59 protein-coding genes, 2 pseudogenes and 2 other annotated features (1 of these 63 running past the window's edge) are annotated in these 57671 nt (G+C 45.1%); of the genes and pseudogenes, 31 read left to right on the top strand and 30 right to left on the bottom strand.

What is annotated here, in order from left to right; translation table 11 throughout:
- The 4 genes from CEG13_RS12530 to CEG13_RS12510 all read left to right on the top strand — a co-directional run.
- Positions 1 to 16, top strand: partial view of an SLC13 family permease gene (locus CEG13_RS12530; RefSeq protein ID WP_100012236.1) — the final stretch only. Its footprint begins 1763 nt before the window's first position; only the last 16 of its 1779 coding nucleotides appear in the window; its start codon lies off the left edge, out of view; its stop codon occupies positions 14 to 16.
- Between the two features lie 25 nt (positions 17 to 41).
- Positions 42 to 659, top strand: coding sequence for an adenylyl-sulfate kinase (gene cysC / locus CEG13_RS12525; protein WP_239984639.1), 618 nt, complete (start codon positions 42 to 44; stop codon positions 657 to 659).
- Positions 656 to 1480 carry a 3'(2'),5'-bisphosphate nucleotidase CysQ gene (gene cysQ / locus CEG13_RS12520; RefSeq protein WP_100012235.1) on the top strand — a complete coding sequence of 275 codons (825 nt, stop codon included), beginning with the start codon at positions 656 to 658 and terminating at the stop codon, positions 1478 to 1480. The genes cysC and cysQ overlap by 4 nt, the downstream gene beginning before the upstream one ends.
- A 295-nt stretch (positions 1481 to 1775) precedes the next feature.
- On the top strand, positions 1776 to 2558 hold the full coding sequence (locus CEG13_RS12510) for a sulfotransferase family 2 domain-containing protein (protein ID WP_158234681.1): 783 nt from the start codon (positions 1776 to 1778) through the stop codon (positions 2556 to 2558).
- A 618-nt stretch (positions 2559 to 3176) separates the two neighbouring features.
- On the opposite strand, the pseudogene CEG13_RS12500 reads toward CEG13_RS12510, so the two are convergent.
- From CEG13_RS12500 to CEG13_RS19365, 3 genes and pseudogenes are all read right to left on the bottom strand, one after another.
- Positions 3177 to 3689: pseudogene (locus CEG13_RS12500) on the bottom strand (ATP-binding protein); the annotation flags it as partial.
- A 212-nt stretch (positions 3690 to 3901) separates the two neighbouring features.
- Positions 3902 to 5683: a glycosyltransferase gene (locus tag CEG13_RS19290; RefSeq protein ID WP_158234680.1), complete on the bottom strand. Its 1782-nt coding sequence runs from the start codon at positions 5681 to 5683 to the stop codon at positions 3902 to 3904.
- Between the two features lie 494 nt (positions 5684 to 6177).
- Entirely contained in the window at positions 6178 to 6291 is a 114-nt protein-coding gene (locus CEG13_RS19365; protein WP_100012230.1) for a glycosyltransferase 61 family protein, read from the bottom strand.
- On the opposite strand from CEG13_RS19365, the pseudogene CEG13_RS19110 reads away from it, so the two are divergent.
- A pseudogene (locus CEG13_RS19110) lies at positions 6274 to 6446 on the top strand (IS3 family transposase); the annotation flags it as partial. The gene CEG13_RS19365 and the pseudogene CEG13_RS19110 overlap by 18 nt on opposite strands.
- A 34-nt stretch (positions 6447 to 6480) precedes the next feature.
- Here the strand turns inward: CEG13_RS19110 and CEG13_RS12485 are convergent.
- The 6 genes from CEG13_RS12485 to CEG13_RS12460 form a co-directional block, all read right to left on the bottom strand.
- Positions 6481 to 7737 (bottom strand): glycosyltransferase family 2 protein, encoded by a 1257-nt coding sequence (locus tag CEG13_RS12485; protein ID WP_100012229.1) that lies wholly within the window; start codon positions 7735 to 7737, stop codon positions 6481 to 6483.
- Positions 7738 to 7753: 16 nt separating this feature from the next.
- Positions 7754 to 8677, bottom strand: a complete 924-nt coding sequence (locus CEG13_RS12480; protein ID WP_100012228.1) for an NAD-dependent epimerase/dehydratase family protein — start codon at positions 8675 to 8677, stop codon at positions 7754 to 7756.
- Positions 8661 to 9500 (bottom strand): dTDP-4-dehydrorhamnose reductase family protein, encoded by an 840-nt coding sequence (locus CEG13_RS12475; RefSeq protein WP_100012227.1) that lies wholly within the window; start codon positions 9498 to 9500, stop codon positions 8661 to 8663. Before CEG13_RS12475 ends, CEG13_RS12480 begins: the two co-directional genes overlap by 17 nt.
- Positions 9501 to 10487, bottom strand: coding sequence for a polysaccharide biosynthesis protein (locus CEG13_RS12470; RefSeq protein WP_100012226.1), 987 nt, complete (start codon positions 10485 to 10487; stop codon positions 9501 to 9503). It lies immediately after the preceding gene.
- Positions 10480 to 11571, bottom strand: a complete 1092-nt coding sequence (wecB, locus tag CEG13_RS12465) for a non-hydrolyzing UDP-N-acetylglucosamine 2-epimerase (RefSeq protein WP_100012225.1) — start codon at positions 11569 to 11571, stop codon at positions 10480 to 10482. Before wecB ends, CEG13_RS12470 begins: the two co-directional genes overlap by 8 nt.
- Positions 11572 to 12079: 508 nt before the next feature.
- On the bottom strand, positions 12080 to 12700 hold the full coding sequence (locus CEG13_RS12460) for a CotY/CotZ family spore coat protein (RefSeq protein ID WP_100012224.1): 621 nt from the start codon (positions 12698 to 12700) through the stop codon (positions 12080 to 12082).
- 835 nt (positions 12701 to 13535) lie between these two features.
- Here CEG13_RS12460 and CEG13_RS12455 point away from each other — a divergent pair.
- The gene (locus tag CEG13_RS12455; protein WP_100012223.1) at positions 13536 to 14939 is read left to right on the top strand and encodes a YfcC family protein; all 1404 of its coding nucleotides are present in this window, start codon (positions 13536 to 13538) and stop codon (positions 14937 to 14939) included.
- Positions 14940 to 14951: 12 nt separating this feature from the next.
- Entirely contained in the window at positions 14952 to 16115 is a 1164-nt protein-coding gene (locus tag CEG13_RS12450; protein ID WP_100012222.1) for a M20 metallopeptidase family protein, read from the top strand.
- A 44-nt stretch (positions 16116 to 16159) separates the two neighbouring features.
- On the opposite strand, the gene trpA is transcribed toward CEG13_RS12450, so the two are convergent.
- From trpA to trpE, 7 genes are read right to left on the bottom strand one after another with little or no spacing between them, the layout of a single operon-like run.
- On the bottom strand, positions 16160 to 16951 hold the full coding sequence (trpA, locus tag CEG13_RS12445) for a tryptophan synthase subunit alpha (RefSeq protein ID WP_100012221.1): 792 nt from the start codon (positions 16949 to 16951) through the stop codon (positions 16160 to 16162).
- A gap of 1 nt (position 16952) precedes the next feature.
- Complete coding sequence (gene trpB / locus CEG13_RS12440; RefSeq protein WP_100012220.1) at positions 16953 to 18149, bottom strand: tryptophan synthase subunit beta; 1197 nt, start codon at positions 18147 to 18149, stop codon at positions 16953 to 16955.
- A gap of 5 nt (positions 18150 to 18154) precedes the next feature.
- Positions 18155 to 18775 (bottom strand): phosphoribosylanthranilate isomerase, encoded by a 621-nt coding sequence (locus CEG13_RS12435; RefSeq protein WP_100012219.1) that lies wholly within the window; start codon positions 18773 to 18775, stop codon positions 18155 to 18157.
- 3 nt (positions 18776 to 18778) lie between these two features.
- Entirely contained in the window at positions 18779 to 19570 is a 792-nt protein-coding gene (trpC, locus tag CEG13_RS12430) for an indole-3-glycerol phosphate synthase TrpC (protein WP_100012218.1), read from the bottom strand.
- Positions 19571 to 19573: 3 nt separating this feature from the next.
- The gene (gene trpD, locus CEG13_RS12425) at positions 19574 to 20596 is read right to left on the bottom strand and encodes an anthranilate phosphoribosyltransferase (protein WP_100012217.1); all 1023 of its coding nucleotides are present in this window, start codon (positions 20594 to 20596) and stop codon (positions 19574 to 19576) included.
- Positions 20580 to 21185, bottom strand: a complete 606-nt coding sequence (locus CEG13_RS12420; RefSeq protein WP_100012216.1) for an anthranilate synthase component II — start codon at positions 21183 to 21185, stop codon at positions 20580 to 20582. The genes trpD and CEG13_RS12420 overlap by 17 nt, the downstream gene beginning before the upstream one ends.
- Positions 21169 to 22578, bottom strand: a complete 1410-nt coding sequence (gene trpE, locus CEG13_RS12415) for an anthranilate synthase component I (RefSeq protein ID WP_100012215.1) — start codon at positions 22576 to 22578, stop codon at positions 21169 to 21171. Before trpE ends, CEG13_RS12420 begins: the two co-directional genes overlap by 17 nt.
- 75 nt (positions 22579 to 22653) lie before the next feature.
- Positions 22654 to 22923, bottom strand: a binding site (T-box leader).
- 42 nt (positions 22924 to 22965) lie between these two features.
- Positions 22966 to 23206, bottom strand: a binding site (T-box leader).
- A 124-nt stretch (positions 23207 to 23330) separates the two neighbouring features.
- Between trpE and CEG13_RS12405 the strand changes: the two genes are divergently transcribed.
- Entirely contained in the window at positions 23331 to 23522 is a 192-nt protein-coding gene (locus CEG13_RS12405) for an SHOCT domain-containing protein (RefSeq protein ID WP_100012214.1), read from the top strand.
- 102 nt (positions 23523 to 23624) lie between these two features.
- Positions 23625 to 24728 (top strand): D-alanine--D-alanine ligase, encoded by a 1104-nt coding sequence (ddlA, locus tag CEG13_RS12400; RefSeq protein WP_100012213.1) that lies wholly within the window; start codon positions 23625 to 23627, stop codon positions 24726 to 24728.
- 42 nt (positions 24729 to 24770) lie between these two features.
- On the opposite strand, the gene CEG13_RS12395 is transcribed toward ddlA, so the two are convergent.
- Entirely contained in the window at positions 24771 to 25331 is a 561-nt protein-coding gene (locus CEG13_RS12395; protein ID WP_100012212.1) for a nitroreductase family protein, read from the bottom strand.
- 177 nt (positions 25332 to 25508) lie between these two features.
- Here CEG13_RS12395 and CEG13_RS12390 point away from each other — a divergent pair, with 177 nt between their 5' ends.
- From CEG13_RS12390 to CEG13_RS12355, 8 genes are all read left to right on the top strand, one after another.
- On the top strand, positions 25509 to 25754 hold the full coding sequence (locus CEG13_RS12390; protein WP_100012211.1) for a hypothetical protein: 246 nt from the start codon (positions 25509 to 25511) through the stop codon (positions 25752 to 25754).
- An 8-nt stretch (positions 25755 to 25762) separates the two neighbouring features.
- The gene (locus tag CEG13_RS12385; RefSeq protein ID WP_143469674.1) at positions 25763 to 25999 is read left to right on the top strand and encodes a hypothetical protein; all 237 of its coding nucleotides are present in this window, start codon (positions 25763 to 25765) and stop codon (positions 25997 to 25999) included.
- Positions 26000 to 26246: 247 nt separating this feature from the next.
- Positions 26247 to 27266 (top strand): PTS sugar transporter subunit IIC, encoded by a 1020-nt coding sequence (locus CEG13_RS12380; protein ID WP_100012209.1) that lies wholly within the window; start codon positions 26247 to 26249, stop codon positions 27264 to 27266.
- A gap of 103 nt (positions 27267 to 27369) precedes the next feature.
- Positions 27370 to 27642: a hypothetical protein gene (locus CEG13_RS12375; RefSeq protein ID WP_100012429.1), complete on the top strand. Its 273-nt coding sequence runs from the start codon at positions 27370 to 27372 to the stop codon at positions 27640 to 27642.
- Between the two features lie 290 nt (positions 27643 to 27932).
- Positions 27933 to 28841, top strand: a complete 909-nt coding sequence (locus CEG13_RS12370; protein ID WP_100012208.1) for an RluA family pseudouridine synthase — start codon at positions 27933 to 27935, stop codon at positions 28839 to 28841.
- A gap of 222 nt (positions 28842 to 29063) precedes the next feature.
- Positions 29064 to 29516 (top strand): DUF2269 family protein, encoded by a 453-nt coding sequence (locus tag CEG13_RS12365; protein ID WP_100012207.1) that lies wholly within the window; start codon positions 29064 to 29066, stop codon positions 29514 to 29516.
- 24 nt (positions 29517 to 29540) lie between these two features.
- Positions 29541 to 30671, top strand: a complete 1131-nt coding sequence (locus CEG13_RS12360) for an MFS transporter (protein ID WP_100012206.1) — start codon at positions 29541 to 29543, stop codon at positions 30669 to 30671.
- Between the two features lie 94 nt (positions 30672 to 30765).
- Positions 30766 to 31308 carry an HD domain-containing protein gene (locus CEG13_RS12355; protein ID WP_100012205.1) on the top strand — a complete coding sequence of 181 codons (543 nt, stop codon included), beginning with the start codon at positions 30766 to 30768 and terminating at the stop codon, positions 31306 to 31308.
- Between the two features lie 376 nt (positions 31309 to 31684).
- Here CEG13_RS12355 and CEG13_RS12345 read toward each other — a convergent pair whose 3' ends face one another.
- Positions 31685 to 32731 (bottom strand): D-alanyl-D-alanine carboxypeptidase family protein, encoded by a 1047-nt coding sequence (locus CEG13_RS12345; protein ID WP_100012203.1) that lies wholly within the window; start codon positions 32729 to 32731, stop codon positions 31685 to 31687.
- A gap of 144 nt (positions 32732 to 32875) precedes the next feature.
- Entirely contained in the window at positions 32876 to 34111 is a 1236-nt protein-coding gene (gene pepT / locus CEG13_RS12340; RefSeq protein ID WP_100012202.1) for a peptidase T, read from the bottom strand.
- A gap of 76 nt (positions 34112 to 34187) precedes the next feature.
- Between pepT and CEG13_RS12335 the strand changes: the two genes are divergently transcribed.
- Genes CEG13_RS12335 through CEG13_RS12325 form a run of 3 tightly spaced genes read left to right on the top strand, consistent with a single transcriptional unit; the run spans position 34188 to position 36109 of the window.
- Positions 34188 to 34688: a GNAT family N-acetyltransferase gene (locus tag CEG13_RS12335; RefSeq protein ID WP_100012201.1), complete on the top strand. Its 501-nt coding sequence runs from the start codon at positions 34188 to 34190 to the stop codon at positions 34686 to 34688.
- Positions 34689 to 34694: 6 nt separating this feature from the next.
- On the top strand, positions 34695 to 35537 hold the full coding sequence (locus CEG13_RS12330) for a sulfurtransferase (RefSeq protein ID WP_100012200.1): 843 nt from the start codon (positions 34695 to 34697) through the stop codon (positions 35535 to 35537).
- Entirely contained in the window at positions 35534 to 36109 is a 576-nt protein-coding gene (locus tag CEG13_RS12325; RefSeq protein ID WP_100012199.1) for a DNA-3-methyladenine glycosylase I, read from the top strand. Before CEG13_RS12330 ends, CEG13_RS12325 begins: the two co-directional genes overlap by 4 nt.
- Positions 36110 to 36628: 519 nt before the next feature.
- On the opposite strand, the gene CEG13_RS12320 is transcribed toward CEG13_RS12325, so the two are convergent.
- Positions 36629 to 38371: a methyl-accepting chemotaxis protein gene (locus CEG13_RS12320; protein WP_100012198.1), complete on the bottom strand. Its 1743-nt coding sequence runs from the start codon at positions 38369 to 38371 to the stop codon at positions 36629 to 36631.
- 341 nt (positions 38372 to 38712) lie between these two features.
- On the opposite strand from CEG13_RS12320, the gene CEG13_RS12315 reads away from it, so the two are divergent.
- A complete protein-coding gene (locus tag CEG13_RS12315) occupies positions 38713 to 39225 on the top strand; it encodes a GNAT family N-acetyltransferase (protein ID WP_100012197.1) in 513 nt (170 codons plus the stop codon).
- Between the two features lie 163 nt (positions 39226 to 39388).
- Positions 39389 to 40801, top strand: a complete 1413-nt coding sequence (locus CEG13_RS12310; protein WP_100012196.1) for a LysM peptidoglycan-binding domain-containing protein — start codon at positions 39389 to 39391, stop codon at positions 40799 to 40801.
- 47 nt (positions 40802 to 40848) lie between these two features.
- Here CEG13_RS12310 and CEG13_RS12305 read toward each other — a convergent pair whose 3' ends face one another.
- Positions 40849 to 41388 carry an HD domain-containing protein gene (locus CEG13_RS12305; protein ID WP_100012195.1) on the bottom strand — a complete coding sequence of 180 codons (540 nt, stop codon included), beginning with the start codon at positions 41386 to 41388 and terminating at the stop codon, positions 40849 to 40851.
- 975 nt (positions 41389 to 42363) lie between these two features.
- Here CEG13_RS12305 and fni point away from each other — a divergent pair.
- The 5 genes from fni to CEG13_RS12275 all read left to right on the top strand — a co-directional run bounded on the left by fni (position 42364) and on the right by CEG13_RS12275 (position 46354).
- A complete protein-coding gene (gene fni / locus CEG13_RS12295; protein WP_100012193.1) occupies positions 42364 to 43419 on the top strand; it encodes a type 2 isopentenyl-diphosphate Delta-isomerase in 1056 nt (351 codons plus the stop codon).
- Between the two features lie 143 nt (positions 43420 to 43562).
- Complete coding sequence (locus tag CEG13_RS12290; protein ID WP_100012192.1) at positions 43563 to 43970, top strand: hypothetical protein; 408 nt, start codon at positions 43563 to 43565, stop codon at positions 43968 to 43970.
- Between the two features lie 142 nt (positions 43971 to 44112).
- A complete protein-coding gene (locus tag CEG13_RS12285; RefSeq protein ID WP_100012191.1) occupies positions 44113 to 44574 on the top strand; it encodes a DUF2188 domain-containing protein in 462 nt (153 codons plus the stop codon).
- A gap of 123 nt (positions 44575 to 44697) precedes the next feature.
- A complete protein-coding gene (locus tag CEG13_RS12280; RefSeq protein WP_100012190.1) occupies positions 44698 to 45420 on the top strand; it encodes a DsbA family oxidoreductase in 723 nt (240 codons plus the stop codon).
- A gap of 232 nt (positions 45421 to 45652) precedes the next feature.
- Positions 45653 to 46354: a SurA N-terminal domain-containing protein gene (locus tag CEG13_RS12275; protein WP_100012189.1), complete on the top strand. Its 702-nt coding sequence runs from the start codon at positions 45653 to 45655 to the stop codon at positions 46352 to 46354.
- A 49-nt stretch (positions 46355 to 46403) separates the two neighbouring features.
- Here the strand turns inward: CEG13_RS12275 and hisC are convergent, their stop codons facing one another.
- The 9 genes from hisC to hisZ form a co-directional block, all read right to left on the bottom strand.
- The gene (hisC, locus tag CEG13_RS12270; protein WP_100012428.1) at positions 46404 to 47465 is read right to left on the bottom strand and encodes a histidinol-phosphate transaminase; all 1062 of its coding nucleotides are present in this window, start codon (positions 47463 to 47465) and stop codon (positions 46404 to 46406) included.
- On the bottom strand, positions 47458 to 48099 hold the full coding sequence (gene hisIE, locus CEG13_RS12265; protein WP_100012188.1) for a bifunctional phosphoribosyl-AMP cyclohydrolase/phosphoribosyl-ATP diphosphatase HisIE: 642 nt from the start codon (positions 48097 to 48099) through the stop codon (positions 47458 to 47460). The genes hisC and hisIE overlap by 8 nt, the downstream gene beginning before the upstream one ends.
- Positions 48090 to 48860 (bottom strand): imidazole glycerol phosphate synthase subunit HisF, encoded by a 771-nt coding sequence (gene hisF / locus CEG13_RS12260; protein WP_100012187.1) that lies wholly within the window; start codon positions 48858 to 48860, stop codon positions 48090 to 48092. Before hisF ends, hisIE begins: the two co-directional genes overlap by 10 nt.
- Positions 48850 to 49572 (bottom strand): 1-(5-phosphoribosyl)-5-[(5-phosphoribosylamino)methylideneamino]imidazole-4-carboxamide isomerase, encoded by a 723-nt coding sequence (gene hisA, locus CEG13_RS12255; protein ID WP_100012186.1) that lies wholly within the window; start codon positions 49570 to 49572, stop codon positions 48850 to 48852. Before hisA ends, hisF begins: the two co-directional genes overlap by 11 nt.
- On the bottom strand, positions 49569 to 50174 hold the full coding sequence (hisH, locus tag CEG13_RS12250; protein ID WP_100012185.1) for an imidazole glycerol phosphate synthase subunit HisH: 606 nt from the start codon (positions 50172 to 50174) through the stop codon (positions 49569 to 49571). Before hisH ends, hisA begins: the two co-directional genes overlap by 4 nt.
- A gap of 323 nt (positions 50175 to 50497) precedes the next feature.
- A complete protein-coding gene (hisB, locus tag CEG13_RS12245) occupies positions 50498 to 51082 on the bottom strand; it encodes an imidazoleglycerol-phosphate dehydratase HisB (protein ID WP_100012184.1) in 585 nt (194 codons plus the stop codon).
- Positions 51063 to 52364: a histidinol dehydrogenase gene (hisD, locus tag CEG13_RS12240; RefSeq protein WP_100012183.1), complete on the bottom strand. Its 1302-nt coding sequence runs from the start codon at positions 52362 to 52364 to the stop codon at positions 51063 to 51065. Before hisD ends, hisB begins: the two co-directional genes overlap by 20 nt.
- On the bottom strand, positions 52361 to 52999 hold the full coding sequence (gene hisG / locus CEG13_RS12235; RefSeq protein WP_100012182.1) for an ATP phosphoribosyltransferase: 639 nt from the start codon (positions 52997 to 52999) through the stop codon (positions 52361 to 52363). The genes hisD and hisG overlap by 4 nt, the downstream gene beginning before the upstream one ends.
- Positions 53000 to 54241: an ATP phosphoribosyltransferase regulatory subunit gene (gene hisZ / locus CEG13_RS12230; RefSeq protein WP_100012181.1), complete on the bottom strand. Its 1242-nt coding sequence runs from the start codon at positions 54239 to 54241 to the stop codon at positions 53000 to 53002.
- A 143-nt stretch (positions 54242 to 54384) separates the two neighbouring features.
- Here hisZ and CEG13_RS12225 point away from each other — a divergent pair, with 143 nt between their 5' ends.
- From CEG13_RS12225 to CEG13_RS18975, 4 genes are all read left to right on the top strand, one after another.
- The gene (locus CEG13_RS12225) at positions 54385 to 55182 is read left to right on the top strand and encodes a histidinol-phosphatase HisJ family protein (protein ID WP_100012180.1); all 798 of its coding nucleotides are present in this window, start codon (positions 54385 to 54387) and stop codon (positions 55180 to 55182) included.
- 504 nt (positions 55183 to 55686) lie between these two features.
- Positions 55687 to 56499 (top strand): alpha/beta fold hydrolase, encoded by an 813-nt coding sequence (locus CEG13_RS12220; protein WP_100012179.1) that lies wholly within the window; start codon positions 55687 to 55689, stop codon positions 56497 to 56499.
- A 62-nt stretch (positions 56500 to 56561) separates the two neighbouring features.
- Positions 56562 to 57476 (top strand): UDP-N-acetylmuramate dehydrogenase, encoded by a 915-nt coding sequence (murB, locus tag CEG13_RS12215; RefSeq protein WP_275661809.1) that lies wholly within the window; start codon positions 56562 to 56564, stop codon positions 57474 to 57476.
- On the top strand, positions 57473 to 57671 hold a 199-nt coding region (locus CEG13_RS18975), incomplete at its 3' end, for a hypothetical protein (protein WP_204758489.1). The genes murB and CEG13_RS18975, both read left to right, overlap by 4 nt.

The raw sequence follows: 57671 nt of genomic DNA, 5'->3' as shown, positions 1-57671 counted from the left end.
GCTGGTTTGGGTATAAAAAACGATGGGAGGTTCACCTAAATATGATGGAAAATAAGAAGAAAAATGAAAACATCATTTGGCATGAAGGAGAAGTAAATAAAAATGACCGAAGAATTTTAAACAAACATACAAGTGCTGTTCTTTGGTTTACTGGTTTGTCAGGATCGGGAAAATCGACGTTGGCTGTAGAAGTTGAACGCGAACTGAGAAACCGGAACATTCACACCTATTTATTGGATGGCGATAACGTTCGTCATGGCTTGAACGCTGGATTGGGCTTTACTCCGGAAGATCGGCAGGAAAACATTCGCCGGATAGGTGAAGTGACAAAATTATTTGTTGATGCCGGAATCATAACGTTAACTGCTTTCATTTCGCCGTATCAAAAAGAACGTCAACAAGTAAGAGCGCTGCTTGATAAATATGAATTTATAGAGGTTTATGTGAAATGCAGTTTGGAAGAGGTTGAAAACAGAGATCCAAAAGGTTTATACAGAATGGCAAGATGCGGAAAGATCGAAAATTTTACTGGAATTGATGCTCCTTACGAGTCACCAAATGATCCGGAATTGATAGTGGAAACGGATCAGTTGTCATTACAAGATTCGGTGAAGCGAGTTATTGGATTTCTAGAACAGAATGGGTATCTAACGTTATGATTTATAAAAACGTTACTGATATTAGTTTAGGACTCATCGTAAAGATTGCTATAGATGCGGGTCACGAAATCCTAAGGATTTATGATCGATATGACTTTAATATTGAATATAAAAATGACTGTTCTCCCTTAACTATGGCGGATAAACGATCACACCAGAAAATTGCTGCACAGTTACAAAAGTATTATAGAAACATCCCAGTTTTAAGTGAGGAAGGGTCTGATATCCCTTATAGTGAACGCAAAAGTTGGAACACATTCTGGCTGGTTGACCCTCTGGATGGCACAAAAGAGTTTATCAAACGTAATGGTGAGTTTACCGTTAACATTGCATTGATTGAGGATCAAAAACCCGTTTTGGGTGTCATTTATGCCCCGGTACTAGACACGTTATATGTAGCAAAAGTTGGTGTTGGTTCCTTTAAAATTGAGCATACAAAACAATGTCGGTTAGATGACGATAAAGACATTATGGAACAAGGTACAGTTTTACCATGTTCAAAGAATGAAGATGTTGTAAAAGTTATCGCAAGTCGCTCCCATATGTCACAGAAAACAGAAGCCTTTATTGAACAATTAGTAGAGAAACATCCTCGAGTAGAAATGATGTCATCTGGGAGTTCATTAAAACTTTGTTTAGTGGCAGAAGGAGCTTGTGATTACTATCCAAGGTTTGCACCAACCATGGAATGGGACACTGCGGCCGGTCATGCTATTGTGGAACAGGCAGGAGGATATGTATATACGGTAAAAGGGAAACAGCAGTTAACATATAATAAGTCATGCCTCCGTAATCCGTGGTTTATAGTTGAAAACAGATAGAATAGAGAAGCTGTTTTGTTTGGCCACCATTATGGTCTTCGGCCTCCTTCCTTGTCGTATGAACAAAAAGCGTGAAAACGGGAGAGTGAAAAAGGATTATTTATACAAAAGAATCGATCTTGAAGACCATATGAATCGTAGTCGTCTTGTATCCTACGAAGCCCAAACTGGTGTCGATTTACTTCACGAAGAGATGGAATCTCTTTCTAGAAACCTTTCCGAATATATGGATTGTTCACTTTTCCTTGCGAAATACGTATAGTAATAATAAAAAAACAGAGGTGAAGAGATGTCAATGCCTAAAACAGAACGAGAAGTTCTTATTAAAAAATTAATAACGCTGACCTTGCCATTATATAAAAAGGAGTTTCCGATAATATTTTTTTGGAGTCCAAAGAGTGGTTGTACTTCACTTATCAAGTGGTATTACTTCCAAATAGGATTACTTCAAAAAGCAATTGATTATAACCCTTGGATTCATTTTTATAGAATGGAAGTATATGAGAAACAAGAAAATCACGGGATTAAAATAGCAGAGCAACTTTTGAATGACAAAAAAGATAGTTATAAACTTGTTCGAAATCCTTATAAAAGAGCAGTCAGTTCATTTTTTGCTACGATAGCTACTGAACAATTGATGAATAGCGTAGCCCCAGATATCAATAACGGCTTATCGTTCAAACAATTTTTATATCGAATTAAGGATATTGGAGTAAAAAAAGGCGTAATTGATGCACACATTGCCCAGCAGTACATTGAAGAAGAAGAATTGATTATTCAAAATTATATACAATTAGAACATTTCAGTACTGGTATTAAAGCTATTGAAAATAAATATAACCTATTACATCCTCCTGTTGAAAATTTCGTTAAGTCGCCACATCATGTAACACAGAGAATGAAAGATATGGGGAAGGGGACATTCGCAGAGGTTAAGATATCTTTGGAATCATTAAATAAAACCTTACCACAATATAGGGATTTCTATGATCATGAAACATTAGATTTAGTTAGAGAATTATTTAAGGAAGATTTTGAAAAGTATGGTTATAATCAAACTGACCTAAAATTACTATAATTATTCATGAATAATTTAAAAAAATACTCCAGTATTTAATAATCATGGAACCATAGAACAATTTCATAACAAAATCAAAACGGAATTAGACCTGGAACGTTTACCTTCTGGTAAATTTTCGACCAACGATTTAGTTTTAAATTTCGGATTAGTTGCTTAGGGGGGGGAAGCCAATATTCCAACAAAAATATTGGCTTTACCCCCTTATAACTTGTTGCGAATCATAGGGCAGGAGTCATACTTTAATAGAGAAGTTTACCATTGGGAATTCTTTGTCACGGATCCAGGTATATGTTAAAAGATGTATTATTAAGCGTTAATTTGTACAACAATAGGCGACATTATGAACATCGTTACAGCCCTCGCAAACATTGAGTTTAACCCCATATACAAATAAGACTTTCATTTACTCGAAAGCGTCAAATAAGCTCTTATCCCAAAATAATTGCTCATCAATAACCTTAATTGCCCAACGAACGAGTTCATTATGATCCAAATCTTCTTCTTCAGATCATATGCAGGTGGGTAATAGTCTGTCTTCAATTTGAAGCAACACTTCATCAGGTAAATACATTTGAAAGAAGTATTTAGCTATACGGTTTTCCACTTCTACTGGGATCATTTTACTTCCCCCAATCCGTGGCGCTCTCGCATAGAAACATCCCCATCTATCTGGATTTGATAGGAGTCGTGGATTATACGATCTAAAACGGCTTCCGCAATGGTCTCATTTCCTAATTTTAAATGCCATCCGCTGGGATCGATTTGGGAACAGAAAATCGTCGAAGCTGCCTTATGGCGATTCTCCGTGATCTCCAGAAGAATGGCTGCCTCGTCTGTTGATAAATCTGTCAGTAACCATTCATCAAGGAGGAGTAAATCACCCTTTGTATATTTTTTGATGCCTTTTCGGTAGCTGCCGTCTGCAGCCAATTTTGCGAGTGACAGTTCATCCAGTAACTCTGGTAAACGGATGTATTTCACTTTATAGAATTGGCGGCAGGCAGCTACTCCAAATGCACTTGCTAAGACCGATTTACCTGATCCAGTCGGCCCCTTCAATATGATATTGTGACTATCATGGATATAAGCACCACTGGCGAGTTTTATGATCAAGCCTTTATCCAGTCTAAAAACCTCCTATATAAATGATGTCACGCTTGTGGGCATGCTCATTAATATATAGAAGGTGGTAAACTGTTTGTCACTTGCTGGTGCATTTATTGTCATTTCGTGGTAAATAAAATGTCAGAGATGGTACATTTGGTTGTCCGTAATCAATTGAGCTTCTTGAGGAAAAAAAGTCCGAGATATTGATATGCATGATTGCAAAAAAATATTTTTTAACTTTTATTTCTTAAGGAAAGAATCATATTTATAAAGTTTTTAGTATATTTATCTGGAGAGAAATTTTCTTCAATATGCTTTACACCTTTTAACCTTATTTCCTCTCTTAATCCACTCTTTGACATTAACTCTTGCGCCTCTTTTACAGCTGCATTTATATTTCCTGATTCGAAAAATTTCCCTGTTATGTCATGCTTTATGAAACTGCGTACACCATCTGAATCGGTTGATAGGACCGGACATCTACATATCATTGCTTCAAGAACAGCATATCCAAACCCTTCTACCTTAGAAGTTGAACATAGAAAACCTCCAGAATCTCCAATGATAGAAAAGTAATCAGCCATTTTGGAGTGTGGTTGATTTGCATAGACAGTAAGATTATTTTTTAAATTTAGCTCAGTGATTTTTTGTTCGAAAGCAATCCGCTCTGATTTTTTTCCTATAGTATTATCTTCAAACATCCATAGTTGAATTGTAGGATTTTCTTTAATTAATTCTGCTCCAATCAAGAGAAAGTCGTTCCAATTTTTGTTCTCCTCGATTCTCCCTACCCAACCAATTATTGGTTTATCATTTTTGGGCTGAATCTGGTATCTAAACTCTTCTGAATTAAAACAGTTGTCAAAGCAAAACTTTTCTTTGAGAGGAAAGTTGTTTTCAAATGTTTGAATAAGGTGAGGTGTTTTGGGATACAAAATAGCATCACAATAATTGTTTATAACAGAAGCATGACTTTTCAAATAGTGATCCGCATAATCCTTGTTAAAACCTAAACCTTGAATTTCATAAATTAAGGATCCTTGATATCCAAACTTTTTAATTTTTTGCAGGAGAAGAAGATCAGATCCAACCACAATCGCTTCATAGTTCCCATTTAGAATAATATTTTTTATTTCATCATCGTTGTTTGTAACAAAAATAGAAGTATCAATTTTATTTTGAAGACCTGTTCCTTCTTGTGTATATAAAAAATGACAGTTGATTCCCTTTTTATTTAATGCATAATAACGTTGTCTATTTAATGTTTCAACCCCTCCACTAGGAACAAAGAATGTAAACAAGATATTCATTTCATTATTTAGATGTTGATTTACACTTTGAGGAACTCTCCATTTTGCACCTTTGATCGTACCATGGTTTGCATTTATGGTAGCATCTTTGGCCACTAATCCAAGTCCTTCATTCAATTTCCAGTAAGCAAATAGACCTGTTTCGTTGCCAGTAAGTTCGTTGTTCATATTTTGGTTTATTTCATGTTTTGTCCTAGCTGTACTCCAAATCTTAACTTCTCTAAGACTTCCAATATAGAATCCATGAGGAATCATTCCTCCGAGAACTCCTGATGGGACCACAGTTTTCTTCGAACTAGTTAACCCTCTTTTGGCGAATTTTCCATTTATATATAACATCGGAGTTTTATTCGTATAAACAATTGCTATATGTGTCCAATCACTTAACGACGTTTCCAATACTAACGTCGTAGTAAAATGATTTGTTGCATGTTCATATACGGAAACACCATTTGTCCCGACAGATACTCCAATGCCAGCTCGTTCAGAGTTCCCGTCTCCATATGCACCATAAACTGGTACAATTACAAACCTCTGATTTGTAGCTCCTGAATTACCTCTCCTCTTTTCTTGTTCAACACCGTGAGTACCTTCTGGTTTCGCCCAAAATTCAATGGTAAAAGTATTCTTTAATCTGATAAATAATTGATCTTTAGTATTTACACAGCAATTACCTTTAAACGTAAGAAACATATTGTGTTCCAAAGCGGATTCCCTCCTAGTTTTTATTATTTTATGTATTTTTTCCTTTTTAGAGTAGATGTTTGTCTGTACTTTTAAGGAAAAATTTATATAAAAATTATTATAAATTTTGATAATAAACAAACACATTCAACTTTAAAATTTACGCAATTTATCCAATCATTGATTACTGCCGCGAGACTTTACCCCCATTGCCATGTTTTTTACCACTGATTGCCAAGGAATTTACCGCACACTGCCATGCTATTTACTCTTGTGCTTCGCCCGGCAATTAAACACAATCCTTATCAGGAGGAAATCACACTTGGGGGGGTTATAAGCATGTTGATGGGTGAAGTTAAAGAAACAACCTTTACCATTACAGAATCCATTAAATGTTGGTTAGATGATCAAAACTAAAACCATCGTTTTCGGAATGAAAAGTGTAAGGATATGGAACCGAAAGTGTAATAGTTAGATTCGAAAATGGAATAGTTGGGTCACAAAAGGAGGCGAGGTTAGTAATTAACACCATGGGCAGAGATTATAAAGTTAGCTGAAGAAAAAATGTTAACTTGCTCCTGTATCGATAAAGAACCTAACGTCACTTTTTTGAATCCTTTTTTGGTCATTTAAAGATGAATCTTCTATAAATGTTCCGCATTAGATGAGTTAAAGAAGGAAATCAAACAATATATGATTTATTATAACCATTACAGATACCAATGGAATTTAAAGTAAGATGACCCCTGCTCAATACAGGAATCATCTTCAGAAAGTTTCCTAGACATTTTTAAATTGTTCTTTACAAAGGGTACAGATTAGCCTTTACTAATAAGCTTTTTTAACATCTTAGACCGATAAAGGTTACAAAAATTTGGTTTTAGCTGTTCTAAAAATGTATTATAGCTAATAGGTCCAGCATTTGTTTGAAAAACTTTTTGTTTTGGGAGAGGGGTTAACCCATTCAAAAAAAAGGTAGATACTACATTATCGTACTCAATTTCGCATGAAAGTTTATCGTGTACTTCTACTAAGTTAGAGAGAGAATCCAATGCCTTTGGAAAATAGTCGTAACCATACAATAATGTATATGGTGTATCAGCTGCTTCAATTCCATATTTAAGTGCCTTTTCAAGACCTGCATTGGGATATTTGAAAAAAGCAACCCGAGGATCTGAAATTTCTTTTAGTACGCTAGATGCATTTTCATGTGTAGAAAGATCTAGAATTAATAGCTTATAATTACTATATGACTGTTCAAGAATGTTCTCATATTGAGTAACAACTTTGTCAGAGAATTGTTGAATAGGAAGGATGATTGTTGTTTCGAAAGGAATTCCTCGTCTGTTACGTGCTTGCTGTCTGGCTAAGTTAAATGTATACCGCCAACGTCGATGCTGTTCTATTGAACTTTGTAACTGAGCTGAAATGCTGTGTTGAGATACGGCTCGGTATTCCATAAGTTCAACTGGGATATATTGTATCTCGCAATATTCTGTTAACCGAAGCCAATATTCGTAATCCTCTACCGGCTCCATACGATAGCCGCTGATCATAGCCGCGTATTGCTTCTTATACATGAAAGATGCTCCAATATAACAAAAATCTAAAAGTTTTTCTTTTGGTTTTTCTTGAAATTTTCTAAAGGCTAACAAATCATTATTTAAAATATGATTGCCATGTTCATCGATGTGTCGAAAAGAGCTGTAAACCAATCCGAGTTCCTCTGGTCCTTGCATCAACGCTTCTCTAAATTTTTCTACAAAGTTAGGGAAATAAATATTATCACTAGAAACCCATGTTAGATATTTAATTTCTTTAATTTTCATCAAATAATCAAAGCCTACATTTAATGTTTTTGCTACTCCCTTATTTTTCTCTTTAAGAATAAGGTGTACTCTCTCATCCCCCTTCGTTACATTTTTGATAACAGTAACCGTTTCCGGTGGAGCGCCATCCGAAACGATCACAAAATAATAGTTTTTGAAGCTCTGTTGCAGAATCGATCTTAATGCCGACTCTAAGTAAACAGGATCTTGCTTGTAAACAGGCATAACAATCCCTACATCTTTCATTTAAGCTCACCACTTTTCAATACTTATTTTTCTTACTCTGTCCGGGTATTTGTCTATAAAATTCAAGGATGTCCTTTAAAGAGGATTCCATTGGAATGGTTTGTTTCCAGCCTAATTCCAGGACCTTATTAAGTGGAGTTTCTATCTTTCCTTCTGCCTTATCACTAATTGAGGTTTTCACCTCAAAGTCAACAGGTGTCAGGGTCCTAAATCTTTTTATAACTTCTTCTAATGAATAACTGTGACTGGAAGCGATATCGTAAATTTCCCCCGTTTTCCCTTTTGTTAAAAGAATTTCATAGGCACTTATTACATCCCTTACATCTACAAAATGTCGCCGAGCATTTAGGTTATTTACTTCAAGAATCTTTTCCGCGTTATTTCCCTCCATATCGATGATTTTTTTGGCAAAGATAGAACAAACACCATTTGAGAAACCTGGGCCTATTAAATTCGAGGGCTTAGCGATGACAATATGCATGTCGTATAAATAGGCCCACGATTGTGCGATTACCACCTGAAGTGTTTTACTTATACTATAAGGATGGGTAAGAGTGGATAGGTCAGCTAGGTCAAATTGGAGAGCTGATCCGACAATAATAATTTTACAAGCTAATTTTTCTTGGCGGATAGCCTCAAGTAAATAAGCAGTAGACATACTATTTGCTTCCAAAGATGAAATCGGATCAATCCATGAATGTCCAACGTGGTTTTGACCTGCCAAATGCAGAAGATATTGAGGTTTAGTTTTTTTTACTAGCTTTATTACTTCATCTTTATTAGTAAGATCACAAGACTCTATTTTAATCTCATTATCGGAAAGATTGTTTTTTCTTGTAACGCCTATCACATCAAATCCAGCTTTCAAAAAATAGTTACATGCATGTTGACCTGTAAATCCGCTTGCCCCAGTAATTAATAATTTAGGAGATTGTGTCATTGGATATCATCCAATCTCTTAATGCTGCCAACATCTCATAATAAGAAGGTATCTCATAGCTATAATCGGTTCTTGTGCTTTTAATGGTACGATCAAGTTCTATAGTGTGGTCCTGTATGATCTTCACATCATCTTTTCCAAAAACCTCTTGTATTAATTTTAGTAAAGCATATTTTGAAATTTTAGTTTGTGAACCTAAATGATATAAGCCTGTGACGTTATTTTTGATCATTTCTTCGGTTGCCTTAGCTAATTCAAGTGTTGTTATACCGTTCCATAGCACTTTTTCATACCCCTTAATTTCTCCTGCTTGTTTCATGAACCAGTAAAACAATCCTATGCCCTTATCTTTTAGCTCAGGACCTATAATTGAAGTACGAACGGTCAAATGTTTGTTGCTAATAATTTCCCCTAATTGTTTAGACCGTGCATATACAGAATTTCCATCCGGTATATCATCTTCAGTATAGTCACCTTTATTTCCCAAAAAAACGCAATCTGTACTAATTTGGATTAATTTCCCACCGTAGCGTTCAGTTAACTTTGATAGTTGATGTGGTAATAAGCTGTTTAACTGTAAAGCCACTAAGGGATTGTTAGTGGCATGATCATTTAAAATACCAATACAATTAATAACTATATCAGGCTTTACCGACTCAATTATTTCTTCAACTCTATTCACATCCGTAACATCCATATAAAGACTATTAGCATCCCGTGAATCCCTTGATGTATAAAATACATCATATTCTTGTTTTTGGATGAAATATGACTTCATTACATGTCCAGCCATCCCTTTTCCACCTAGGATCAATAATTTCATTTAGATAAACCCGCCTTTCATGAGCATCGTTTTAATCTCATTCCGATTCATTAAGCCTGTGCCGGAATGATAGCTTTCTAAATTTATAGGTTTATAATTAGAATAATGCTCCTTTAATCCTGGAATGTGAATGGTCGGCAGAATAACATAATATTCCTCATCATAAGCAATCGTTGTTTGGCTTTCATGTTTAGTTAGAAGTAATTCGTTAATTTTTTCTCCGGGTCTAATACCAAGTATTTCAATCTCCACATTTTCTTTATTAGAAGCATCTACTAAAACGTGGGCAAGATCAGCAATCTTACACGCAGGCATCTTCATCACAAAAATCTCTCCGCCTAAACTTTCAAAAGTTGCCTTAAACAATAATTTAATAGCATCCTGAATAGTTAAAAAGAAACGCGTCATATTTGGGTCGGTAATTCCAACCTTTTGTTTTTTTTGAATTTGCCTTTTAAACACATGTATGACACTTCCATTTGTACCTAGAACATTGCCACCACGAATACATACGAATCTTGTATTAGTTTTAAGAGTATTAGCATGTATAATTAATCTCTCGCCCATCGCCTTTGATAGACCGTAGAAATTTGTAGGATCAGCAGCTTTGTCTGTGGAAATATGCACCACTTTATGAACATTACAGGCTATAGCTGCATCTATCACATTCTGTGTTCCTACAACGTTAGTTTTTAATGCTTCAATTGGCTGATCTTCACACACTGGGACATGCTTTAGCGCTGCCAAATGAAAAATAAAATCAACGTCGTGACATGCTTCGATTAATGCATCCTTTTCTTTAATGTCGCCAATAATAAAATGTACTTTTGGATGGCTGCTAAATTCCTGTTTCATGGTAAATTGGTTCGATTCATTTCTTGTAAAAATGCGAATCTCTTTTGGATTTTCTTTTAATAGCTGCCTAACCAATTCATAGCCCCAAGAACCTGTACCACCCGTCACTAGAATAGTTTGATTACTAAACAACTTTTATACCTCCCAATATTATTTTAATGACTTTGTCTGAAACATTTTTGTGATTATATCCTTCCGGAATAGACCAAGTTTTTGGTTGATTTGTCATTACCTTAACTGAATTTACAATTTGATTTGCATTGATGCCCGATAACATATTACTCCCACACTCAATCGTTTCTGGTCTTTCAGTTGTTTTGCGAATGGTTACAGTAGGAATATGAAACAAACAACATTCTTCCTGTACTGTCCCACTATCTGTTAGTACACAAAAAGAGTTTTTCTCCAGTTTCACAAAATCAAAGAACCCAAGCGGCTCATAAAATTCTACTAATGGATGAACCTTTAATTTTGAACTGCTTTCGATCCTTGACTTAGTACGGGGATGAATGCTGCATATAATTCTCCTTTTGTATGTTTCAGCAAGAATATTAATCCCCTCCATAATTTCCAGCAAACGATCTTCATGATCAACATTTTCTGCTCGATGTGATGTAACTAAAAAGTATTGACCTTTTGTTAATGAAAATTTTTCTAATATATCACTTTTTTCAATTTCATTTTTAAAATGGTCCAAAATCTCATATATCGGATTTCCGGATACAATAATTCGATTCCTAGGGATGCCTTCATTTATTAAATTCTCTTTACTTTGAGGGGTGTAGGGCAAATTAAAACTTGAAATGGCATCAATAATACGTCGGTTTTTTTCTTCCGGTACTTCAAGGTCAAAACATCTGTTTCCAGCTTCCATATGGAAAACAGGAATCCCCATTCGTTCCGCTAAGACTGCACTTAACCCACTATTCGTATCTCCTAGTATCAGAACTTTATCAGGTTTTTCTTTTAAGAAAATACTTTCAAGACTTTTATACATCGTGGATAATTGTTCTCCTAAAGATTGTTGATGGTTTGACAATACATAATCAGGGGTTCTAATCTTTAATTGCTTGAAGAATACATCACTTAATGAGGAGGTAGAATTTTGGCCAGTATGCACTAGAATATGGTCATCAGTATACTTGTTTAGTTTCTGTATAATAAGGCTTAAACGTATAATTTCAGGACGTGTTCCTAATATGGTCATCACTTTCACAGTCATTCCTCCTACTTGTGTTTAAAATATCTTATTCTAAAGGGTAAAAAGGGTAAGGGTGATTGTCTGAAAGCAAACACCTATTTATATAAATTCTTTAAAAAAACCCTGCCCTTGGAGGCAACTGACCTGTATAAATTCACGGAAAACCAACTTATTTTGCCTGAAGGCTTTTTCTGCCATTTGGCGGTAAATGAAATGAAAACAGTTACCGGGTGATCCTCGCCGGTATCATCCCATGGTGGAAATTGGAAGAAGACTATGCCAAGACGATGCAACCAACCATGCAAGAACAACGGGCGTTTAGTGTACGCCTAGCATTTGGAGCATTGGAATGCATGTTATCGGTGGCTGATATTTCAAACTTAAATCGGAAAAAGACAATCCCGGATATCAACATTAGAGTGAGGAAATCATCCGAAGTCGAGCAGATACAGAGGCATGAAAAACGGCCGAGTCTTCAAACACGGCCATCTTCCATATTTTCAATAAATCGTGCACCTGAAAATTAATCGTGATGATGGTAGTCATCGTCATCCATATCATAATAGAAATCTTCTGAAGGAAGCGGGCGAATTGGATTGAGGCAGGTTATCCCAATAAAGTCAGATAAATCGGCCGTCAGACATATGCCTGTTGCCTGAAAATCACACACAGGGTCATCCTCCGGGAAAAAGGCGGAAATGGTATCCGTCTTATTTATTTTTGGCATGTAGACGCCGCATTTTTTTGTCACCGGCAGCAGCAATTCCAGCCTCGCGCAGCAATCACTGTCACCCGCAAACTTCTTTACCCGGAAGATCGGTGTTTCCACACTTCCGAAAAAACTTCCTTTCTTGCCTTTTGGTGCCTGAAAGACCCCACTGCCAATAAACGGGTCACAGCTTCCGTGACAATATAGAATAAATGGAATGGTGTTGTTTCGGGGGCCCCCAAAAGCGTTCCCGACGCCTTTCAATTGCTGGATCGACTGGTTGCAGCTCGTGGAACAGTAATTGTCTTCCTGTTCATCCTGTGCTGTAGCGATACGTTTCACCACGTCGCATACGCATTCTTTGTCATGGCGGTCTTTGTCATGGCAGCCTTTATCATGGCAGCTTTTGTTATAATTTCGCTTCTTATTACTCATAGCATCACTCCTCCTTAGTTCTTTGTCTTTCTTTAGTAATGTATGAGATTCCTGTTTTCGTGGGTGGTTACTTGTCTATTTTTATAGAAAATGAGCAAGTTGTCCCGATTTGCTGGCAAAAATGTGCAGAAGTATTAAGAGATTCGCCGCCCCTTGTGTGCCAATATGCTGCATACTTATGCTATATATTGATATAAGCTTGTTGAATGTTGATTAAAAGAGAAACCTATTCGGTCTATTGCCTATTAATTGGCAGCAAACCCACTGTTATCAATAAATGTGCGCTTGTACAGGTACAGGAATCTATTCAATATAAAACCCCTCAGCATATACCGTAGTGTAAGGAAGTTTTCAAGACGAATTGTTGAAAGAGAAGAAGACTTCTTTTTAAAAAATTTTAGGAGGTAAGTTAGATTAATCAAGCTGGAGTCAACACGAAAACCAAAGGGCAATAAACAAAAGCAACCCATGCCATGATTTTTTACCTGAATGGTGGGTCAGCCAACACCCGCCATTCAACTTTTCCACCATTGTTATTACTCCTTTCTTTGAACGGATAACAGGAGAGGAAGCTGTTTCCTCTTCATCACCGAAACGAGAGCCTGGAACGTTAGAAAGCCTGGCTTATCGGCAGCAAAGCTAAAAATGACTCCAGCCCATACTGGAGTCATTTTTAGTATGTTGACTAAGTTGTCGGATCGTTCACAGAGGTTTTATTCATATTTTTTCTGCTAAAGCTATTTCTACTCTGTCGCATACTATTCAATGAAAAAGCAAATTGCGCTCACACTGAATTTCCGATATAATTGACTCCTATTTAGAGGGAGGATTTATCATGGCAGCTAATGAAAATAAACAAAAAAAGAAAAAGTTCGAATTCCCTCATGTGTTTGTCATCCTGTTTGGAATTATAATTGCAGCGGCAATTTTCACCTATTTTATTCCTGCAGGAGAGTATGAGCGGGAAGTCAATGAAGCAGGAACAGAGACCGTAGTTGATGGTACATATACAGAAGTGGAAAAAAACCCACTTGGCTTTTTTGAGCTGTTTCAGTCGATTCACGCCGGTATGGTGGACGGAGCGGCAATTATCTTCTTTATCTTTATTGTTGGCGGAGCGTTTGGCATATTAAACGCAACCAATGCCTTGCAGGGAGCGTTTGGCTCGCTTTCGAGAATTCTGGCAGGCCGGGAGTTACTGCTTATTCCCATCACAATGACAGCCTTTGCTCTTGGCGGGGCGACCTTTGGGATGGCGGAGGAGACGATCCCATTCATTTTAATTCTCGTGCCGATCGCGCTGATGGTTGGTTTTGACTCGCTGGTAGGAACTGCAATGGTCCTTGTCGGTGTGTATGCGGGGTTCACCGCAGCATTCATGAACCCGTTTACGGTGGGGGTGGCTCATGGTATTGCCGGCTTGCCGACATTTTCCGGTATGGGTGTCCGTATGGTCTTTTTCGTTATCTTTCTCGCTGTCAGCATTTTGTATGTGATGCTGTATGCACGGAAAATCAAAAAAGATCCGACGAAAAGTATTGTTTATGAGGATGATCAGAAACGAACAGACAAGCTGGATTTAGCGGATCAGCCTTCGATGACTAAGCGGCAGGGGTTGATCATCGTTGTGCTGCTGCTTACGATTGTTGGACTCGCACTGGGAGTAACATTAGAAGGATGGTACATGCAAGAGATTGCCGGGCTATTTTTCTTGATGGGGATTGTCATCGGCCTGATTGCGAAAATGCGATTAAATGAGATGGCCGAGTCCTTCCTGAAAGGCTGTGAGGATCTTGTTCTCGGAGCCCTAGTTGTCGGTTTTGCTTACGGCATCTTAGTGGTACTGCAGGACACCAATACGATTGATACAATTCTATACGGGATTTCTTCGGTTGTAGCGGGCTTGCCGTCAAGCATGGCAGCACTTGGGATGTTTGCCACACAGAGTATGCTGAACTTCCTTGTCCCATCGGGAAGCGGACAGGCAGCACTGAGTATGCCGATCATGGCACCGCTCGCCGATCTGCTGGGTGTGCACAGACAGACGGCTGTGCTGGCCTTTCAATTCGGTGACGGCATCTCGAATATTTTAACCCCGACGGCAGGTGTTCTGATGGCGGCTCTCGCCCTTGCTAAGATTTCCTGGATTAAATGGTTAAAATGGGTATGGCCGTTGATTCTGATCTGGTACGCAATGGGGGCTGTATTCGTGACAATAGCCCATATGTTTATTTGGTAGGAGGAATCCGATATGACAAAACATCTTTTTGACAGACTGGAGGAAATTTATCCGGAAATGGTGGACTTCCGCAGAGATCTTCATATGTATCCGGAACTGTCGCATCAGGAAGTGAAAACACCGGAAAAAATCGCTGCATTTTTGCGTGAATTGGGCATTGAGGTGGAAACAGGCATTGGCGGCAGAGGAGTCGTTGGCAGATTGGAAGGCGGCAAACCTGGGCGGACCGTGGCATTGCGTGCGGACTTTGACGCTCTGCCGATTCAGGAGGAAAATGAAGTGGATTATGCTTCACGCATCCCTGGTGTGATGCATGCCTGTGGTCATGATTTGCATACGGCGACGCTTTTGGGTGTGGCCAAAGTTCTCAGTGAGAGACGCGACGAGGTGCCGGGCACAGTTTTATTTGTCCATCAATTTGCAGAGGAAGCAACTCCTGGCGGGGCCAAGTCGATGATCGAGGACGGCTGCCTGGGAGGAGCGGATGTGATTTATGGTGCGCATGTGATGGCCGGAGAAGAACTTGGCACCGCTAAGGTCAGGCCCGGTTATTTTTCCTCGGCACAGGATGACTTTTTTATCACGATCCATGGAAAAGGCGGGCATGGCTCTGAACCGCATCTGACGGTAGATCCGCTGGTAACCGGCAGCCAGCTTGTCGTCAACCTGCAGCAGATTGTCAGCCGGCGGGTGAGCCCGCAAAGCGCTGCTGCTGTCACTGTTGGCTCCTTTGTGAGCGGGGGAGCGACCAATGTTATCCCGGATAAAGCGGTGATTAAAGGAACGGTCCGTACGTATGATGCTCATTCCCGAGCCGTGATTCAGCAGGCGATGGAGCAAATTGTCCGTTCCACCTGTGAAGCTGCTGGGGCGGAAGTGGAATTGGAGTATGTGCAGGACTGCCCGTCGATCTGGAATGATCCAGAAGAAACAAAGAAAGTTGATAAAAAGGCAGCTGCACTGTTCGGAGAGGAAAAAGTAAACCGAACCGAGCCAATGATGGGAAGCGAGGACTTCGCTTTTTACCAGCAGTCATTGCCGGGCGTTTATTTTACCATTGGCGGGAAAATCGCGGAAAGCGGAGAAGCCTATCCGCACCATCACCCAAAATTCCAAGTGGATGAGCGGGCAATGATTAATATTGGTAAAATGTTTATTGAGCTTGTTTGTAAATAAGCAAAAGGCACGTATCGGAGGGGAGAGCCGATACGTGCCTTTTTTTAGCTTCCAACTTTGGCTTGCAAACTATCTTTGATTAACGCTTTGACGGTTTCTGTTTCCCCGCGGTGCAGCAGATCCACGATCCGGCTCCCGACAATTACGCCGTCTGAGTGGCTGCTGAGTTCCCGGGCCTGCTCGGCAGTGGACACACCAAATCCTGCCAGTACAGGCACCGGACTGTTTTCTTTCAGTGTCTGCAAGTATGCCTTCACCTCGTCATCATGGGTGGTACGGGCGCCGGTCGTGCCGGTGACAGAGACTGCATATAAGAAGCCCTCTGACGCTTTAGCGAGTTTCTTCAGGCGGTCCGGTGTGCTTGTCATTGCTGCGAGTCGGATAAACGCGATTTCGCGCTGGGTGAGCGGCTGCGCCAAGATCGTCTCTTCTTCCATCGGCAAATCCGGGATAATCACACCGTCCACTCCTGCATCCCGGCAATCCGCCGCAAACTTTTCCGGACCATAATTTAAAATCGGATTAAAATAGGTCATTAAAATCACCGGGATCGTCCGTGTTTCGCTGAACTTCTGCAGTCTTTTCAGCACACCGGCCAAGGTGGTGCCGTTTTCCCGTGAACGGATGCCTGCTTCCTGTATCGTCGGCCCGTCAGCAACCGGGTCGGAAAACGGGATGCCCAGTTCAATCGCCGCTGCCCCGCATTCCTGCAAAAAGCTGATCCGTTCTTCCAGCTGTTCCAGTCCTCCATCTCCTGCCATGATATAGGGAACAAACAAGTTTTCTCCTGCTTGCTGTTTTTCCCGAAATGCCTGGTTGATTCGCTCTTTTCCCATCTTAGTTCCCCTCCAGTCGGTCTTTTACTTGCTCCACATCTTTGTCGCCGCGGCCGGACAAACAAATAACCAGTGACTCGTCCTTGTTCATTTTCGCCGCCAGTTTTCCTGCATAGGCCACAGCATGTGCGCTCTCCAGCGCAGGGATGATGCCCTCTGTTTTTGATAAAAGCTGGAAGGCTTTCAGTGCTTCCTCATCCGTAATCGATTGGTAGGTGACGCGCCCGTTATCCTTCAGATGGCTGTGCTCTGGACCCACGCCGGGATAATCCAGTCCGGCCGAGATGGAGAATGCCTCCTGGATTTGTCCGTCACTATCCTGCAGCAGATGACTTAAAGCACCGTGAAGCACGCCAATATTTCCGCTTGAAAGGGTGGCAGCATGCTGGCCGGTTTCCACTCCAGCTCCGCCAGCTTCCACGCCATACAAGCGTACCGATTCTTCCTGGATAAATGGATAAAACATTCCCATCGCATTGCTGCCGCCGCCCACACAGGCAACCACAGCATCCGGGAGTTTTCCGCTTTGCTCCAGTGCCTGCCGTTTTGTTTCCTCACCAATCACCGACTGAAAATCGCGCACCATTTTTGGAAACGGATGCGGGCCGACAACCGAACCGATGATGTAGTGGGTGTCATTGACATGGCTCACCCAGTAGCGCAGTGCTTCATTGACAGCATCCTTTAATGTCCCGCTTCCTTGGGAAACACTGCGGACCTCAGCGCCAAGTAGTTCCATGCGAAATACATTCAGCTTCTGCCGGCGGATATCCTCTTCACCCATGAATACGACACATTCCAGATCCATTAGGGCACAAACCGTAGCAGTGGCTACCCCATGCTGGCCGGCGCCTGTTTCTGCAACAACCTTTTTCTTGCCCATCCTTTTTGTTAAAAGTGCCTGGCCGATGGTGTTGTTGATTTTGTGCGCACCGGTATGATTCAGATCCTCCCGTTTGAGGTAGATGTCCGGGCCGCCAAATTTTTTCGATAAACCCTCAGCATAATAAAGCGGGGTCTCGCGGCCGACATATTGCTTCAGCAGTTCATCCAATTCCTGGATAAACGCCGGATCCTGTATAGCTTCCTCATAGGCTTTTTCCAATTCAATTACGGCAGGCATCAGCAATTCCGGAACAAACCGGCCGCCAAAACTGCCATATCTTCCTGTGCTGTCAGGCATGGTATATGTGGTCAATTGTCTCATCCTTTCATTTTGGTGTTCGTGTGCTTTGCTTGATCGATAAACCGCCTGATTTTCTCGTGATCTTTTTCTCCATTGGTTTCCACGCCGCTGGAAACGTCAACACAGGCAGGGTTCGCCTGGTTGATCGCCTCTTGGATATTCTCCGGGTTCAGTCCGCCGGCGAGAATTAGTTTCTGTTTGTCGAGCTGCAGACTGTTCAGCATCTGCCAGTCGAACGTCGTGCCGTTTCCGCCGCGGTTCTTTCCAAACGGACTGTCAACCAGGTAGAAATCGCTTGGGTAGTCAGGCAGGTCGGCCAGTTTTGCCGGATCTGCCGGGAATGCTTTGATGGTCGGATATGGCAGCTGTTCAATCATTTCTGCCGGCTCATCCCCGTGTAACTGAAGGACGTCCAAGCCGACCTGTTCCGCAGTTTCTATCATTTGTTCAAGATCCTCATTGACAAATACGCCAACCTTCCGTACAGAAGAAGGAAGGGAAGCAGCGATGGTGGCAGCCTTTTCCGGTGTGATTTGCCGCTTGCTTGGTGCAAATACAAAGCCGATAAAATCCGCTCCGGCTTCTGAGGCCGCTTTAGCTGCCTCCCTGGTTGTGATTCCGCAAATTTTAACGAGCATAGATTATTCCGCTCCTTTCACAGGAAAAGCCACCTGTAATTCGTTGAAAGTCGCAGGCAGGTCCGGTGAGCGCATCAATGTTTCACCGATAAGCACGGCATTTGCCCCAGCTTCCTGCACACGTACGACATCGCTTCGCTGCTTTATCCCGCTTTCACTGACAATGATCGTATCTTGATTGGTCTCAAGGGCGATGGTAGCCAGTTTATTGGTTGTCATTAAATCCACCTGGAAAGTTTTCAGATCCCGGTTGTTGATTCCAATAATCTCCGGGTTTAATTCAAGGACGCGTTCCAATTCTTCTTCGTTGTGTACCTCACAAATTACTTCCAGCTCCAAAGAGACAGCTTCTTCATACAGATCCCGTAGCTGTTCATCAGATAATGCCGCAGCAATCAGGAGAGCAACCTGAGCCCCTGCTGCTTTTGTCCGCTGCAGTTGCATCGGGTCAATGATGAAATCTTTGCATAGTATTGGCAGATCGACCGCTTCTCTCACTGCCTGCAAATCTTCCATCGACCCCTGGAAAAACGCCTTATCGGTCAGGACGGAAATCGCCGATGCCCCGGCTGATTCATAGATTTTTGCCTGTGTTGCCGGATCGACTGCCATATCGATCGCACCCTTCGATGGGGAGGCGCGTTTGATCTCCGCGATGATCGGCATTTTGTTTGCCTTCAGGACTGTTTCTTTAAAAGAAGGTACGGTTTTTCCCGGTACAGCTGTAAAACGCTGCCCCTGAAGTTCGGCCACTTCTTTTTGTTTTTCGGCTAAAATAGTATCAAGTATGGTCATTTGTTACACCTCGCTTGGAATTTTTTTACTGTAGCTGATTAACTGCTCTAGGCGTTCATTGGCTGCATCGGAAGCAATGCTTTCTCTTGCCCTTGCAATGCCATCGGTGATCGTTTCTGCTGCACCTGTAGCAAAAATGCCGAGTCCCGCATTGAGCAGGACGGTATCGGTGTAAGGCCCTTCGCTGCCGCTTAATACATTTTGCAAAATCGCTGCATTCGCTTCGGCATCCCCGCCCCGAATCTGCTCATTCGAATAGGCTGGCAGACCAACATCTTCCGGGTGAATCGACAGGTAGGTGATCTCCCCCTGATCCAGTATGGCAAGCTGATTCTCTCCGGCAAGGGAGGCTTCATCCATGCCACCTGCCCCGTGCACGACGACGGCGCGTCGCCTGCCTAATTTTTTCAAGGCTTCCGCGAGCATTCCTACCATGTCGCTTCGGTAAACACCGAGCAGCTGGGAGTCAAGCTCTACCGGATTCGTCAGCGGGCCAATAGCATTAAAGATGGTCGGCAGTCCCAGCTCTTTGCGTACTTTCGTGAACGGCTTTAAGGCCGCATGCACATGGGGAGCGAATAAAAAGGCGATGTTATTCTCTTTTAGCGCTTCCTCGACTTGCTGCTGTGTGAACGACAGGGAAATGCCTAAATGCTCGAGCACGTCGGCACTTCCTGTTTTGCTGGAAATGCTCCTGTTGCCATGTTTTGCAACAGGAATGCCCGCTCCGGCTATCACAAAGGCAGAGGTTGTGCTGATATTAAAACTGTAGGACTGATCGCCGCCAGTACCGCAGTTATCCATGGCGCTAGTGATGGTTGTTGCGCGAAAAGAAGACTGGGAGCGGACAGCTTCTACCATCCCAGCAATCTCCTCCGCCGTTTCCCCTTTTGAGCTTAATGCGGTTAAAAATGCCGAGATTTCCGTATCGGTAATAGTGTCGGAAAAACACTGTCCGGCTGCTGCCCTCATTTCTTCCACTGATAGGTTTTCTCTATGGATGAGTTTTTCAAGATATTGTTTCATAACCCTGCTCCTTTCTTTTTTTGATACTCTGGATGAAATTTTCTAAGATGTGCATGCCTGTCGCAGTGCCAATCGACTCCGGATGGAACTGGACACCATATACTGGTAAGCGGGTATGCTGAATAGCCATCAATTCGTTATCCTCTAAGGAGGTCGCTGCGTTTTCCAGCTGTGTGGGCAGGGACTGCGGATCCACTACGTACGAATGGTAGCGCATCACCTCAAGCGGCTGTGGCAGATAGCTGAATAGACCAGTTCCATTATGCGTAATAAGTGATGTTTTTCCATGTTTCAATACTTTTGCAGGGATGAGCCTGCCTCCGAGCGCTTCAGCGATTGCCTGCTGACCGAGACAGATGCCCAGGAGCGGTATTTTCTCATAAAACGTTTTGACCAACTCGATGCAAATACCCGCTTGAGCTGGCAGCCCGGGACCTGGAGAAAGGATGATTGCATCAGGTCCAAATGCTTCGATTTCCTCAAGGGTAATCCGATCATTCCGGACCACGTCAATCTCCTCGTTTAAGGCAGCAGCATATTGATAAATGTTATAGGTGAAAGAGTCATAGTTATCAATCAGCAAAATCAACGGCGTTCACCTCCATGAGTGCTTTTGCTTTGTTCAGCGTTTCCCGGTACTCCGCTTCCGGCACAGAATCATAGACTATTCCTGCGCCGGTCTGAAGATAGGCGCGCTTTTCTTTGATGACAAGGGAGCGGATCGCCAGCGCTATCGTTACATCATGTCGGAAATTGATAAACCCGACTCCCCCGGCATATACGCCACGTTTTTTCTCCTCCAGGTCATTAATAATCTGCATGGCGCGGATTTTTGGGGCTCCCGATACTGTGCCCGCCGGGAGACACGCCTTCAGTGCATCGATTCCTGTCACATCCTCCCGCAGCACACCTGCTGTTTCAGAGACAATATGCATGACATGCTGGTATTTTTCGATGTTCATATAGACAGGGAGGTGGATGCTGCCAATTTCACAGACACGGCCCAGGTCGTTCCTGCTTAAATCCACGAGCATCCGGTGTTCTGCTATCTCTTTCTCATCCGTCAGCAATTCTTTAGCCAGTGCTGCATCCTCTTCTGCTGTTCTCCCGCGCGGCCTGGTTCCGGCAATCGGGTTGGTCACCACCTCTTTTCCCTGCGTTTCCACCAGACTTTCCGGAGACGCCCCAAGCACTACATATTCAGCAAAATCAATGTAAAACATATAAGGAGAAGGGTTGGCTTTGCGCAGCTTTCGGTAAAAGGTAAACGGATTCCCTTCGAACGCCGCGGTCATGCGCTGGGATAACACAACTTGGAAAATATCCCCTTGCCGGATATGTGCTTTGGCCGTTTCTACTTTGTGCTTGAATTGTTCTTCGGTGATTTCCGGCTGGAAGTGGACGCTCCCAGATGTCTCCTGCATCTTCTCCGATTTTCCGTGCAAAACTCTCTCCAGCTGCTGCAGTCGTGCCTCCAGCACTGCTTCTTCCTCGTCGTCCGGGTTCATGCAGATCAAATGGAGCATCTCCTTAGCATGGTCGAACACGATGACATCTCTATAAATCATCAAGTGAGCGTCCGGCATATCAAGCTCATCCGGCAGTTCCCCGCCAATATCTTCAAATTGCCGGATCACATCATAGCTGATATACCCAACCGCTCCACCATAAAAAGGGAGGGGGAGATCCGCTTCCAGCTTCGGCAGCTGTTCTTGTAAATAAGCAAGCACATGCTGCTGTACAGTGGTCTCGGTGCCTGTTGAGTGATTTACCTCTGTTGTAATATTGCCGTTTCCTTTAAATTCCCGGTAAGGATCAGCAGCAATATAGGAGTACCTGCCTTTTTTCTCATGCTTGAAGGAACTTTCCAGCAGGCATTTCTTTTTCCCGGAAAGCCGTGTAAACAGCTCAACCGGTGTGAAAATGTCGGCATTATGCTTACTGTGTTTATAAGGGCTGGCTTGATTTTGCGCTGCTTTCATTTGCTCATTCCTCCTGTCCGTCTCCATGTGCTGTAAAATAAAAAAATCCCCTATACCCGCATTATTAATGCGAATATAGAGGACGATTGTGACCGCGTTGCCACCTCAATTGAAAAGAAAACTCCTTTTCATCTTAATCAGATACGGGAGCGCTCTATTTCCGAGCGTCCGATATCCTATCCGTATAACGGCGGAACACCGGATTTCCATACTTGCCCCATAAAAGAGGGGTTCAGGAAACCTCTTGCAAGTCCATTCAGCACAGCGCCGCATACCGGTATCCCACCATCACCGGCTCTCTTTGATGTTTTTGCTGTGCCTACTCCTCTTGCTTAACGATTTTGTCTGTATAAAATTTTTTCCAGAAAATACAAAAATCCCCCATCCGCAAAGGACGAGGGACCGTGGTACCACCTTTATTAACTGACAATCAGTTCACTTCGGCAACAAGAAGCGCACTTCCTGTTTGTCCCGGGTAACGATGGGACGAGATCGCCAAAGCCTACTAGATAACGGTTCGGTTTGGAAGCTCGGAAGTCCATTCATCTAATCCGCCACACTGGTTCGCACCGGCCACCAGCTCTCTAAAGTGTCTGAGTAGATTACTAATCTTCGTCATTGCTTATCTAAATTTAATTATTGAATCTTATGTTAAGGGAGGTCGGAGAAAAAGTCAAGAGGTTGAGCAAAATTTTTCCGAAATAGGCTTAAACCCAGACCAATCAGGAAATCGTAAAGAAGAGGTGAAAAAGATGCCAATGGAAGTAAGAATTGTACTGACAATTATTGTCCTGATTGTGATGGCTGTCATTCTGTTTCGTTTTCGCGCCGGAAAAGGAAACCCTGCGCGTCGGGATTCCCTGGAAATAATGAAAGAACGCATGGAAAAAGGGGAGATCAGCAAAGAAGACTATGAGGAGATGAAGCGAAAACGGGGAAAATAGTTCCTGTTTGCTGAGGGGCCCCTGCTGCGTAATTTTGCTTCTAAATACAAGCCGTTTTGTGCTATTTTAAGTGTATACGTATTTAGGAAGGGTGTCTCTAAGATGGCAAAGAAGAGAGTAGGAATTATTTTCGGCGGGAAATCCGCAGAGCATGAAGTCTCGCTGCAATCCGCCAAAAATATTGTGGATGCAATTGATACAGATAAATATGAACCGGTGCTGATTGGGATTGACAAAGAGGGAAGATGGCACCTGAATGATCAGTCTACCTATTTATTAAATGAAGAAAATCCCAAGCTGATCCAATTAAATAAGTCAAACGACAATATTGCGCTTATTCCTGGTGAGTCCGACAAGCAGCTGATCCATGCAGCAAACGCTCATCAGCTCGCACAACTGGACGTCGTGTTTCCGATTGTGCATGGGACGCTGGGTGAGGACGGAAGCCTGCAGGGAATGCTGCGTATAGCCAATCTGCCTTTTGTCGGTCCGAGTGTGCTGAGTTCTTCCATTTGCATGGACAAAGATATTGCCAAACGGCTGCTCACGGCTGCGGGCATCCGGGTTGCCAAAGGGCTTGCCTTCAAGCGCTCGCAGAAAAGCGCGATTGATTTTGAAAAAGCGGCTGCGGAATTGGGTACGCCGATGTTTATCAAACCAGCCAACCAAGGCTCCTCTGTCGGGGTAAGCAAAGTTTCGACAAAAGAAGAATTTGATGCAGGAATCGCCGCGGCATTCCAGTATGATCATAAACTGATTGTTGAGGAAAGCCTAATTGGTCGGGAAATCGAATGTGCTGTTCTTGGCAATGAGGATCCACAAGCCTCACAGTTAGGAGAAGTTCTGCCGCAAACGGAATTTTATTCATATGAATCAAAATACATTGATGAAAAAGGTGCCGACCTGGCAATCCCTGCTGACTTGACGGAGGACGAAGCAAAACGCCTGCAAGAAGCGGCGGTTGCTGCGTTCCAGGCACTGGAATGTGAAGGCCTGGCGCGCGTCGATTTCTTCCTAACCGAGCAAGGGGAAATTTACGTGAATGAAGTCAACACCTTGCCTGGCTTCACCAAAATCAGCATGTATCCCAAACTGTGGGAAATCAGCGGGGTGCCATACAAGGAACTGATTAACCGCCTGATCGACATGGGGATTGAGCGGCATGAACAGGACAACCAACTGAAGAGTACAGTATGGGAAGATTAAGGCAAAAAACACACCGCATGCCGTGCGCATGCGGTGTGTTTTTCAGCCTTCATACGTGGTGAATTTATCAGCAAGCTCGATACGGTCTTTTTTCGCAGGTTTTTCATCAAAATAACCGAGGTGCATAAAACCGACGATTTTCTCAGCGTTGCCCACCTGCAGAATCTTTTTCACTTGCACATCGTAAATATGCGGGTTCGTTTTCCAGACCACGCCAAGCTGCTTTTCCCAGGCAAGCAGCCAGAAGTTTTGAAGCATCGCCGCGGTGGCGCCATAGTTTTCATCCCATTGCTTCTGAAGTTCCGGCTCTTCCATCACCACAACAAGGATGGCATTTGGTTCTTTGAGGTAGTCTTCGCGATTTTGCTGTTTCTCTTCCGGATAGGTAGCAGCGACTTTGCTGGCGAACCCTGGAAGCTTGTCTGCTCCGACAAAGATGAATCGCCATGGTTGCCGCATGCCGTGTGTCGGCGCCCATATCGCGTCATTTAACAAGCCGCGGATAACTTTTTCTGTTACTTCTTTATTATTATAGCCCTTTTTCACCGCACGACGGTCGCGGATCAGGCTGGCTAAACTCGTACGCTGTTCAGTGGATAACATGTAGTTCTGCCCCTTTCACTGTAGCAACTGATAATTGTTTTCAATTAGATTGTAACGAATGCGTGGAAGAAAAGCAACTTTGGCTGGGGAGAAGAGGCTTTCAGTGATATTTACGATTGTCAAAAAAAGGCATACAATAAGTTATATAATGTCACATTAATGAAAAAGGTGGTCCTTATGAGACAAATAAATTTAGACGACATCAATAAAAATATCGAGAAATATAAAAGGGAAATAAACAAAGAAATTAGGATGGAACAAAGCAATAATGAGAGGTTCAGCACAAAGGAAAGAACGAAGGAAAGAACGAAGGAAAAACAGGAACTATTGGATAAGATTACTGAGGGAACCATCGAAAATGCTAAAGCTCAAGGGAAATTTAAATCAATTGGGGATAGGAGAATTTTTTATGACCCGTCTTGAGAAAGTATTTGGCAAATGGTAAATACATCAACGTCATTGGTATAGAGGATATCATTATTCACAGGTTGGAATCAGCTAACGTCTCTCATCCAATGAAACTTGTATGGTCCGATGATTATGGATGGGCAAGACGAATGTTCAGGATTCATAAAGACGACGGAAATATAATGGATAAAGAATATCTTATGAAAGAAGCTGAAAAAGTAAAGCTGGATAATATCATCAAAAAATGGATAAAGGAATAGGTCTTTTTCTTTTTCTTGGCAGATAAGAAAGTATATACTTTCTTATCCTGCATAAGCGCAACTAAGGCTTTCGCCATAAAGGCTTGGCGAAAAGCCAAGTTTTCTAAAAAATAAATTTAACAAAATGCAAAAAAAGGGGTTGATTTGTGAAATGATTAACGTAATAATGAATGAGGGGATTCTCTTCAGAAGCGAAGAGTTCATCTATATTATGTGAAATTATTCACAAAAGGGGTGGGAATACATAATGAAAGCGTTTCTAGAAAGGAAAGGGGTATCTCTTTCGATAAGAGAGTACACGATCACGGCATTAAGCTACATGGCTCTGGGCCTTTTTTCTTCGTTAATTATGGGACTTATTATTAAAACAATCGGGGAGCAGGTATCGGTATTATCATTCATGGTTGAAATGGGAGCGTTTGCCATGGACAGCAAGGTGATGGGCGGTGCTATTGGGGTGGCCATTGCCTATGGACTTAAAGCGCCGCCGCTCGTACTGTTTTCCGCCTTATTTGCCGGGGCGTTCGGGGCAGAGCTTGGTGGACCGGCCGGAAGTTACATATCGGCACTTCTGGCAACGGAAATCGGCAAAATGGTGAGTCAAACGACCCGGGTGGATATTATAATCACCCCGTTTGTTACCATCGCGGCAGGCTTTGCGGCTGGAAGCTTCATCGGTCCGCCGATTAACTCATTTATGATCGGTTTCGGTGATGTGATTAACTGGTCCACCGAACAGCAGCCATTCATTATGGGCGTGCTGGTCGCTGTGCTGATGGGGCTGGCGCTGACGGCACCGATTTCTTCCGCGGCTATTGCCATCATGCTTTCCCTGGATGGGCTCGCAGCAGGAGCAGCGACCATCGGCTGTGCGGCACAGATGGTGGGTTTTGCCGTCTCCAGTTACCGTGATAATGGATTTGGCGGATTTTTGGCCCAGGGGATTGGTACTTCCATGCTCCAAGTGGCCAATATTATCAAAAAGCCGATCATCCTTCTGCCGCCAACCATTGCCGGGGCAGTGCTGGCCCCGTTTGGAACAGTCTGGCTTGAAATGACAAGCAATGCGGAGGGCGCGGGTATGGGGACAGCCGGCTTTGTCGGTCAAATTATGACCCTTGAAACTATGGGGTTTTCATTTGGTGTGCTGTGGAGCATTTTGATTTTGCATATTATTGCACCGGCGATTATCAGCCTGGCATTGTCCGAGTGGCTTAGGAAAAAAGGCTGGATCAAACCGGGTGATATGAAGATTTCGTATGAATAGGGCTTTGGCGCTTTTTACGGCGGCAGCCTGATGTATAGTGCGAAAGGCGGAGGGAACGCTATATATGGAGTTTTTCACAATAAAGTTCACGGAGGCGACATATATGGCACAGGAGAGTTTGCATCAGCAATTGCAGCAAGCCAGCAAGCAATTACACGATGCTCAGGAGTTTGCCCGTCAGGCTCAAGGGTCAGATGCCAAACTGCTGGATCAGGCTGAACAGCAGCTGCAGCTGGCAGAACAGCAATTACAGATGGCCCAGCAGGCAGGAACAAAGGCAACAGAAAACCCGCAATTTCAGCAGGCTTATGAACAGCTACACGACACCCGCCAGCAGATTCAGGAAGCACAGCAGAATAATAATGATGTTTTATGAAGGAGAAGAGGTGCATGCCTAAGTGCATCTCTTTTTTATAGAACCCACATGAGGGTTAGTCAGTTAAACGTGATGACTTCATGGTATTATAAGATGGAGAGCAATATCTTATCAAGCAAAGGACAATTCAGCCCCCATTTCGAACAAGTTGCAACCTACTTGAAGATGATGCAGAATTATCTTAATGAACCAATTCCAGTAGATATCGATGTGAAGGACGAGGATTTAGGTTCCATTATATCGGTTAAAGGAACGATACGTATTATTTTTACATTAGAGGAGAGCAATTCATGTCTAAAAAGCAACAAAGAGCCAATAAGAAACAAGAACACTCATTGATTTATATAGTGAAAGAACAAACAGAACTGCTGCCCTTTCTATTGGAAATGATGAGGAACCGCAGCCGTAATTCGGTAAAATCGATCCTGACGCGCGGACAGGTAACCATTGACGACCATATTGAAACAAAACATAACTATTCTCTCCATCCAGGTCAAACCGTTACGATATTAAAAAATAAATCAGCTATAAAAGAAAATGCGCTAATCGGCATGTCCATTCTCTTTGAGGATGCCGATATCATTGTAATCAATAAGGATGCAGGTTTGCTTTCCATTGCAACCGAAAAGGAGAAGAATCAAACCGCTCATCATCAATTAATGGAGTATGTCCGGCTGGAAAACCCTGCGAACAGAATTTTTGTGGTGCATCGGCTGGATAAAGATACTTCCGGTGTCATGGTGTTTGCCAAAAGCGAGAAGATAAAGCGCATCCTGCAAAATAATTGGAAGAGTATGGTCAAGGAGCGTACTTACGTTGCGCTTGTAGAAGGTGAAGTAACAAAAACACAAGGGTATATATCTTCCTGGCTGAAGGAAAGCAAAACTCACCTGATGTATTCAAGTCAGACAAAAAATGACGGCCTGCATGCGATTACCCATTATAAAAGCATCCAAACCAATAAGGAATTTTCTCTATTGGAAGTACAGCTGGAAACGGGCCGGAAGAACCAAATTCGCGTGCATATGCAGGATCTTGGCCACCCCGTTGTCGGCGATAAAAAGTATGGGGCAAAGAAAAAAGCGATCGGCAGACTTGGATTGCATGCAAAAGTTTTAGCATTTAAGCATCCTTCCACAGATCAGCCATTGTTATTTAAAGCAGATGTACCGAAATCTTTTGTAAATAAATCAAAATAGCAAAATATACGTATAAAAGAAATCGCGATCCCCGCACCTCAAGTCGCGCGAAGATCACGCCGAATCGCGCGTCCCGCACCTCAAATCGCGCGAACATCACCTAAGTCGCGCACCTTCGACCCTAAACCGAGCAACCCCATAACCCTCCTTCCCCCATACTGTGCGCAACATCACAGCAAATCAGCCGAAAAAAGAGTATGATTAAGATGAAGGAGGCATATCATGGGTCTACACGAATTTTTAGTTTTCACTCATATCATATCAGCGATCCTAGGGATGGGTCCGGGGTTTATGATGATTCATGTAGTAAAAAATGCCGGCACCATGACGGAGTTAAGGCATGCCTACCAGATTCGCCATCAGCTGCATATTCCGGTCATGGTCGGGGGCACGCTGCTTTTAATCACGGGCTTGTGGATGGGTTTTCTTCAGCCCCATCTGTTCAGCCAGGGCTGGTATGGGACAAGCCTGTTTTTATTTTTGCTGGCACTGGCTGGCGGACCGTTCGTTATGTCACCAAGGTCGCGGCCTATTAAACGCTTGTTAAGGGAAACGGAAGGGGAAAAGATCCCGGAGGCATATTACACCCTGGCCCGCAGGCTGTTTTTTTATGAACGAATAGAAAACACGATATTTATTGTGATCATTGTCCTGATGATTCTCAAACCATTTTAATTAGAGAGAAAGAGGTTCGCTTGCATGACACGGATATTATATTTTGTTATTGTCGTTTCATTTTTAGATACCTTTATTCAGCTGCCGATTATTACGCCATATGCCTTGGAACTCGGCGCATCAGAGTTCCTGGCAGGTGCGATTGTGGCGGTTTATTCGCTTACCAATATGGCAGCCAATATTATTGGGGGCCATTGGATTGACCGGTTTGGCCGCAAGAAGATTCTCCTCTGGGGGATGCTTTCCGGAGCGGTTATTTTATTCCTTTATCCATTTGCCCAGACGGGAGAACAGCTATTTTTCATCCGATTTTTTCACGGAATCGCCGGCGGGGTGTTGATTCCCGCGGCATTTGCCTATGTCGGTGACCGGACGAAAAAGGGAGCCAGGGGGAAACCGATGGCCATCACCGGTGCAGCAATTGGCATCGCGGCGATTATCGGTCCGGCAGTTGGCGGTATCATGGCAGCCAGGGCGCAGATTGATTATGTTTTCATACTGGTTGCTGTGCTATTCCTGATAAGTTCGGTGCTAATTGTCCTGTTTGTCGAGGAATCGTTCGCCCCCGTGAACAGGAAAGGGATTGCTTTTCGTCACATCATTCCACTAATGAAACATCCGCTGCTTTTGCAGGCATCGCTGGCCGCTTTTGGACTGATGATCAGCAATGGTACACTGGCATTTGCTCTGCCGCTGAAAGTCAGTGAGATTGGCCTTGATTCGGCAACGACTGGAATGCTTTTGAGCACATTTGGCATCGTTGCGATTATAATATTTTTAACCCCGGCCAACCGGATGTATGAAAAATTCCGGCCCATTCACTTGGTCATTACAGGGCTTACGATTATCGGTTCTGTGCATCTTCTGCTTAATTTCATTGAGGTGCTATGGTTGAGTGTCGTGCTGATGGTGATATATGGGATCGGATTTGCACTGGTGTTCCCATCGATGAATCAAATTGTTTCCGATGTCTCATCAAAAGTGGATCGTGGGAAAGCGTATGGTATCTTTTATGCCTTCTTTTCCCTGGGATCGGTGGCTGGTTCTGCGATTTCCGGAGCGGCCGCTGAGCTGTTTGGCCTCCCGTTTACCTCCAGTGCTGCGATTATGCTGATTGTTGCTCTGACGCTGGTGTTCCTTTCCAGAAAAAGCTAGATTTGTCAGAGGCAAAAAAGGGAAAGAACAATTGCAATCGATGCCTAATCATGTTATAGTCGTAAAAATATTTTTGGAAAGGGAGGCGATTAGAATGAGTAAGGTAACATTGGAAGAAGTTTTCACCCATCCAATTACACAAAAATACTTGAAGCGATCTGGTGTGGCCCATGCCGTCGCGGTGGCGGAATTTGCTTATATTTTTGCCAAGCGGTTTGATGTCAATCCGGACTATGCGACCAAAGCTGCCCTCCTTCATGATGTTGGGCACTATACATGGTATCGTGACGGGGAATGGGATTATGATCTCTACCGGGAAAATGATATCCATGCGATCAAGGGAGCAAGCCGTGCGCATAAGCTGCTGATCCGAGTGGGAGAAGACCGGCATGCCGCCAAAGAGATAGCAGTCGCGGTTTTACTGCACACAGATTCTTATTTGCCGGCAGGAGAATTGCAGCTCAAACCATTGCAGCAGGTTGTTGCGCTTGCAGACGAGGCGGACGAAGAGGCTGGCGGCAATCATCATTATAAAACGATCGATGATCAAACGGCATTGGAGCGGATCCGTGCGTTGGACCGGCGAATTGATGGGGTTTATGCCCGGGATGTGGTGAGCGGTTTTTCTAATTCTTGATTGTCTTGCTCAGTTCGGGATGCTTGTCTCTAAGGAGAAACTCTGAATTCAGCGGGGTTCCCCTGAGATATAGCCGGTTTCCATGAATCCCATGCCCATTCCGCTGATTCACGACATGCTCCCCCACTGAACTCCCCGATACAACCACTCTCATTACCCGCCGAACGACCTCGGGCGGAAGTTCCCGCTCTGGGGTTGAAGTTCTCACTCTTGGGTTGAAGTTCTCGCTCTGGGGTTGAAGTTCCCGCTCTGGGGTTGAAGTTCTCGCTCTTGGGTTGAAGTTCTCACTCACGGCGGAAGTTCCTGCCCCTCGATGTTCAAATTCCAGAGATCTCGCCACAAAAAAACCTGCTCCCATGAACAGGTTATCCCACAATTATTCCACTTCACCCAAATACTCCTCCAGTGTAATACCTTCCTCGGCTATCGCCTGGGCCGCTTTTTCTCCGACATAGCGCAAATGCCATGGCTCATACTGATATCCCGTGATGTCTTCTGAGCCTTTTGGATAGCGGATGATAAAGCCGAAATCCGCTGCGTGGTCAGTAAGCCATTTGCCTTCATCCGTTTTAGCAAAATCCGTTGTCAATTGAAAATTCACTTCCGGCGAGGTAACATCCATGGTCAGCCCGGTTTGGTGTTCACTTTCCCCGGGACGCGCACTGAACTTATTGGCTGCTTTTTCACCGTGCTGTTCAGAATAGGAAGCAAATAGGTAATCTTGCCGGTCATAGGAACGGTAGCCGGATTGGGCAAATAGATCGAGCCCGGCTTCTTCTGCTGCGGCAAATAGCTCCTCCAAAGCGGCAGCTGCTGTCGCGCGCATTTGCTTTTTCGGCAAATCCTCGGTGAACGGAAAAGCTATATCTGGCACAACCATATCCTGCGGGGTATAATTCGCCGGCAATGCCTGCTGCTTGTTTACCAAAGCCAGCTGATCATAAGGATTCATTAGCATCCGGGTGTCGTCTCCTTCACCGCTCGCTGGTACGTCCTGCGGCAATCCGGCTCCGGCTTCGACTGCCTCACCGGCTGAAAAGACAGATTCCATCGCTGTCCTTGTTTCTTCGTTAAATACGCCGAGTGCGGCCAGATTTTCCTGCTGCAGCTGAAAGTCCGTCACGGCCCATGTAGTGATCTCATCATACATACCGTTTTCCGGAATCGAATAACCGATTTCATTTAATGCCCGCTGAAGCATTTTCACATCCTCACCCTGATCCAATTTTTGCAAGCCAGCTTCAGGGACTTGGACCGGATCCGTCTCAGGTTCAGGCTCTGGTTTTTCCGCTTCAGCTGGAGCAGTAGATTCTGCTGGCTCCGGTTCCGCCTGAGGGTCCCCAGTCTCTTCCAGCGCGCAGGCTGCCAGGGTGGTAAGCATCGCAGCCATTGCGAGAATAATAGATAAGTTCTTTATAGACATAGCATTTTTCTCCTATTGCATATATGATAGACAAACTGACTTATATTTTCTCATAGATTAGCTAATCGGGGCAATCATAGTTTTCCGGGGTGATCAAAAAAGTTGAAGTAAAAAGCCGGATCCTAAAAAACCCGGCGCTGTTTATTATCCCTGTTTCTCTTCAAGCAGCCTGCAAATCTCCACAATCACATTCGTCGCTTTCTCCATATTATCCACGGAAATATACTCAAACTTGCCATGGAAATTCTCTCCGCCGGTAAACAAATTCGGTGTCGGCAGCCCTTTATAGGAAAGCTGGGAGCCGTCTGTCCCGCCGCGTACCGGCTTGATGACTGCTTCGATATCCAAATGCTTCATCGCTTCCTGGGCAATATCAACAATTTCCATCACTGGCTCAATCTTTTCACGCATATTGTAGTACTGATCCTGCATCTCGACCGTGACGCTTTCTTTCCCGTATTCATCTCTTATTTCTTCGGCAAACTGTTTCAATCGTGCTTTCCGAGACTCAAAATTTTCTTTGTCAAAATCACGGATGATATACGTAGCCACGGTCTGTTCAACATTGCCCTCAACACTGATAAGATGATAGAACCCCTCGTATTTTTCGGTATGCTCCGGTGATTCGTTCTCTGGAAATTTCCCGATAAAAGCAGCGGCCATTTTTCCGGCATTGACCATTTTGTCCTTCGCGGTTCCAGGATGCACACTGTTGCCGTGGAAGGTCACTCTGGCAGCAGCTGCGTTAAAACTCTCATACTGCAGTTCACCAAGCGGGCCGCCATCGACGGTGTAGGCATAGGTTGCGTCAAACCGCTCCACGTCAAAGTTGTGCGGTCCACGCCCAATCTCCTCATCGGGTGTGAATGCCACACGAACTCTGCCATGCTTGATTTCGGGGTGCCGCACGAGATAATCCATCGCCGTCATAATCTCGGCAATTCCCGCTTTATTGTCGGCCCCAAGCAGGGTGGTGCCATCGGTAGTAATCAATGTATGCCCTTTATAGCCGGGTAATTCCGGGAAATCCTTCGCAGACAAAACGACATCTAATTCCTCGTTCAGCACGATGTCATTTCCGTCAAAGTTCTCCATCCGCTGCGGGCGGACGTTTTTCCCTGTAAAGTCGGTCGCCGTATCAAGGTGGGCCATAAAGCCGATCGTCGGTACATTTTTTTCGGTATTGGCAGGAAGCGTCGCCATCACATAGCCATTTTCGTCAGACGCGGCATCCTCCAGTCCAATTTCTTTCAGCTCCTCAACTAGCAGATTTGCCAGCTCCATTTGCCCGGGTGTTGTTGGTATCGCTGTGGAAGTTTCCTCTGATTGTGTATCGACTTTTGCATAGGCAGTAAAACGCCGGATGATATCCTCTTTCATTCGCTAATCTCCTCATCTATTTTTTTGCTTTTATAAGATTATTCTACCATACTTAACAAAAAAGGAGGCAGGCAATATGATCAGACATGCACTCCCGGAAGATGCCCGCCAGTTGGTAAAAGTGATGCAGCAAGTGGAGCGGGAGAGCCCCTATATGCTTTACGAGGCAGGGGAGCGGGAAATTTCAGCAGAAAATATGGAAAAGAGGATTAGGGCGCTAACCGAACAGGAAAACTCGATTATATTGCTCGCCGAAACAGATGGCCAACTGGCCGGTTACCTATTCGCAATTGGCGGATCCTCCAGGAAATCAGCCCACACGGCCTCCGTCGTCATCGGTGTCACAGCAGCACACCAAGGCAAAGGTCTAGGTACAAGATTTTTCGAAAAATTGGAGAAGTGGGCTATGAATATAGAGCTTCATCGGTTAGAATTAACAGTAATAACAGAAAACACACGAGCAATAGATTTGTATGAAAAAGCAGGATTTACCATAGAAGGTGCCAAAAAAGACGCATTGCGGATGGATGGAAGATTTGTAGATGAATATTATATGAGCAAACTTTTGGAGGGATAACGAAAAATGTCTTATTTGATAAGTGTACATCGGTTGAAGAACCGGCTGGAAAATAAGCAGGCCAATACAGTCATCGTGGATGTACGGTTTGATCTCACCGACCCGGATGCAGGCAGGAAGCAGTATTTGCAAAGTCACCTCCCCGGCGCGGTGTATATGGATTTGGAAAAAGATTTATCCGGACGGGCGGAAAAGCATGGCGGCAAGCATCCACTGCCAGATATTGAACTGTTGGCAAGTAAGCTTGGCAATATTGGAATCGACCGCGACACGACGGTCGTGGTTTATGATCAGGCCAATGAAATGTTCGCCTCCAGACTGTGGTGGCTGCTCGATCATTTGGGCCATCAGAGGGTATATGTTTTGGACGGCGGCTATGATCGCTGGGTGAGCGAAGGAGAGGACGTAACGGCAGAAATTCCAACGCTCACGGCTAAGGATTTTCACCCCGCGACCCAGGAAGGGCAAATTGCAGAAATGGAAGAAGTGAAAGAAAAGCTGGAGAAGCGAACAGCTATACTGCTTGATTCCCGCGCCAGTGACAGGTATCTGGGCAAAACGGAACCACTTTATGGCAAGGCTGGTCATATTCCCGGTGCGAAAAACTTTTTCTGGAAAGATGTCTTGCAGAAGAACGGCTCCTGGAAAAGGAAAGAAGAGCTAGAGGAGCACTTCAGCACATTGCCTAAAGATGAGGAAATTATCGTCTCCTGCGGCTCAGGCATTTCCGCTTGCCCGAATGTCCTGGCATTGAAGGCGGCGGGGTACAGTAATGTCAAACTGTATCCGGGCAGTTTCAGTGACTGGATTTCCTATGAAGAGAACGAAGTCGAGACGAAAGCAGAATGAGTGGGGAAAAACAGCGCTGCGCCTGGGTGACGGATGATCCAGTTTATATTGCTTATCATGATCAAGAATGGGGCAGGCCCGTCCATGACGATCAGCATCTGTTTGAAATGCTTTCCCTGGAAGGCGCGCAGGCAGGCTTAAGCTGGATCACGATACTTAGAAGAAGGGAACATTACCGGGAAGCCTTTGATGGTTTTGCCCCTCAGATTGTCAGCAAATATGGGGAGGACAAAGTCAGCGAACTGCTGCAAAATGAGGGCATCATTCGCAACCAGCTGAAAATCCGCTCCGTCATCAGCAATGCTCAAGTCTTCCTGCAGGTGCAGGAGGAATTCGGCAGCTTTGACCGCTATGCCTGGCAATTTGTTGATGGAGAGCCGATTGTCAATCATTGGGAGACACATGAGCAGGTGCCTGCCTGGACGGAGGAATCTGCGCGAATGAGTAAAGATATGAAAAAACGCGGCTTTAAATTCGTCGGTCCCACCATTTTATATGCTTTTATGCAGGCAACCGGCATGGTGAATGATCATACGAAGGGGTGTTTTCTATACCCCGGGAGGAGCGATTAATAAAACAGCTGTCTTCCCTCGAGGAGACAGCTGTTTTAATGGTTCTCTTAGCTTTTTTATTTTGGGGTTGATGGAAACTGTGGCCTAAATTAATGCCGACCGATGCCGAATACAAGCTACAAAAGTGCTCGTTGATTTCCGCTGCGAGCAGCCGCTTTCCGCGGGCACGGCTTCAGCCTCGTGCTGTTCCCGCAGGAGTCGGCTGCCCACAGCGAAGATCAACCATCTACAGAGTGGGTAACTGCTGTTTTGGTGATCTAAACAAGCTGTAAATAACTGATGTAAAGTTTTAAAAACACTCATCAGCGGAGGAAATACATGGAGACTCCAGCGGGAGGATAGGCACAGGTGAGACCCCTAAAGACGAGACAGCACAAGGGGGATCACCGGCCGCCCGCGGAAAGCGGAATGTATTTCCGTAGCGGTAGGTTAAGTCACATTTAAAACATATTTTGATAAAAACGACAAACGCTTTCCGGTGGGACGAGTAATCGCAGTCCCATTCTTTTAGAAAACAGCCTAAAACTTAAACGCCCGCAACTCCGTCTGCAATTCATCAGCAAGCTTGGCCAGTTCATCCGCGTTATGCGAAACTTCCTCCATCGAACTGGACGTCTGCTGGGCCGAAGCAGCTGCCTGCTCCACACCGGCGGCGGATTCCTCAGAAACGGAGGCAATTTCTTCAATGATATGGTTCATATCTACACTGTTATTGGTGATGTCTTTCAAGTTCGCTGAGATTGAAGTGATTTTATTTACCATATCGATCACGGAGCTGTTGATCGTTTCAAAGCTCTGCCCCGTTTTCTCGATTTGCGCCGTACCTTCCCGAACTTCTTTATAGCCGTCGTTTAAGGAGTCAACGACATGGCCGGTTTCCGACTGGATGCTGTTGACAATTGTCGTGATTTCCCCCACAGAAGATGCGACTTGCTCGGAAAGCTTCTTAACCTCATCTGCAACAACTGCAAATCCTCTGCCATGCTCGCCGGCTCTTGCCGCCTCGATCGCTGCATTCAGGGAAAGCAGGTTCGTCTGATCGGCTATATCCTTGATCACACGTACCAGTTTGGTTATTTCATTGGACTGTTTATCCAGCCCTTCCACTTTATTGACCGCTTCGGTAACAATGGAATCAATTCGTTTCATCTGGACAACAGACTGCTCCATCAATTCCGTGCCCTCTGTTGTTACGGCGAGCACCGCTTCGGAGCTTGAGGCAATCTCCTGGCCGTTTTGCTCGGACTGCCGGACTTTTTCTACAAAGTCATTCATATTCTCTGATAAATTAGATGCACTGTTGGCTTGCATTTCCGCACCGGAAGAGATTTCCTCCATGGTGCTGGCAATCTGTTCACTGCCTTCCTTGACCTCATTTGCTGATTGTGTCAGCTCTTCGCTTTTCGACTGCACAGAACTCGAGGCTAATGAAACCTTGGATAAAATGCCATAAATGTTATCCTTCATTTTATTGATGGACAGGGCCAATTGACCAATTTCATCTTCGCCGTCTTTGTCCATTGATTTTACCTGCAGGTTTCCACCGGCCACCTCAGATGTTATATGGACAATTTTCCCCAAGCTGGAAGAAATCCGTCGGCTGACCAGCATCATCAGCAGCACACCAAGTATGATGACGACAATATTGGAAATTGCCAGGATCAGTGTGCTGGTATTTGTTTTTCCCATCGCTGCTTCTACAGAGGAACGCTGATCAGCCTGGACAACTGCGATCAATTCGTCAACGAGTTCAATCGTTTCTCCGCGCAACCGGGAGGAATAATTCCTCAGTGAGTTCGCCATCTCCTGCTGATCATTTTCCATCGATTCTACCATCCGGTTCAGAAATGAATCGTCAATAATGCCATTGTTCGTTAAAATTTGCTCAAACAGTTCCTGCTGCTCTGTGGTGGCCAGCGTCGGCTCTATTTCTTCCACCAGAGCGGTAATCTCTTCCTGGTATTGCGTGAATTCCTCAATAAAACTAGGATTCCCTGTCAGCAGATAATCAGCACTTTGCACATCTTTTGCCTGAATCAGTGCAGCCATCTGTGACATATTGTTGGCTCTTGCGCTATCCTGATCAATCGCTTCCACATCATCGATTACCGACTGCAGCTGCACAAAGACCACGCTGCTTGCGACCAGAAACAGGATGGCTGTTAAAAAAAATACAGATAAATACTTAAATCCAATCGGCAGGTTTCGCCAGCTGAATCGTTTGCCTTTAAGTGCTTTTCTCCATTTATTCAATCTGTTCATCGCTATCCCCCAAATCCATATCTCTTTTTCTTAAGCTCTATTCGTTTGTTTTTTTGCTTAATTATGTCGCAGTTGATGGAAACTGTGACCTAAGCTATCGTTGAGAAAATTTCTGTTACAAAGTGCTCGTTGATTTCCGCAGCGGCAGGAGGTGCTCGCCGTTTATAGATATTGTAAAAAAACAAGATTCTTTTAGAAAACGGTTTTCTCTTATATCGGCAAATAGGACAAAAGTATGAAATGTTTTTTGGGAAAAATTATTTTCTATCCCTTGAAATGGTCAGGCATCCTCTAGTACAATGGCAAACTGTGTGTAAAAATATATTTTTCAGGTGATGAACATGGTTTATTCCGCATTCATGGAAACCAATAAAAATAAAAATGAAATAAAACAGGAATTGGATGAATTGGAGATTCAGATGTTCCGTATGCAGGTGAACATGAAGGAAATTGCCAAAAAATCCGAAGTCATCAGCATTGATCAGGCAAAGGATAAGCGATGGGTGATCATTTTTGCCGACCGCAACAAGAGCAGTTTTCAGGTGATGCTGCATGACTGTACCAAACCGTATCGCGGTGATTGGGACTCCGCCATCCAGGCCGAATACAAAGATCAGCATACGATTCATATTGCTGACATCAAAGGTGAAGAGAACAAAGGATATGGTTCTGTGTTGCTCGGGCATTTAAAAGAGCTGGCCCGTGAAGAGAATGTGCAGTATATTACCGGAGACATCGTCAAACGCGATTTTGACCATGTCAGCCGGCTGAAGCACTTCTACAGGAAGCATGATTTTGATGTGAAAATTGACCATCATCTCGAGCAAGGGGAGATTGTCTGGAATGATGGGTGAACACGTCATATGTCCAGTCAAATGAATAAGAGAGAAACAGCCAGATATCGTTCTCATGGTATCTGGCTTTTAATTTTCTCAAGCCTCCCCGTCCGCCGAATAACAAGACAGCCTGCCTATGAATATCCTGCTATGTAGATACCAAAAACAGGGGAGAATGATGATGCAAATTCATGTAGTGGAACGGGGCGATGTCTTATGGGCCATCGCCCGGCGTTATGGAACAACGGTGAGCCAGATCGCATTGTTAAATGGATTAGATGATCCTGCTGCGCTTGTTGTCGGGCAATCGCTGGTTATTCCGGACCCTGCCAGCGAATATGTCGTGGAGCCGGGAGATAACTTATGGTTGGTTGCTCAGAGGTATGGTGTAACAGTGGAAGATTTAGCCAGAGTAAATAACATCACAAACCCTAACTTGATTTTCGTGGGGCAAATGCTGGAAATGCCTTATTTTTCCCATATCATTCAGCCGGGAGAGACACTATGGCAGATCGCCGGGAGGTATGGTGTGAGTACCGGCCAGCTTATACAGCTGAATAACATGGTCAATCCTTCGCTAATTTATCCAGGCCAGACACTGCGTATCCCGACGGCTGCCAAGCCGGTTATTGAAGTCAATGCCTACACAACACAGATGGATCAGCAGGGCGCGCAGGAGGTGCTGGCACTTGGCAAGTATTTTACCTATCTCAGCCCATTTACTTACAGCTTCAATCCCGACGGCACACTGACCAACCTGCAGGACACCGCCGTTCTGGAAGCTGCCAGAGCCACAGCAACGGTTCCGCTCTTAGTGATGACCAATTTTGTCGGCGGCAATTTTGATTCGGATGTGATTGCCAACCTTTTGCGGAATCCGGAATTGCAAGAGACCTTGATCAGCAATTTGCTGGAAGTGATGCGGGAGAAAAATTATGGCGGGGTAAATTTTGACTTTGAATATATTTACCCGGAAGATCGGGAAAACTATAACAACTTTCTGCGCAGAGTCGTAGCCCGTTTGCGTCCGGAAGGCTATCTAGTCTCCACTGCGCTTGCCCCGAAGATTAGTGCCGATCAGCAAGGATTGCTTTATGAAGCGCATGATTATGAGGCTCATGGGGAGATTGTTGATTTTGTCTTCCTGATGACCTATGAATGGGGATGGGCCGGCGGGGAACCGTGGGCAATCGCCCCAATAAATGAGGTGCGTCAGGTGCTGGATTACGCGGTCACTGTCATTCCGCGCGACAAAATCCTTATGGGCATTCCGCTTTATGGAAGAGACTGGAGAATTCCGTGGCAAGAGGGCACAACTGCGAGAACCGTGAGTCCGCAGGAAGCCGTTCAGCTCGCCAGAACGTATGGGGCAGAAATTCAATATCATGAAACCTACCAGTCGCCATTTTTCCGTTATACCGATGAGACCGGTCAAGCGCACGAAGTCTGGTTTGAGGACGCACGCAGCATGCAGGCGAAATATGATACAGTCAAAGTGTATGACCTTCGTGGTGCCTTCTACTGGGTGCTCGGCAATCCATTCCCGCAAAATTGGGCAGTACTTCAGGAAAATTTTCAGGTAAGGAAGCGGTGATAAAAGAAAACACCTTCATGCGATATATATCGTTTGAAGGTGTTTTCTTATGTGAACACGCGCTTTACTGTCTCCGCAAATTCTTGAAAGTAATATGGCGTCTCCTCTGCTGTCAGGCCGTTAGCCATATTGGCCGCAATCGACTGGTTGTACCATTTCTGGTCCACGTACCCGGCGTTGAAGTTCTCCCATATTTTGCTTCCCTGCATCGCCAAATCTTTTTCCATTGCCAGGAGATTGTCGAGTTTATCCGCGACAATCAGGTATTTAACTTCCTTTTCCGCGTGCTTCACCGTATCGATGGTATGCTGTTTCCGTTCCCGCCACGATTTTGATTTGTCCTCCGTATGGGCGGCCACCAACTCAGCGGCCCGTTTGCCAAAAGACTCTTCAATATCTTCTATTTCATATGGCGTATCTTCCACCACATCATGCAAATAGCCCGCACAGACCAGCTCATCACTGAAACCGGCTTGCTCCAGCCGTTCTGCTACACGGATGGGGTGGGTAATGTAGGGAGAATCGGAGTTTTTCCTGGTTTGTCCATGATGCGCCTTTTCTGCAAAGTCCCTTGCCTGTTGTTTCACTATTATTCCTCCGTTTTTTCTGAATACTTATTTATAACATGTATTCTCATATCAGACAAGTAGGCTTGCAGCGGATTTTGTATCATGTATATACTATTGTAGATATTCGGTGCCGAGATGATTCTATATCTACATCTATATAGAAAATAACTACAATGTTCTACATTTATCCAAATTGGGGTATACTATATATAGAAAGTAATAAAATAATAAATACTGAACGTACGGTACTGTCAACACCATTCAGCCCAAGTGCAATAGCCCTTCAAAGGGGTAACTCATGGGAATATAGAAATAACCACCAAAAGTTTAGCAGGCTAAGGGTGGTTATTTCTGTTTATACAGATATGTCAGCAACGCAACGATTAAAGGGCGATACATATTGTACATGTACAATATGTATCGCCCTTTTTACTGTTGGTTTAAAAAAATTTGACTATTTTCTACCTGTGTTACTTAACAACCGCGCCCGTCAAAGGACCAAGCGAACTACAGGTTGCGACCGTTATTCGTATTATCTTTATTCTCTTTATTACTTAAAAATTTCCAAAGGTGATATGTTGTCCAAAAAATGGCTATATTTATGAGTGATAAAATCATGAAAGTGGTAAGATTCCCATGAGTGAAAATATAGAGTAACACCAAGATAATTATAAATGGTGGTAAAAGCATCCAATAGCGTTTGTCTTTAAAGGTTTCAAAACTAAACATACGATAACCCCCATTCTCATAACAACTTATAATCAGTTATCACCTACAAACCCATTTTATAACATAATAATAATGCCTTATTACACTATATCTAGTATAACAAATGGTGTGAGGCAATGGTACTATAATTAACAGAATTTAGAGTCTTTCATAAAAATTGTGCCCAAATATAGTAGTGTCTGATTATCCCTACGCACAAACAACAAAACATTGGTATCAGCAGCGTTCCTGTTATAGTATGGACAAAGAAGGAGGCGCGTGGAAATGGCTGAAGGGATTAACCAGCGGAAAACAGAGCATATTCGGCTTTGTTTGTCCGAGAATGTTGAAGGTGTGAACAAAACAACCGGGCTGGAAGGAATTTCGTTTCTGCACAATGCCCTGCCGGAGATTAACTTTGCTGATATTGAATTGTGTACATCCTTTTTAAATAAACAATTAAATGCTCCATTTTTAGTGAGTTCCATGACAGGCGGTTCGGAGCTTGCAACAACGATCAACCAGAATTTGGCGCTGGCAGCTGAAGAGAAAAGATGGGCGGTGGCACTTGGTTCGACAAGAGCTTTGCTGGAGAGCAGTGCACATGAGGATTCTTTCCTTATCCGGAAGCAGGCGCCAACGGTTCCATTAATTGCCAATTTGGGTGTGGTGCAGCTTAATTACGGATATGGCGCAGATGAGGCACGCCGTATTGTCGAGATGACAGAAGCGGATTCGCTTGTGTTGCATTTCAACACCCTGCAGGAAGCGGTGCAGGACGGCGGAGACCTGAATTTTGAGAACTTGCTGCCAAAAATCGAACAAGTCACAAGTTCCCTCGATGTTCCAGTTGGTGCCAAAGAAGTCGGTTTCGGCATTGATGGAGAGGTTGCTGAAAAATTATATAATGCCGGCATCTCCTATATCGATGTAGCTGGTGCAGGCGGGACATCCTGGAGTCAGGTAGAAAAACTCAGGTCCCAGGATCCGCTCAAACGGGCCGCGGCGGAGGCCTTCAACAATTGGGGGCTGCCGACCAAGGAATGTCTTGTGTCTGTAAGGGGCCGTCTGCCTGACGTGCCGCTGGTCGCAAGTGGCGGCATGAAAACAGGGGTGGACGCAGCAAAAGCCCTGACGATCGGAGCCGATGTGGTCGGGTTTGCCCGCCAGCTGCTTCAGGCTGCCACGGAATCCGCGGAAGCTGTTGTGAAGGTCATGGACCAGATCGAACTGGAACTGAAGATGGCCATGTTCGGCATCGGTGCCAAAAACCTCGAAGAATTGAAAAACACGAGGCGGGTAAGTATTATGGGGCGGTCTTTGATGGATGATAACAGCTGAAGCCGACAAATAAACGAAAGCGCAGGGGTATTCAAGATAGAATCCCCTGCGTTTTTTTACGTTGTAATTAATTTGCGAAAAATTGAAACACAATAAAGAATTATCCGTATATATAAGTAAGCAAAACCTATAGGGGAGATTAGATGAAAAGGTTTCTGTATTATTTCGGATGGACAGTCATTATAGGAGTTGTTATTTATTTCGGGGTCAGGTATCAAGTTTGGTTAGAGGAACAATCCCGTATGTATTTTGATATGCTGCCTTTCGTATTATTTACAGCAATATTTCCTATTTTGATTGGACTCTTGCTGAGATTGCCGAAATTGATTATCGAAATTAAACAGAATGTACCGTGGACATTTGATTGGGTGAAATTTGTTGCCGTTGGGCTGCCGGCTCTTTGTATACTATCCATGTACATTCTACCATTTATTCCTTTAGGTGAAGGGTTCATCAGAATACCATATATAATTATGATTGGGGGCCCAATGATCCAAACAATAGCCGGGATTGTTTTTGGGTATAGCTTGTTGGACAGCTTGAAAAGATAATCACTATTGAGCGGAAATCGACCGTGGAGCGAGGATATCAACCATCCTGTAACGGAACCCTTTACTTTGCTGTAAGTTTCGAACCGCCAACACCAGGGTACAATATAAACACACACAGCAAACACTGAAGGAGGAATCACAGATGCCTTGGACGATGAACGATTATCCATCATCGATGAAAAATTTAAATGATACAACGAAAAAGAAAGCAATTGATATTGCCAATTCCATGGTGGATGAAGGGTATGAAGAAGGACGCGCAATCCCGATTGCGATTGAGCAGGCCAAGGAATGGCGGGAAAATGCCAGCCAGGATGAACTAAAGGAATATGAAGAGGAAGGCAAGCCAGCCAAGCGTTCCGAGGAAGGTAAGAAATATGAGAATAACCCGGAACGTCTGGAAGAAGGAGAACAGGTTGTTGCCCACGATGATGGCTGGGCCGTGCAATCAAGCGGTGCGAAAAAGCCGAGTGAGGTTTTTGATAACAAGCAGGATGCGATCAGCCGGGCAAAAGAGGTCGCAGAAAATAAAGGAACGTCTGTAACGATTTTCAAGCAGGATGGTTCTGTTCAGGAAACAAAAACGTATGAAAACAATAATTAAAATGACTGCTCGTCCCAGGTGAGCAGTCATTTTCATTTCCATTCGAAGCACCCCCTTAGGCAGATCGCTTAATGTAACCAGGCAATTATGCTACAATATTTAGCAGAAACGGGGGTTAAATTGTTGAAAATTGAAATTTGGTCTGATTTCGTTTGCCCGTTTTGCTATATGGGGAAACGGCGATTGGAAAATGCATTGCAGGATTTTCCGCACAAAGACAATGTAACGTTGGAATATAAAAGTTATGAACTTGATCCGAATGCTGAAGAGAATCCGGGATTGAACATGCATGAGTACCTGGCAGAGAAAAAAGGCATGCCGGCTGAACAGGCGAAACAAATGAATGAGAGTGTTGGAAAACAGGCTGCAGAAGTTGGCCTGACATATAATTTTGATACTATGCAGCATACAAACACATTTGATGCGCATCGTGTGGCGCAATACGCAGTGGAACAGGGCAAGGGAGAAGAGATGACCGAGCGTCTGCTTCATGCCTATTTCACGGAATCGAAGCTGATCAGTGATCATGCGACATTAATTGCTCTTGCTGAGGAAGTTGGCCTGGATCCGGATAAAGTCACCGAATTGCTCAAAGTCGATGACTATGCCCTGCATGTCCGCAGTGATGAAGAACAGGCCCGGCAGATAGGTGTACAGGGTGTGCCGTTTTTCGTTTTTAACGAAAAATATGCCGTATCTGGTGCCCAGCCGGAAGAAGCATTCCGTGAAGTGTTGGATACCGTTTGGAAAGAAGAAAATGAACGGCCGGCGCTTACACCTTTTCCGTCCTCAACGAAAAGTGAGACGACATATTGCACCGATGAGGGCTGTGAAGTCAAAGAATAACGTTTATCCATGGCTAAATGGGGACCTCCCTGAGGGTTTCTGTTTAGCTATGTTTTTTGTGGCAGAATTGAAGGGTTCGCTGGAGGATTGTTGTGCAAATGAAATATAGCTTGTTGAAGCCTGTGTTGCCGGGGACTATAGACATTATACCGTGATACCAAAACTTGAAAAAGACTGCCATAATATGTTTGAATAAAGAGAAACGTCAACAAGGAATCGAGGGTACACATAGATGAAAAAATTTCTTATGCTTCTGCTGACAGCGGGACTGGCCATGGTGCTGGCCGCATGCGGGAATGAGAGCTCGGAGGAAGAGGCGGCCCCAACCGAGCCAGCGCAACAGGCGCAGGAACCGGTGGAAATCAGTGAAGAGGAAGAAGTGGCCGAAGATACATCTGTTGCTGCGGTCAATGATACGGAAATTACCGGAGAAAAATATAATCCGGTTTACTTGCAGGTGAAAACACAGCTGTCGCAGAGTGGACAGGATGTCAGCGATCTCCAGCAAGTCAGGGAATTGACGCTTAATCTGCTGGTTGAAGAGGAACTGATTTTGCAGGATGCTGCGGAAAAAGGCATTGAGGTTACGGATGAAGAAGTGCAGTCCCAACTCGATTTGATCAAGGAGCAAACGGGGGAAGAACTGACGGCAGTGTTGGAACAATTACGTCTGACCGAGGAACAGTTCAAGGCGCAGCTGACCGATGATTTGACCACATCCAAATACATGGATTCCGAATTTGAAGTGGAAGTAACCGATGAAGAAGTGCAGGAATTCTATGACCAGCTGCAGGAACAAGGAAGTGAGGTTGGCGAACTGGGACAAATGGAAGATCTGATCCGGGAACAGCTGACCATGAATAAAACCCAGCAGCTGCTGGCCGACCGTGTAGTTGAATTAAAAGAAAATGCGGACGTGAAAATGCTTATCTAAATCAAAACGAAGGCTTTCACCATGACAAGTGGTGAGGAGCCTTCGTTTTTTACTGGGACAGTATATTATCTAACTTCACAACAAACAATTGCATATCCTCCTCCGAACCGATCGTGATGCGGAGGTGATTGCTGATTTTTGGTTTGGCAAAATACCGGACGAGCACCCCGGCCTCTTTAAGACTGCTGTACAAACTTTCCGCCGTCCATTCTGGATGGCTCACCAGCAGAAAATTGGCCTGGGAGGGGAGGACATGAAAGCCGCGGTCCCCGAGTGCTTTGCTCGTCGATTCCCGTGTCCGGATAATTTTTGCCACCGTCTCGGCAAAATAATCTCTATCCCTTATTGCTGCGATTGCTCCAGCGATTGCCAGGCGGTCGAGTGTATAGGAATTGAAGGAGTCCTTGATCCGTGTCAGTCCTTCAATCAGCGCCGGATGCCCCATGGCAAAGCCGATCCGCAATCCGGCCAGGGAGCGGGATTTCGACATCGTCTGGACAATCAGCAGGTTATCAAAGTCATCAATTAGTGAAACCGCAGAGTTTTCAGCAAAATCCACATAGGCCTCATCGACAATTACTACTTGATCCGGATTGTTCTCGGCAATCGCCCTTACCTTATCAAGCCCCAGATAAATACTCGTCGGCGCATTAGGGTTGGGGAAAATCACCCCGCCTTCCGATTGAAAGAAATCCGCCGAGGAAATCGAGAAATCTTCATTTAGCTCCACTTCCTCATAAGGGATGTCAAAAAGCTTGGCATATACCGGATAAAAACTGTAGGAAACGGCCGGGAAGCGAATAGTTTTCCCTGGTTCAAAAAATGCCATGAAGGAAAAAGCAAGAATTTCATCCGAACCATTTCCCAGAAAAACCTGCTCTTTATCGAGTCCGTGATAAGCCGCTATTTCTGCTTTTAACGCCTCAGCGGTTGGAGAGGGGTAGCGGTTTAAATGGTTTCCCAGTTCTTCTCGGATTGCATCGAGCACTTTTGAAGAGGGAGGATAGGGATTTTCATTGGTATTCAGTTTCAGAATATCAGGCTCGTTCAGCTGCTCGCCGGGCACATACGGTTCGGTACGCTGGACTGCGGTGCTCCAAAATTTACTCATCATCCTTGACTTCCTTTTGCACATGTCGTTTTGCCAGTTCCTGCTTGATATCATTCACCGAAACATCAAGCATTTCCATAAGCACGAGCGTATGATAGACCAAATCGGAAATTTCCCAAGTGACTTCTTGTCTACTGCTGTTTTTGGCTCCGATAATCACTTCACTTGCTTCTTCACCGACTTTTTTCAATACCTTATCGATTCCTTCACGGAACAGATACGTGGTGTAGGAGCCGTCCACAGGCTGTTGGCGGCGCTCTTTTATTTTTTCCGTAATGACAGAGATCACATCCAGTACCACATCCTCCTGCTGGTAAAGCAGGTTATGAAAACAGGATGTCTCGCCAGTGTGGCAGGCGGGACCGTTCGGCTGCACCTGAACGAGCAGCGCGTCTGCATCACAGTCATAGCTGATCTTCTGGACCTCCTGGGTGTTGCCGGAGGTTTCTCCCTTATGCCAGAGCTCTTTTCGTTTGCGGCTGAAAAACCAGGTCTCTTTTGTCTGGATGGTTTTCCAAAGGGAAGTTTCGTTCATGTAGGCCAAAGTTAAGACTTCCCCGGACGCAGCATTCTGAACGACTGCTGGTATCAGCCCGTGTTCATCAAAAACAAGCTGGTCGATGGTTACTTCCATGTGCGCTCACTCCTTACAACAATGTCATTTGCTTGCAGGTATTTTTTTAGGTCGGGCAGCGGGATTTCGCCGTAGTGGAACACAGAGGCTGCCAACGCTGCGTCTGCTGAGTCCTTCAGTACATCGGAAAAATGCGCAGCTTCACCGGCACCGCCGCTGGCAACAATAGGGATGTTGACGGCATTGGCAATTGCTTTGGTCAATTCCAGGTTATAGCCGGTTTTTTCTCCGTCCGTATCAATGGCGTTAACAACAATTTCTCCCGCTCCAAGTGCTTCCCCCTGTTTTGCCCAGACGACCGCATCCATTCCGGTGTTATTCCTCCCGCCTTTGGTGTAAACCTCCCAGGCACCGGCAGCGGATTGCTTGGCATCAATGGATAGCACAATGCATTGCGCCCCGAATTTCCGTGCCGCATCGCGGAGGAGTTCCGGCTTCTCGACGGCGGCACTGTTTATCGAGACTTTATCCGCCCCGGCGCGCAGGACACGGTGAATGTCTTCCACCGTGCGGATGCCACCGCCTACGGTAAAGGGGATGGCAATTTCCGCTGCCACGTTTTCCACCACATCCAGAAAGATGTTCCGCGACTCATTGGAAGCTGTAATATCGTAGAAAACAAGCTCGTCAGCGCCCTCCTGATTGTAGCGCTTCGCCAGTTCCACCGGGTCTGCGACGTCTTTGATGTCCTTAAATTTTTTCCCTTTGACGACGCGGCCTTTATCGACATCGAGACAAGGGATAATTCGTTTAGCGAGCATCTTGTGCCACCTCCTTTGCAGCTGTGAAATCGAGCGTACCGTCGTAAAGGGCTTTTCCGATAATCGCGCCATAGAGGCCCATTTGTTTGAGCCGCTGGATATTTTCCAGAGAGGTGACGCCGCCAGAAGCAATCACGTTCATGGTGGTAGATTGATTGACAGCCTCCAACTCTGCAAAATTTGGACCTTGCAGCATGCCGTCTTTTAAGATATCGGTATAAATAATCGTCTCGACACCGAGGGTTTCCAGTTCTTGGATCAGATTAACAGCTTTTGTCGTGCTCGTTTCTGTCCATCCATCTGTGGCAACATATCCGCCTCTGGCATCAATTGACACGGCAATTTTTCCTCCGTACTGTTTGAGGGCTTCTCGCAAGAATGATTTGTCTGAGATCGCGGCTGTCCCGATAATGACTCGGGCAATTCCTGCTGTAAGATAATCCTCGATGACGGACATGGAGCGGATGCCGCCGCCCACTTGGACCGGCAGGCTGGATTTGTTGGCGATTGTTTTAATGGCACTGTCATTGGCTGATTTCCCTGATTTCGCCCCATCTAAATCCACCAGATGGAGATAGGAAGCCTCCAGATCTTCCCATTTCCTGGCAACTTCTGCGGGGTCATCGCTGTATATTTTTTCTTTATTGTAATCTCCTTGGGTGAGGCGCACACATTTTCCATCTTTAATATCGATTGCTGGAAACAGAATCATGAAATCATCCTCCTGAAGTTTTGCAAAAGCTTTAGTCCGGCGGAACCGCTTTTCTCCGGATGAAACTGCATGCCGATGATGTTGTCTTTCTGCACGATGGCCGGCACGATTCCGCCGTATTCGGTGCTTGAGATCAGCGTCTCTTCCTGATAGTCTTTCACCGCATAGGAATGCACAAAATAGACATAAGTGTTGTCTGTGATGTCTTCAAGCAGTGGGGAGGGGGCATGCTGTCTCAAGGTATTCCAGCCCATATGCGGCACCTTCACCGTATTGCTGATGCGCCCGACTTTTCCTTCAAGTAAGCCGAGACCCTGCCATCTGCCGTCTTCTTCGCTCGTGTCGTAAAATAGCTGCATGCCAAGGCAGATGCCGAGAATTGGCTTGCCGGTTTTTGCTGCTTCTTTAATTACTGTCGTGAGCCCAAGTGAGTTCAGAGAATCCATGGCATCTTTAAAGGCACCGACTCCTGGCAGAATTACCGCATCACTCTTTCGGATCGTCTCCGGATCGGCAGTCAACTGCGAGTCAAGATTCTGCCTTGTTAAAGCAAATTGCAGGCTTTTAATGTTGCCGGCCCCGTAATCGATGATTGCAATCATAGTTGAAAACTCCTTTTCTGTAATTTCGGGTGGGCATTTTGAATTCAAGCGAGGAGACGCTAAAATCGAGCGACCTCGCCTTAGAATCGAGCGAGCACACCTTCAAATCGCGCGACCAGCCATCCAATTCGAGCGAGTACACCCTCAAATCGAGCGACCCACCCCAAATTCTAGCGACCTCGCACCGATATCGCGCGGCGCACACTTCAAATCGAGCGACCGACGGCTCAAATCGCGCGTCAAGCACCTCAAGTCGCGCGGCACACACCTCAAATCGCGCGACCAACACACCGAATCGCACATCTACCACCCCAACTAAATCTCTATAAAACTCCTTTAGTAGAAGGAACCCCTTCAATCCGTTCATTGATCCGGCTGGCCTCATCAAGCGCACGGCCAAAACCTTTGAAAATCGATTCAATAATGTGATGGGTGTTTTTGCCATATGCCAGATTAATATGAAGTGTCACCTGAGCATTGCTGGCAAAGGCCTGGAAAAATTCCTCAACCAATTCGGTATCAAAATTTCCGACCTTATCCTTCAGCCCCTCGACATGATATACAAGATACGGACGACCGCTGATGTCCAAATTTATCGTGGACAGCGCCTCATCCATCGGCGAGGTGACACTTGCATAGCGGGTAATCCCAGCTTTCGTTCCTAAAGCACTGCGGAATGCCTGCCCCAAAGCAATGCCGATATCCTCCACGGAATGATGCTGATCTACCTCAAGATCTCCCTTGCAGGAAACCTGAAGATCAAACAAACCGTGCTTGGTCATTAATATCAGCATGTGGTCGAAAAATCCTACTCCTGTCTGGATGGAACTCTCGCCCGTTCCATCAATCGACAAATCCAAATCGATTTCTGTTTCGCTCGTTTTCCTGCTAATGTTTTCCTTCCGCATCGGTATCATCCTCTCTGACTTTGATGGCATTGGCATGGGCAGTTAATCCTTCCGTCACTGCCAGGGTTTGGATCGCTTCTCCAGCTTGCAGCAGCGCTTCCCTGGAGTACTGAATAATGCTCGACTTTTTCACGAAATCATAGACGCCGAGCGGGGAAGCGAACCGAGCCGTTGCGCTTGTCGGCAACGTGTGGTTCGGCCCGGCAAAATAATCGCCGAGCGGCTCTGGCGAATAGTTACCCAGAAAAATCGCTCCGGCATGGCGTATATGTGCCGCATACGCTTCCGGCTGGCGAATCATCAATTGCAGATGCTCCGGGGCAATTTGATTGACGATCTCGCAAGCATCAGCCAAATCCTCTGCGACAATGATTTGCCCGTGCTGCTTCAGTGATTGTTGAATGATAGCTTTCCGCTCGAGGGTTTCATTTTGTTTCTGCACCTCGGCGGCGATTTTTTCGGCTAACTCAGCACTTGCTGTCACACAGATGGCTCTCGCCGATTCATCATGCTCCGCCTGGGAAAGCAGGTCTGCGGCAACATAGCGGACTGGCGCCGTTTCATCGGCCACGACGCAGATTTCGCTCGGTCCTGCAATCATGTCAATCGCTACATCACCGTACACCCATTTTTTGGCACGGGCGACAAAGGCATTTCCCGGCCCGACAATTTTGTCAACTTTGCCTACTGTTTCTGTTCCATAAGTCAATGCGGCAATCGCCTGGGCGCCGCCGATTTTATACACCCGGTCTGCGCCGGCTTCTTTTGCTGCAGCGAGGACATAGGGATTGATGCTGCCATCCTGCTGCGGCGGGGTGGTGATGGCAATTTCCCCAACCCCTGCCAGGCGGGCCGGGATGACATTCATCAGTACTGAGGAAGGGTAGGCTGCTTTGCCGCCGGGAATGTAGACCCCCACTTTATCCAGTGGTGTCACCTGCTGGCCTAGAGTAATTCCTCCAGTCTGCCGAACATACCAGGACTGCTCTGTCTGCGCTTGGTGAAAGGTGGTGATATTTTCTTTTGCCTGTCTCAGAGCGGTTAAAAATTCCTGGCTGACCTGGCTCATTGCTTCGGTAAGTTCCTCTGGAGAGACGGTAAGTTCATTCAGAGCCGCGCCGTCAAATTGCTCCGTCAATTCATACAGCGTGCGGTCACCGGATGTCCGCACCCGGCGAAGGATCTCGAGGACCTTGCTGTCGAGCTCCTCATTGCCGGATTTCCCGGCCGTTTGGTTCGTCTGCTGTTCTTCCCGAAATTCTCTGGATGTCAATACCCTCATGCCTTCGCCTCCTCCAAAGCGCCTTGCAATTGCTGAATCAGTGGATGAATGACCTCTGATTTGGTCGCAAAGCTCGCCTTATTGACAATCAGTCTTGTGCTAATCTCCTCGATCTCTTCGATAATGCTCAGGCCGTTCTCTTTTAATGTTGTCCCTGTTTCCACAATATCGACGATCACGTCAGCAAGCCCAATCAGCGGTGCCAGCTCCACGGAACCGTTCAATTTGATCGTCTCTACGGACTGCCCTTTTTTCTGAAAATGGTTTTTTGCGATGGCCGGGTATTTTGAGGCGACCGTTAAGGACTGATTGGAAAGCCGATCTGTTTCCGCACTACCGGCAACGGCAACCTTGCATTTGCCCAGTTTCAGATCGAGCATTTCATAAATATCGGCCTGAGCTTCGAGAATATTATCTTTGCCGACAATGCCGATGTCTGCAGCGCCTTTTTCCACATAGGTGGGCACATCGACCGCTTTAACAAATATCAGCTTAATCTTGCCAGATGTGTCAAAAAAGATAAGCTTTCTGCTGTCTGCATGAAAGTCGGGAAAATCGATCCCCGCTTTTTCGAAAACGGACAGGCTCGCCGAGGTCGTTCTTCCTTTTGCCAGCGCCAGTGTCAATGGTTCCACTTATTCGTCCCCCTTTTCTTCTGGAAACAGCTGTGCCAGCGTTTCCTTATCCTCATCCGCCCACTCATCAAGCAGGGGAGAGCAGGCGATTCCATCCTGTGATAACTTGATCCGCTTTGCGGCAACGGAGCCCCCGCTGCTGCCAGCCGGAAAAGTAAGCACAGTCAAACCTTTCTCCCGCAGCTGATAGGCAAGACGAAAGGCATCGCGCTGCTTTTCCGCCGTATATTCAATTACGAAATCTGGCGCGCCAGGCTCCGGCACACTTAGCTTCTGCTGCTTGCGGGCCTGAAGCAGATCGTCAATATCAAACGCAAAACCGATGGCGGGAAGCGGGCTGCCAAACTGCTCCCCGAGATTGTCATACCTGCCGCCCATCATCACCGGCTTGCCGAAATTTTCGACAAACCCCTGAAAAATAACCCCGGTGTAATAATTCATATTGTTGATCAAGCCAAGATTAAAGACAGCCGCATCCTCGACTTCGTAAGCCTCTAGCACCTCATATACATCCCGAAGATTTTGCAGAAGTTCCTGCATGGCGTCATTGCGGACGATTTCTTCCGCCTGAGGGATGACATATGCCGGATTCCCGTGCAGATGCGGCAGTTTCTTGATGGCAATTTTGAGTTCTTCCTCAAGCTCAAAGCCGGCAAGAAATGTTTCAATGTCCGTTGTGTTCTTTGATTGAATCATTGCCTGCAACTGCTCGATTTCCACTCGTGAAAGCTTCGCCTGTTTAATCAGTTCCTTGAAAAATCCCGCATGCCCAATTTCGATTTTAAAATTGGCAAACTCCAAATCTCTTAAAGTATGAACCGCCAACATAATAATTTCTGCATTGTTTTCCGCTGTATTTTCGCCAAAATACTCCACCCCGGCCTGTGTGCTTTCCTTGCTCCCCAGTTCCCCATCTGTCTGGCGAAAGACATTTTGCACATAAAATAACCGTTCGCCTGCTGTTGCCGCCTGGCGGGAGGAAACCATCCTGGCAATCGGAATGGTCATGTCCGGTCTTAGCACGAGCACCTTGCCGGAAGAATCAATCACCTTCAGCATTTCATCCTTGTTAACCGTGCCGGCAATGGAGGAGTATAGATCATAATATTCAAACGCCGATGTGCCGATTTGCTGATAGCCATAAGTGGCAAAGCGATTTTTTAATGTCGCTGTCAGAGTTTCCTTAATCTGAAAATCTCTTGCACTTGCATCTTTGCTGCTGCCTGAGACATATGGCTGCATAGAAAAAGATCTCCTCTCAAAAACTTTATTACTTTATCGCTTTATCTAAGTAAAGTTATATAGTATTCTAGTAACTATAGGGGAAAAAGTCAAGTTTTTTAAGCTTGATGGAGATGAATGAATTTAATAAAGGAGAGACCATAATGTTTGATTACCATATTCACAGTGATTTTTCGGCTGATTGCAACACACCAATGGAGAATACGATTGAGCAGGCATATCGGCGGGGCTTGAAAGAGATTTGCTTTACTGAGCATATTGACGATGACTACCCAGACCCGTCGATTGAATTTACCCTGGATCATACGGGTTATGATAAAAAAATATCCGCTTTGAAGGCACAATACCAAGGGGAAATTTCCGTGAAAAAAGGCGTGGAGATCGGCATCCAGCCCCATCTTTTAATGCGTATGGACGAATTGCTGAAGAAAGAGACATTTGATTTTGTCATTTGCTCGATGCACACCACGGCCGGTAAAGACTTGCATTCGGGAGATTTTTTCCGCGAACAGTCGGTTGAAGCTGCTTATCAGCAGTATTATGAAGAGCTGCTTGCCTGTATCCATCAATACAAAAATTTCGATATCCTCGGTCACATCGACTTGGTGAAACGGTATGCGGCAGACAGCAGCGGGCGGGGTTTTCATGAAATTATCCGGGAAATCTTCCGGGAGATTATTCCGGATGGCAAAGGGATCGAGCTGAATACCTCAGGGGTGCGCTATGGAATGGAAAGCGGCATGCCGAGTGAGGATATTCTCCGGCTGTACCGGGATTGCTGCGGTGAGGTGATCACTGTTGGATCGGACGCTCATAAGGCAGCTGATGTCGGCTATCAAGTCAAGGAATCCTATGCACTCCTGCAGTCGCTTGGATTCCGGTACATTGCAACGTTTGATGACAGAAAACCTGTTTTTCATCGGATTGGAGATCTGGTTTAAGGCTGAAAAATCTGACCTGGGCTGCCGCTGCGGAAATACCCTTCGCTTTCCGCGGGAGCTGGTGAGCCTCCTCGTGCTGTCTCGTCTTTAGGGGTCTCACCTATGCTTATCATCCCGCAGGAGTCTACGGGTATTTCCTCCGCTAACTGTGTGGTGCTTGTTTAAATCAAACAACAGTTATCCACTCTGTAGATGGTTGATCTTCGCTGTGGGCAGCCGACTCTTGCGGAAAAAGAACGAGCCTGAAGAACCCGCAGGAAGTGGTTTTCTTCCGAGGAGGCTGAAGCCGTTCCCTAAGGTGCACGACCGCCCGTAGCGGAGATCAACGAGCACTTATGTCGGAGTTTATTAGATTTTGCGATAAAAACAACATAGGGTTTAGTAACCGCAGCACCAGATCTTTTAGAAAAAGCCCACCCAAAAATTTACCGGGAATTTACCACAGAAACCAGCAAAAAATGCTATAATGTAACAATGGAATGATGCACGAAATGAGGGAGTTCGGTGAAGAGAAAATACATCCTGGTGATCACATCGTTTTCCGTGGTGCTTTTGGGGTTTGCTGTTGTCTTTAATGTGCCCAGCCAGACTCGCTCAGAGATCTATCAGGGCGCGCCGACGGTATTTGTCCATGGTTATAAAGGGACGGAGAATTCATTTGGGTCGATGCTGGAGCGTTTTGAGGAAGATTATCACTGGGGCAATAAGGGCTTGGTCTATTATATATCGGAGGAAGGCAAAATTCGTGATTACAACCTCAGCAAGGGGAGAGAGGTGCCGACGTTTGTCCAGGTGATTTTTGAAGATAATCGGGCAAGTTTTGCAGAAACTGCGGATTGGCTGGCAAAGGCAGTCAGTCATATGAAAAAACATTATTTTATGGATGCGATTAACCTTGTTGGCCACTCGATGGGCGGAATCGTTGCCTTGAAATACGTTCAGGATTATCAGGGGAGAGCTTATCCGGAGGTAAATAAGCTGATCGCAATTGGCAGTCCGTTTGCCGGGATTTTCAGTCCGGAGTATTTTCACATTCATCACGATCCCGCGGCTAAAGATTTAAAGCCGAATTCCGTGGCACTGCAGATCATACACGAAAATTCGGTTCCCAAGCAGCTGGAGGTTTTTAATATTGGAAGCACCGGAGACACGGTTGCCGTTCCGGAAAGTGTGCTTGCCCTGGAGTCGATAGTGCCGGAAGATCAGCTCGAGCAAGAGATCATCCAGGACAGAGCGCTCGGTCACAGCATGCTGCATGAAAGCAGGAAGGTCGATCAGTTAATTTATTCATTTTTGTGGCAAGACAGGAACCAATAACTTACAATATACAAGATGGTCATCTGAGATGATGACAGAACAGAATTAAAAGGACTGGTAATGTGGCACATTCGATATATCATCAATTAACCGCCCTCACAGCGGAGGAAAATGTGATGGCGGATGAACCGCTGAAAAATCATACGTACACCCATCTCGGCGGCGAGGCAGACTTTCTGGTGAAGCCGGAGACTTATGAAGAGGTGCAGGAAATCGTCAAGTTCGCCAACAGGGAAGACATTGCTTTCACCCTGCTGGGAAATGGCTCCAACCTGATCGTGAAAGATGGCGGGATTCGCGGGATCGTCATGAATCTGCAGCGGCTGACTTCCATCGAAACAACGGACACGACGATCGTTGCCGGGAGTGGCGCAAGGATTATTGATGTGTCGCGGGAAGCGCTGGCGCAAAACTTGAGCGGGTTGGAGTTTGCCTGTGGGATCCCCGGTTCGGTAGGCGGGGCGCTGTTTATGAACGCAGGCGCATACGGCGGGGAGATCAAAGACGTATTAACAAGCGCTAAAGTGGTGGACCGCGACGGCCGGCTGCTTACCCTGATGGCCGATGAACTGGATCTGGATTACCGCACAAGCAACATTCCAGACAAAGGATATATTGTCCTGGAGGCAACCTTTGACTTGAAGCAGGAAAGCTATGAGGAGATCAAAGCGATCATGGATGACCTGACAGAAAAGCGGGAATCAAAACAACCGTTGGAATATCCCTCCTGCGGCAGTGTTTTCAAGCGCCCGCCCGGCTACTTTGCAGGAAAATTGATTCAAGACAGTGACCTACAGGGCAAGCAAATCGGCGGTGCCCAGGTGTCCCTGAAACATGCCGGCTTTATTGTAAACAAACAAGATGCAACAGCCAAAGAATATATTGATCTGATTCGTTTTGTTCAGGCAACCGTCAATGAAAAATTTGGCGTCCGGCTCGAGCGTGAAGTGAAGATTATTGGGGAAGATGTTAAGTGAATATGGAAAAAGCTGCAGTCCGTTTGTGCGGGCTGCAGTTTTTTTGGGGATTGGCGGAAGTTTCTGCTGCAAAGCAGAAACTTCCGCCCGAGAGAGAAAACTTCCGCCCGAGAGAGAAAACTTCCGCCCGAGAGAGAAAACTTCCGCCCGAGAGAGAAAACTTCCGCCCGAGAGAGAAAACTTCCGCCCGAGAGA

Source organism: Lentibacillus sediminis (assembly GCF_002763455.1).
GTDB lineage: Bacteria > Bacillota > Bacilli > Bacillales > Amphibacillaceae > Lentibacillus_D > Lentibacillus_D sediminis_A.
Note: the sequence above shows the minus strand (reverse complement) of the source record. Positions and strands in the feature narration are given on the sequence as shown.

Excerpts from the sequence above, each read along its gene's own strand:
- CEG13_RS12330 (WP_100012200.1), top strand. The coding sequence starts at position 34,695 with ATGTCTTATTTGATAAGTGTACATCGGTTGAAGAACCGGCTGGAAAAT.
- CEG13_RS12325 (WP_100012199.1), top strand. The coding sequence starts at position 35,534 with ATGAGTGGGGAAAAACAGCGCTGCGCCTGGGTGACGGATGATCCAGTT.
- hisB (WP_100012184.1), bottom strand. The coding sequence starts at position 51,082 with ATGCGGAAGGAAAACATTAGCAGGAAAACGAGCGAAACAGAAATCGAT.
- CEG13_RS12375 (WP_100012429.1), top strand. The coding sequence starts at position 27,370 with ATGGCACAGGAGAGTTTGCATCAGCAATTGCAGCAAGCCAGCAAGCAA.
- trpE (WP_100012215.1), bottom strand. The coding sequence starts at position 22,578 with ATGAAAGCAGCGCAAAATCAAGCCAGCCCTTATAAACACAGTAAGCAT.
- CEG13_RS12360 (WP_100012206.1), top strand. The coding sequence starts at position 29,541 with ATGACACGGATATTATATTTTGTTATTGTCGTTTCATTTTTAGATACC.
- hisIE (WP_100012188.1), bottom strand. The coding sequence starts at position 48,099 with ATGGAAGTAACCATCGACCAGCTTGTTTTTGATGAACACGGGCTGATA.
- CEG13_RS12485 (WP_100012229.1), bottom strand. The coding sequence starts at position 7,737 with ATGAAAGATGTAGGGATTGTTATGCCTGTTTACAAGCAAGATCCTGTT.
- CEG13_RS19365 (WP_100012230.1), bottom strand. The coding sequence starts at position 6,291 with ATGACCAAAAAAGGATTCAAAAAAGTGACGTTAGGTTCTTTATCGATA.
- CEG13_RS12345 (WP_100012203.1), bottom strand. The coding sequence starts at position 32,731 with ATGTCTATAAAGAACTTATCTATTATTCTCGCAATGGCTGCGATGCTT.
- hisZ (WP_100012181.1), bottom strand. The coding sequence starts at position 54,241 with ATGCAGCCATATGTCTCAGGCAGCAGCAAAGATGCAAGTGCAAGAGAT.
- CEG13_RS12315 (WP_100012197.1), top strand. The coding sequence starts at position 38,713 with ATGGTTTATTCCGCATTCATGGAAACCAATAAAAATAAAAATGAAATA.
- cysQ (WP_100012235.1), top strand. The coding sequence starts at position 656 with ATGATTTATAAAAACGTTACTGATATTAGTTTAGGACTCATCGTAAAG.
- hisA (WP_100012186.1), bottom strand. The coding sequence starts at position 49,572 with ATGATTCTGTTTCCAGCAATCGATATTAAAGATGGAAAATGTGTGCGC.
- fni (WP_100012193.1), top strand. The coding sequence starts at position 42,364 with ATGGCTGAAGGGATTAACCAGCGGAAAACAGAGCATATTCGGCTTTGT.
- CEG13_RS12355 (WP_100012205.1), top strand. The coding sequence starts at position 30,766 with ATGAGTAAGGTAACATTGGAAGAAGTTTTCACCCATCCAATTACACAA.
- CEG13_RS12435 (WP_100012219.1), bottom strand. The coding sequence starts at position 18,775 with ATGCTCGTTAAAATTTGCGGAATCACAACCAGGGAGGCAGCTAAAGCG.
- hisH (WP_100012185.1), bottom strand. The coding sequence starts at position 50,174 with ATGATTGCAATCATCGATTACGGGGCCGGCAACATTAAAAGCCTGCAA.
- CEG13_RS12310 (WP_100012196.1), top strand. The coding sequence starts at position 39,389 with ATGCAAATTCATGTAGTGGAACGGGGCGATGTCTTATGGGCCATCGCC.
- CEG13_RS12275 (WP_100012189.1), top strand. The coding sequence starts at position 45,653 with ATGAAAAAATTTCTTATGCTTCTGCTGACAGCGGGACTGGCCATGGTG.
- CEG13_RS12475 (WP_100012227.1), bottom strand. The coding sequence starts at position 9,500 with ATGAAATTATTGATCCTAGGTGGAAAAGGGATGGCTGGACATGTAATG.
- CEG13_RS12460 (WP_100012224.1), bottom strand. The coding sequence starts at position 12,700 with ATGAGTAATAAGAAGCGAAATTATAACAAAAGCTGCCATGATAAAGGC.
- CEG13_RS12390 (WP_100012211.1), top strand. The coding sequence starts at position 25,509 with ATGAGACAAATAAATTTAGACGACATCAATAAAAATATCGAGAAATAT.
- CEG13_RS12285 (WP_100012191.1), top strand. The coding sequence starts at position 44,113 with ATGCCTTGGACGATGAACGATTATCCATCATCGATGAAAAATTTAAAT.
- CEG13_RS12455 (WP_100012223.1), top strand. The coding sequence starts at position 13,536 with ATGGCAGCTAATGAAAATAAACAAAAAAAGAAAAAGTTCGAATTCCCT.
- CEG13_RS12510 (WP_158234681.1), top strand. The coding sequence starts at position 1,776 with ATGCCTAAAACAGAACGAGAAGTTCTTATTAAAAAATTAATAACGCTG.
- trpA (WP_100012221.1), bottom strand. The coding sequence starts at position 16,951 with ATGGGAAAAGAGCGAATCAACCAGGCATTTCGGGAAAAACAGCAAGCA.
- trpC (WP_100012218.1), bottom strand. The coding sequence starts at position 19,570 with ATGACCATACTTGATACTATTTTAGCCGAAAAACAAAAAGAAGTGGCC.
- CEG13_RS12480 (WP_100012228.1), bottom strand. The coding sequence starts at position 8,677 with ATGACACAATCTCCTAAATTATTAATTACTGGGGCAAGCGGATTTACA.
- CEG13_RS12365 (WP_100012207.1), top strand. The coding sequence starts at position 29,064 with ATGGGTCTACACGAATTTTTAGTTTTCACTCATATCATATCAGCGATC.
- trpD (WP_100012217.1), bottom strand. The coding sequence starts at position 20,596 with ATGAAACAATATCTTGAAAAACTCATCCATAGAGAAAACCTATCAGTG.
- CEG13_RS12320 (WP_100012198.1), bottom strand. The coding sequence starts at position 38,371 with ATGAACAGATTGAATAAATGGAGAAAAGCACTTAAAGGCAAACGATTC.
- CEG13_RS12225 (WP_100012180.1), top strand. The coding sequence starts at position 54,385 with ATGTTTGATTACCATATTCACAGTGATTTTTCGGCTGATTGCAACACA.
- CEG13_RS12450 (WP_100012222.1), top strand. The coding sequence starts at position 14,952 with ATGACAAAACATCTTTTTGACAGACTGGAGGAAATTTATCCGGAAATG.
- CEG13_RS12380 (WP_100012209.1), top strand. The coding sequence starts at position 26,247 with ATGAAAGCGTTTCTAGAAAGGAAAGGGGTATCTCTTTCGATAAGAGAG.
- hisC (WP_100012428.1), bottom strand. The coding sequence starts at position 47,465 with ATGAGTAAATTTTGGAGCACCGCAGTCCAGCGTACCGAACCGTATGTG.
- CEG13_RS12405 (WP_100012214.1), top strand. The coding sequence starts at position 23,331 with ATGCCAATGGAAGTAAGAATTGTACTGACAATTATTGTCCTGATTGTG.
- CEG13_RS12290 (WP_100012192.1), top strand. The coding sequence starts at position 43,563 with ATGAAAAGGTTTCTGTATTATTTCGGATGGACAGTCATTATAGGAGTT.
- hisD (WP_100012183.1), bottom strand. The coding sequence starts at position 52,364 with ATGAGGGTATTGACATCCAGAGAATTTCGGGAAGAACAGCAGACGAAC.
- CEG13_RS12395 (WP_100012212.1), bottom strand. The coding sequence starts at position 25,331 with ATGTTATCCACTGAACAGCGTACGAGTTTAGCCAGCCTGATCCGCGAC.
- CEG13_RS12370 (WP_100012208.1), top strand. The coding sequence starts at position 27,933 with ATGTCTAAAAAGCAACAAAGAGCCAATAAGAAACAAGAACACTCATTG.
- CEG13_RS12335 (WP_100012201.1), top strand. The coding sequence starts at position 34,188 with ATGATCAGACATGCACTCCCGGAAGATGCCCGCCAGTTGGTAAAAGTG.
- cysC (WP_239984639.1), top strand. The coding sequence starts at position 42 with ATGATGGAAAATAAGAAGAAAAATGAAAACATCATTTGGCATGAAGGA.
- ddlA (WP_100012213.1), top strand. The coding sequence starts at position 23,625 with ATGGCAAAGAAGAGAGTAGGAATTATTTTCGGCGGGAAATCCGCAGAG.
- hisF (WP_100012187.1), bottom strand. The coding sequence starts at position 48,860 with ATGCTCGCTAAACGAATTATCCCTTGTCTCGATGTCGATAAAGGCCGC.
- pepT (WP_100012202.1), bottom strand. The coding sequence starts at position 34,111 with ATGAAAGAGGATATCATCCGGCGTTTTACTGCCTATGCAAAAGTCGAT.